The sequence below is a fragment of the Nonomuraea sp. NPDC050643 genome, assembly GCF_040654715.1.
Classification (GTDB): domain Bacteria; phylum Actinomycetota; class Actinomycetes; order Streptosporangiales; family Streptosporangiaceae; genus Nonomuraea.
Genome location: NZ_JBFAIM010000004.1, coordinates 219,627 through 268,485 on the forward strand (window position 1 = coordinate 219,627; position 48,859 = coordinate 268,485).

Annotated in this window: 73 protein-coding genes; 62 read left to right on the top strand and 11 right to left on the bottom strand. The window is 67.4% G+C overall.

All coding sequences use genetic code 11. From position 1 onward, the window contains the following. The first annotated feature begins 69 nt into the window (after window positions 1-69). Window positions 70-528 carry a GntR family transcriptional regulator gene (locus AB0I15_RS07000; protein WP_358091256.1) on the top strand — a complete coding sequence of 153 codons (459 nt, stop codon included), beginning with the start codon at window positions 70-72 and terminating at the stop codon, window positions 526-528. A 78-nt stretch (window positions 529-606) separates the two neighbouring features. Here AB0I15_RS07000 and AB0I15_RS07005 read toward each other — a convergent pair whose 3' ends face one another. The 5 genes from AB0I15_RS07005 to AB0I15_RS07025 all read right to left on the bottom strand — a co-directional run bounded on the left by AB0I15_RS07005 (window position 607) and on the right by AB0I15_RS07025 (window position 3,559). Then, window positions 607-831: a hypothetical protein gene (locus AB0I15_RS07005; RefSeq protein ID WP_358091258.1), complete on the bottom strand. Its 225-nt coding sequence runs from the start codon at window positions 829-831 to the stop codon at window positions 607-609. Window positions 832-957: 126 nt separating this feature from the next. Beyond that, a complete protein-coding gene (locus tag AB0I15_RS07010) occupies window positions 958-1,515 on the bottom strand; it encodes a phosphatase PAP2 family protein (RefSeq protein ID WP_358091260.1) in 558 nt (185 codons plus the stop codon). Beyond that, window positions 1,512-2,600 carry an MAB_1171c family putative transporter gene (locus AB0I15_RS07015; protein ID WP_358091263.1) on the bottom strand — a complete coding sequence of 363 codons (1,089 nt, stop codon included), beginning with the start codon at window positions 2,598-2,600 and terminating at the stop codon, window positions 1,512-1,514. The genes AB0I15_RS07010 and AB0I15_RS07015 overlap by 4 nt, the downstream gene beginning before the upstream one ends. A gap of 10 nt (window positions 2,601-2,610) precedes the next feature. Further along, on the bottom strand, window positions 2,611-2,973 hold the full coding sequence (locus AB0I15_RS07020; RefSeq protein WP_358091265.1) for a hypothetical protein: 363 nt from the start codon (window positions 2,971-2,973) through the stop codon (window positions 2,611-2,613). A 169-nt stretch (window positions 2,974-3,142) separates the two neighbouring features. Next, complete coding sequence (locus AB0I15_RS07025) at window positions 3,143-3,559, bottom strand: helix-turn-helix domain-containing protein (RefSeq protein ID WP_358091267.1); 417 nt, start codon at window positions 3,557-3,559, stop codon at window positions 3,143-3,145. A 307-nt stretch (window positions 3,560-3,866) separates the two neighbouring features. Between AB0I15_RS07025 and AB0I15_RS07030 the strand changes: the two genes are divergently transcribed. Beyond that, window positions 3,867-4,154, top strand: coding sequence for a hypothetical protein (locus AB0I15_RS07030; RefSeq protein WP_358091269.1), 288 nt, complete (start codon window positions 3,867-3,869; stop codon window positions 4,152-4,154). 97 nt (window positions 4,155-4,251) lie between these two features. Here AB0I15_RS07030 and AB0I15_RS07035 read toward each other — a convergent pair whose 3' ends face one another. Next, window positions 4,252-4,776: a hypothetical protein gene (locus AB0I15_RS07035; RefSeq protein ID WP_358091271.1), complete on the bottom strand. Its 525-nt coding sequence runs from the start codon at window positions 4,774-4,776 to the stop codon at window positions 4,252-4,254. A 281-nt stretch (window positions 4,777-5,057) separates the two neighbouring features. On the opposite strand from AB0I15_RS07035, the gene AB0I15_RS07040 reads away from it, so the two are divergent. From AB0I15_RS07040 to AB0I15_RS07195, 32 genes are all read left to right on the top strand, one after another. Further along, entirely contained in the window at window positions 5,058-5,360 is a 303-nt protein-coding gene (locus tag AB0I15_RS07040) for a hypothetical protein (RefSeq protein WP_358091273.1), read from the top strand. A gap of 19 nt (window positions 5,361-5,379) precedes the next feature. Beyond that, on the top strand, window positions 5,380-5,592 hold the full coding sequence (locus AB0I15_RS07045) for a hypothetical protein (protein WP_358091275.1): 213 nt from the start codon (window positions 5,380-5,382) through the stop codon (window positions 5,590-5,592). Continuing rightward, on the top strand, window positions 5,589-5,792 hold the full coding sequence (locus AB0I15_RS07050; RefSeq protein ID WP_358091277.1) for a hypothetical protein: 204 nt from the start codon (window positions 5,589-5,591) through the stop codon (window positions 5,790-5,792). Before AB0I15_RS07045 ends, AB0I15_RS07050 begins: the two co-directional genes overlap by 4 nt. Next, window positions 5,789-6,763, top strand: coding sequence for a hypothetical protein (locus tag AB0I15_RS07055; RefSeq protein ID WP_358091279.1), 975 nt, complete (start codon window positions 5,789-5,791; stop codon window positions 6,761-6,763). Before AB0I15_RS07050 ends, AB0I15_RS07055 begins: the two co-directional genes overlap by 4 nt. Beyond that, window positions 6,763-8,472, top strand: coding sequence for a hypothetical protein (locus tag AB0I15_RS07060; protein WP_358091281.1), 1,710 nt, complete (start codon window positions 6,763-6,765; stop codon window positions 8,470-8,472). The genes AB0I15_RS07055 and AB0I15_RS07060 overlap by 1 nt, the downstream gene beginning before the upstream one ends. Beyond that, window positions 8,469-8,891, top strand: a complete 423-nt coding sequence (locus tag AB0I15_RS07065; RefSeq protein WP_358091283.1) for a hypothetical protein — start codon at window positions 8,469-8,471, stop codon at window positions 8,889-8,891. The genes AB0I15_RS07060 and AB0I15_RS07065 overlap by 4 nt, the downstream gene beginning before the upstream one ends. A gap of 60 nt (window positions 8,892-8,951) precedes the next feature. Further along, entirely contained in the window at window positions 8,952-9,206 is a 255-nt protein-coding gene (locus tag AB0I15_RS07070) for a hypothetical protein (RefSeq protein WP_358091285.1), read from the top strand. 10 nt (window positions 9,207-9,216) lie between these two features. Continuing rightward, window positions 9,217-9,489 carry a hypothetical protein gene (locus tag AB0I15_RS07075; RefSeq protein WP_358091287.1) on the top strand — a complete coding sequence of 91 codons (273 nt, stop codon included), beginning with the start codon at window positions 9,217-9,219 and terminating at the stop codon, window positions 9,487-9,489. A gap of 8 nt (window positions 9,490-9,497) precedes the next feature. Then, window positions 9,498-9,881, top strand: coding sequence for a hypothetical protein (locus tag AB0I15_RS07080; protein ID WP_358091289.1), 384 nt, complete (start codon window positions 9,498-9,500; stop codon window positions 9,879-9,881). Continuing rightward, entirely contained in the window at window positions 9,878-10,237 is a 360-nt protein-coding gene (locus tag AB0I15_RS07085) for a hypothetical protein (protein WP_358091291.1), read from the top strand. Before AB0I15_RS07080 ends, AB0I15_RS07085 begins: the two co-directional genes overlap by 4 nt. Next, window positions 10,234-10,617: a hypothetical protein gene (locus tag AB0I15_RS07090; RefSeq protein ID WP_358091293.1), complete on the top strand. Its 384-nt coding sequence runs from the start codon at window positions 10,234-10,236 to the stop codon at window positions 10,615-10,617. Before AB0I15_RS07085 ends, AB0I15_RS07090 begins: the two co-directional genes overlap by 4 nt. Further along, window positions 10,614-10,847 (top strand): hypothetical protein, encoded by a 234-nt coding sequence (locus AB0I15_RS07095; protein WP_358091295.1) that lies wholly within the window; start codon window positions 10,614-10,616, stop codon window positions 10,845-10,847. Before AB0I15_RS07090 ends, AB0I15_RS07095 begins: the two co-directional genes overlap by 4 nt. Further along, entirely contained in the window at window positions 10,844-11,395 is a 552-nt protein-coding gene (locus AB0I15_RS07100) for a hypothetical protein (protein WP_358091297.1), read from the top strand. Before AB0I15_RS07095 ends, AB0I15_RS07100 begins: the two co-directional genes overlap by 4 nt. Beyond that, on the top strand, window positions 11,392-12,318 hold the full coding sequence (locus AB0I15_RS07105; protein WP_358091299.1) for a hypothetical protein: 927 nt from the start codon (window positions 11,392-11,394) through the stop codon (window positions 12,316-12,318). The genes AB0I15_RS07100 and AB0I15_RS07105 overlap by 4 nt, the downstream gene beginning before the upstream one ends. A gap of 46 nt (window positions 12,319-12,364) precedes the next feature. Continuing rightward, window positions 12,365-12,661, top strand: a complete 297-nt coding sequence (locus tag AB0I15_RS07110; RefSeq protein ID WP_358091301.1) for a hypothetical protein — start codon at window positions 12,365-12,367, stop codon at window positions 12,659-12,661. Beyond that, window positions 12,661-12,954 (top strand): WhiB family transcriptional regulator, encoded by a 294-nt coding sequence (locus tag AB0I15_RS07115; protein WP_358091303.1) that lies wholly within the window; start codon window positions 12,661-12,663, stop codon window positions 12,952-12,954. Before AB0I15_RS07110 ends, AB0I15_RS07115 begins: the two co-directional genes overlap by 1 nt. Then, window positions 12,951-13,208, top strand: coding sequence for a hypothetical protein (locus AB0I15_RS07120; protein ID WP_358091305.1), 258 nt, complete (start codon window positions 12,951-12,953; stop codon window positions 13,206-13,208). Before AB0I15_RS07115 ends, AB0I15_RS07120 begins: the two co-directional genes overlap by 4 nt. Then, entirely contained in the window at window positions 13,198-13,560 is a 363-nt protein-coding gene (locus AB0I15_RS07125) for a hypothetical protein (protein ID WP_358091307.1), read from the top strand. Before AB0I15_RS07120 ends, AB0I15_RS07125 begins: the two co-directional genes overlap by 11 nt. Further along, window positions 13,547-13,783, top strand: coding sequence for a hypothetical protein (locus AB0I15_RS07130; RefSeq protein WP_358091309.1), 237 nt, complete (start codon window positions 13,547-13,549; stop codon window positions 13,781-13,783). Before AB0I15_RS07125 ends, AB0I15_RS07130 begins: the two co-directional genes overlap by 14 nt. 3 nt (window positions 13,784-13,786) lie before the next feature. Next, window positions 13,787-14,401 (top strand): hypothetical protein, encoded by a 615-nt coding sequence (locus AB0I15_RS07135; protein ID WP_358091311.1) that lies wholly within the window; start codon window positions 13,787-13,789, stop codon window positions 14,399-14,401. Next, window positions 14,398-14,826: a hypothetical protein gene (locus AB0I15_RS07140; RefSeq protein ID WP_358091313.1), complete on the top strand. Its 429-nt coding sequence runs from the start codon at window positions 14,398-14,400 to the stop codon at window positions 14,824-14,826. Before AB0I15_RS07135 ends, AB0I15_RS07140 begins: the two co-directional genes overlap by 4 nt. After that, window positions 14,823-15,203 (top strand): hypothetical protein, encoded by a 381-nt coding sequence (locus AB0I15_RS07145; protein ID WP_358091315.1) that lies wholly within the window; start codon window positions 14,823-14,825, stop codon window positions 15,201-15,203. The genes AB0I15_RS07140 and AB0I15_RS07145 overlap by 4 nt, the downstream gene beginning before the upstream one ends. Continuing rightward, complete coding sequence (locus AB0I15_RS07150; protein ID WP_358091317.1) at window positions 15,203-15,748, top strand: hypothetical protein; 546 nt, start codon at window positions 15,203-15,205, stop codon at window positions 15,746-15,748. The genes AB0I15_RS07145 and AB0I15_RS07150 overlap by 1 nt, the downstream gene beginning before the upstream one ends. Then, window positions 15,745-16,899, top strand: coding sequence for a hypothetical protein (locus AB0I15_RS07155; protein ID WP_358091319.1), 1,155 nt, complete (start codon window positions 15,745-15,747; stop codon window positions 16,897-16,899). The genes AB0I15_RS07150 and AB0I15_RS07155 overlap by 4 nt, the downstream gene beginning before the upstream one ends. Before the next feature lie 195 nt (window positions 16,900-17,094). Beyond that, complete coding sequence (locus AB0I15_RS07160) at window positions 17,095-17,478, top strand: J domain-containing protein (RefSeq protein WP_358091321.1); 384 nt, start codon at window positions 17,095-17,097, stop codon at window positions 17,476-17,478. Window positions 17,479-17,560: 82 nt separating this feature from the next. Then, on the top strand, window positions 17,561-18,538 hold the full coding sequence (locus AB0I15_RS07165) for a hypothetical protein (protein WP_358091323.1): 978 nt from the start codon (window positions 17,561-17,563) through the stop codon (window positions 18,536-18,538). Between the two features lie 1,481 nt (window positions 18,539-20,019). Beyond that, window positions 20,020-20,655, top strand: coding sequence for a hypothetical protein (locus AB0I15_RS07170; protein WP_358091325.1), 636 nt, complete (start codon window positions 20,020-20,022; stop codon window positions 20,653-20,655). A gap of 84 nt (window positions 20,656-20,739) precedes the next feature. Beyond that, entirely contained in the window at window positions 20,740-21,426 is a 687-nt protein-coding gene (locus tag AB0I15_RS07175; protein WP_358091327.1) for a hypothetical protein, read from the top strand. 524 nt (window positions 21,427-21,950) lie between these two features. Beyond that, window positions 21,951-22,343, top strand: a complete 393-nt coding sequence (locus AB0I15_RS07180; RefSeq protein WP_358091329.1) for a hypothetical protein — start codon at window positions 21,951-21,953, stop codon at window positions 22,341-22,343. Between the two features lie 93 nt (window positions 22,344-22,436). Then, the gene (locus AB0I15_RS07185) at window positions 22,437-22,874 is read left to right on the top strand and encodes a hypothetical protein (RefSeq protein ID WP_358091331.1); all 438 of its coding nucleotides are present in this window, start codon (window positions 22,437-22,439) and stop codon (window positions 22,872-22,874) included. 254 nt (window positions 22,875-23,128) lie between these two features. Next, entirely contained in the window at window positions 23,129-23,272 is a 144-nt protein-coding gene (locus AB0I15_RS07190; protein ID WP_358091333.1) for a hypothetical protein, read from the top strand. 15 nt (window positions 23,273-23,287) lie between these two features. Further along, window positions 23,288-23,500 carry a helix-turn-helix domain-containing protein gene (locus tag AB0I15_RS07195; protein ID WP_358091335.1) on the top strand — a complete coding sequence of 71 codons (213 nt, stop codon included), beginning with the start codon at window positions 23,288-23,290 and terminating at the stop codon, window positions 23,498-23,500. Here AB0I15_RS07195 and AB0I15_RS07200 read toward each other — a convergent pair. Continuing rightward, complete coding sequence (locus AB0I15_RS07200) at window positions 23,497-24,081, bottom strand: hypothetical protein (protein ID WP_358091337.1); 585 nt, start codon at window positions 24,079-24,081, stop codon at window positions 23,497-23,499. The two genes, AB0I15_RS07195 and AB0I15_RS07200, sit on opposite strands and share 4 nt — an antisense overlap. Window positions 24,082-24,242: 161 nt before the next feature. On the opposite strand from AB0I15_RS07200, the gene AB0I15_RS07205 reads away from it, so the two are divergent. Further along, window positions 24,243-24,590 carry a hypothetical protein gene (locus tag AB0I15_RS07205; protein WP_358091339.1) on the top strand — a complete coding sequence of 116 codons (348 nt, stop codon included), beginning with the start codon at window positions 24,243-24,245 and terminating at the stop codon, window positions 24,588-24,590. Next, the gene (locus AB0I15_RS07210) at window positions 24,580-25,548 is read left to right on the top strand and encodes a tyrosine-type recombinase/integrase (protein WP_358091341.1); all 969 of its coding nucleotides are present in this window, start codon (window positions 24,580-24,582) and stop codon (window positions 25,546-25,548) included. The genes AB0I15_RS07205 and AB0I15_RS07210 overlap by 11 nt, the downstream gene beginning before the upstream one ends. A gap of 465 nt (window positions 25,549-26,013) precedes the next feature. On the opposite strand, the gene AB0I15_RS07215 is transcribed toward AB0I15_RS07210, so the two are convergent. After that, a complete protein-coding gene (locus AB0I15_RS07215; RefSeq protein ID WP_358091343.1) occupies window positions 26,014-26,505 on the bottom strand; it encodes a hypothetical protein in 492 nt (163 codons plus the stop codon). Window positions 26,506-26,583: 78 nt separating this feature from the next. Here AB0I15_RS07215 and AB0I15_RS07220 point away from each other — a divergent pair, with 78 nt between their 5' ends. Beyond that, window positions 26,584-27,642, top strand: a complete 1,059-nt coding sequence (locus tag AB0I15_RS07220; RefSeq protein WP_358091345.1) for a hypothetical protein — start codon at window positions 26,584-26,586, stop codon at window positions 27,640-27,642. Between the two features lie 78 nt (window positions 27,643-27,720). On the opposite strand, the gene AB0I15_RS07225 is transcribed toward AB0I15_RS07220, so the two are convergent. Continuing rightward, window positions 27,721-27,879 (bottom strand): hypothetical protein, encoded by a 159-nt coding sequence (locus AB0I15_RS07225; RefSeq protein ID WP_358091347.1) that lies wholly within the window; start codon window positions 27,877-27,879, stop codon window positions 27,721-27,723. Window positions 27,880-27,982: 103 nt separating this feature from the next. On the opposite strand from AB0I15_RS07225, the gene AB0I15_RS07230 reads away from it, so the two are divergent. Together AB0I15_RS07230 and AB0I15_RS07235 are read left to right on the top strand one after the other, a co-directional pair. Continuing rightward, window positions 27,983-28,621: a ParB N-terminal domain-containing protein gene (locus tag AB0I15_RS07230; protein WP_358091349.1), complete on the top strand. Its 639-nt coding sequence runs from the start codon at window positions 27,983-27,985 to the stop codon at window positions 28,619-28,621. A gap of 109 nt (window positions 28,622-28,730) precedes the next feature. Then, a complete protein-coding gene (locus AB0I15_RS07235; protein WP_358091584.1) occupies window positions 28,731-29,741 on the top strand; it encodes a GNAT family N-acetyltransferase in 1,011 nt (336 codons plus the stop codon). 29 nt (window positions 29,742-29,770) lie between these two features. On the opposite strand, the gene AB0I15_RS07240 is transcribed toward AB0I15_RS07235, so the two are convergent. Next, window positions 29,771-30,685, bottom strand: coding sequence for an IS982 family transposase (locus tag AB0I15_RS07240; protein WP_358091351.1), 915 nt, complete (start codon window positions 30,683-30,685; stop codon window positions 29,771-29,773). Window positions 30,686-30,742: 57 nt separating this feature from the next. Continuing rightward, window positions 30,743-31,117, bottom strand: coding sequence for an ASCH domain-containing protein (locus AB0I15_RS07245; protein WP_358091586.1), 375 nt, complete (start codon window positions 31,115-31,117; stop codon window positions 30,743-30,745). Between the two features lie 38 nt (window positions 31,118-31,155). Here AB0I15_RS07245 and AB0I15_RS07250 point away from each other — a divergent pair, with 38 nt between their 5' ends. From AB0I15_RS07250 to AB0I15_RS07360, 23 genes are all read left to right on the top strand, one after another. Then, window positions 31,156-31,641 (top strand): hypothetical protein, encoded by a 486-nt coding sequence (locus AB0I15_RS07250; RefSeq protein ID WP_358091353.1) that lies wholly within the window; start codon window positions 31,156-31,158, stop codon window positions 31,639-31,641. Continuing rightward, complete coding sequence (locus AB0I15_RS07255; RefSeq protein WP_358091355.1) at window positions 31,638-32,924, top strand: PBSX family phage terminase large subunit; 1,287 nt, start codon at window positions 31,638-31,640, stop codon at window positions 32,922-32,924. The genes AB0I15_RS07250 and AB0I15_RS07255 overlap by 4 nt, the downstream gene beginning before the upstream one ends. Window positions 32,925-33,137: 213 nt before the next feature. Next, complete coding sequence (locus AB0I15_RS07260) at window positions 33,138-33,689, top strand: hypothetical protein (protein ID WP_358091357.1); 552 nt, start codon at window positions 33,138-33,140, stop codon at window positions 33,687-33,689. A gap of 38 nt (window positions 33,690-33,727) precedes the next feature. Next, window positions 33,728-35,722, top strand: coding sequence for a hypothetical protein (locus tag AB0I15_RS07265; protein ID WP_358091359.1), 1,995 nt, complete (start codon window positions 33,728-33,730; stop codon window positions 35,720-35,722). Window positions 35,723-35,735: 13 nt separating this feature from the next. Next, entirely contained in the window at window positions 35,736-36,032 is a 297-nt protein-coding gene (locus tag AB0I15_RS07270) for a hypothetical protein (RefSeq protein ID WP_358091361.1), read from the top strand. 8 nt (window positions 36,033-36,040) lie between these two features. After that, window positions 36,041-36,304, top strand: a complete 264-nt coding sequence (locus tag AB0I15_RS07275; protein WP_358091363.1) for a hypothetical protein — start codon at window positions 36,041-36,043, stop codon at window positions 36,302-36,304. After that, a complete protein-coding gene (locus AB0I15_RS07280) occupies window positions 36,301-36,465 on the top strand; it encodes a hypothetical protein (protein ID WP_358091365.1) in 165 nt (54 codons plus the stop codon). The genes AB0I15_RS07275 and AB0I15_RS07280 overlap by 4 nt, the downstream gene beginning before the upstream one ends. 12 nt (window positions 36,466-36,477) lie before the next feature. Beyond that, a complete protein-coding gene (locus AB0I15_RS07285; protein WP_358091367.1) occupies window positions 36,478-38,052 on the top strand; it encodes a phage portal protein in 1,575 nt (524 codons plus the stop codon). After that, a complete protein-coding gene (locus tag AB0I15_RS07290; RefSeq protein ID WP_358091369.1) occupies window positions 38,052-40,028 on the top strand; it encodes a phage minor capsid protein in 1,977 nt (658 codons plus the stop codon). Before AB0I15_RS07285 ends, AB0I15_RS07290 begins: the two co-directional genes overlap by 1 nt. Further along, window positions 40,025-40,195 (top strand): Rmf/CrpP fold protein, encoded by a 171-nt coding sequence (locus AB0I15_RS07295; RefSeq protein WP_358091371.1) that lies wholly within the window; start codon window positions 40,025-40,027, stop codon window positions 40,193-40,195. The genes AB0I15_RS07290 and AB0I15_RS07295 overlap by 4 nt, the downstream gene beginning before the upstream one ends. A gap of 76 nt (window positions 40,196-40,271) precedes the next feature. Then, window positions 40,272-41,036, top strand: coding sequence for a hypothetical protein (locus AB0I15_RS07300; RefSeq protein WP_358091373.1), 765 nt, complete (start codon window positions 40,272-40,274; stop codon window positions 41,034-41,036). Window positions 41,037-41,086: 50 nt separating this feature from the next. After that, window positions 41,087-42,028, top strand: coding sequence for a P22 phage major capsid protein family protein (locus AB0I15_RS07305; RefSeq protein ID WP_358091375.1), 942 nt, complete (start codon window positions 41,087-41,089; stop codon window positions 42,026-42,028). After that, on the top strand, window positions 42,025-42,309 hold the full coding sequence (locus tag AB0I15_RS07310; RefSeq protein ID WP_358091377.1) for a hypothetical protein: 285 nt from the start codon (window positions 42,025-42,027) through the stop codon (window positions 42,307-42,309). Before AB0I15_RS07305 ends, AB0I15_RS07310 begins: the two co-directional genes overlap by 4 nt. Continuing rightward, the gene (locus tag AB0I15_RS07315; protein WP_358091379.1) at window positions 42,296-42,637 is read left to right on the top strand and encodes a hypothetical protein; all 342 of its coding nucleotides are present in this window, start codon (window positions 42,296-42,298) and stop codon (window positions 42,635-42,637) included. Before AB0I15_RS07310 ends, AB0I15_RS07315 begins: the two co-directional genes overlap by 14 nt. A gap of 2 nt (window positions 42,638-42,639) precedes the next feature. Beyond that, window positions 42,640-43,032 (top strand): hypothetical protein, encoded by a 393-nt coding sequence (locus tag AB0I15_RS07320; protein WP_358091381.1) that lies wholly within the window; start codon window positions 42,640-42,642, stop codon window positions 43,030-43,032. Next, window positions 43,029-43,340 (top strand): hypothetical protein, encoded by a 312-nt coding sequence (locus tag AB0I15_RS07325; RefSeq protein WP_358091383.1) that lies wholly within the window; start codon window positions 43,029-43,031, stop codon window positions 43,338-43,340. The genes AB0I15_RS07320 and AB0I15_RS07325 overlap by 4 nt, the downstream gene beginning before the upstream one ends. Next, on the top strand, window positions 43,340-43,693 hold the full coding sequence (locus AB0I15_RS07330) for a hypothetical protein (RefSeq protein WP_358091385.1): 354 nt from the start codon (window positions 43,340-43,342) through the stop codon (window positions 43,691-43,693). The genes AB0I15_RS07325 and AB0I15_RS07330 overlap by 1 nt, the downstream gene beginning before the upstream one ends. Further along, window positions 43,690-44,136, top strand: a complete 447-nt coding sequence (locus AB0I15_RS07335) for a minor capsid protein (protein WP_358091387.1) — start codon at window positions 43,690-43,692, stop codon at window positions 44,134-44,136. The genes AB0I15_RS07330 and AB0I15_RS07335 overlap by 4 nt, the downstream gene beginning before the upstream one ends. 68 nt (window positions 44,137-44,204) lie before the next feature. Beyond that, on the top strand, window positions 44,205-44,681 hold the full coding sequence (locus AB0I15_RS07340; protein WP_358091388.1) for a hypothetical protein: 477 nt from the start codon (window positions 44,205-44,207) through the stop codon (window positions 44,679-44,681). Further along, window positions 44,678-45,190 (top strand): hypothetical protein, encoded by a 513-nt coding sequence (locus AB0I15_RS07345; protein WP_358091390.1) that lies wholly within the window; start codon window positions 44,678-44,680, stop codon window positions 45,188-45,190. The genes AB0I15_RS07340 and AB0I15_RS07345 overlap by 4 nt, the downstream gene beginning before the upstream one ends. A 35-nt stretch (window positions 45,191-45,225) precedes the next feature. Beyond that, window positions 45,226-45,363 carry a hypothetical protein gene (locus AB0I15_RS07350; RefSeq protein WP_358091392.1) on the top strand — a complete coding sequence of 46 codons (138 nt, stop codon included), beginning with the start codon at window positions 45,226-45,228 and terminating at the stop codon, window positions 45,361-45,363. A 67-nt stretch (window positions 45,364-45,430) separates the two neighbouring features. Next, window positions 45,431-47,803, top strand: a complete 2,373-nt coding sequence (locus AB0I15_RS07355; protein WP_358091394.1) for a hypothetical protein — start codon at window positions 45,431-45,433, stop codon at window positions 47,801-47,803. A gap of 25 nt (window positions 47,804-47,828) precedes the next feature. After that, on the top strand, window positions 47,829-48,674 hold the full coding sequence (locus AB0I15_RS07360) for a hypothetical protein (protein ID WP_358091396.1): 846 nt from the start codon (window positions 47,829-47,831) through the stop codon (window positions 48,672-48,674). Window positions 48,675-48,859 lie beyond the last annotated feature (185 nt).

The window sequence follows — 48,859 nt, forward strand, 5'->3', positions numbered from 1 at the left end:
CCCCTGATGTCTATAAAGGTTTCCGGTATGTATACTTCGGCAATGACGAAGCGAGGCCCCCGGGGTCCAGTGCCGATCTACCAGGTGATCGTCAACGCCATCAAGGCCGACATCGCCGCCGGCAAGCTCAAGCCCGGCCAGGCGCTCCCCACTGAAGCCGAGATGTGCGCGACCCACCAAGCTTCGCGGCTGACAGTGCGCAGAGCCCTGGAGGTGCTGCGTGAGGAAGACGTCATTTACACCATTCGCGCCGAAGGTTCCTACGTCGGTCCCAGAGACGCACCGCAGATCCGCGAGCCGTGGGAGCACGAGAAGATCGCCGCCGAACTCGTGGAGGGCATCAAGCGGGGCGACTACCAGCCGGATCAGGTGTTGCCCTCGCAGTTGGAGTTGGTCGAGCAGTACGGCGTGGCCAAGAAGACCGCCAGTGCCGCTGTGGCCTTGCTCCGTGAGCAGGGATGGGTATACACCGTGCCCGCAATCGGAACGTTCGTCACAAGCCGCGATAAATGGCCGAATATCTGTTGACCTGCGGGATTGTATCCGCATGTGCGATTTCGGGCATGGAGCCGGGCAGATTATGACCTGTCCGGCTCCATGCGTTTCTCAACGCTCGCCGCGCTCGTATCCGCCACCCATCGCGTAAACATCGACGATTGACGCTGCAGGGCGCCGCCGTACGGCCGCCAGCGCGCTGACGGCGACGATTAGCCCGGCCGCCACCATGAAGGTCACGCCCAGGCCCTCGACTTCACGGGACCCGACGGCATGGACGAGAAACACCGCAAACGTCACCGTGCCCACGACAAAGACCAGCGCGATTGCTGCCATCGCTCGTGTCATGATCTAGTCCCATTACCTCTCGTTGTGCCTCGGCAGGACGTCGGCATCAAGAATCGTTAATGGTATGACGATCTTGTACTGGCTATGGTTGACACTGGACGCCAATTTAACGTCTCACAGCAAAATTACGAGCGTTGCCCAGGTGGCCGCCGCCCCAGCCGCGGTGCCAGCGAGCACCTGAGCCGGCGTGTGGTCGCGGATCTTCACGCGAGCCCATCCGATCAACGCCACCACCACGCCGCCGACCGCAAGCACGAGCAGCGGCCGGGGCAGCACCCACGCCAGCATCATCACCGATCCGGCGGCTACGGCGGTGTGGAAGGAGATTTTCCACGCAAGGGTGATTGGCCCTACAACGGCGAGCGTCGCGAGCATGATGGCAACGCACGCCACCATCACCATGGGAGCGCCGAGCACCACAAGCAGTGTGAGAGCGAGCACCACCAGGGTCACGATGACGGCCACCAGCTTGGGCCGCTGACTCCGCTCCCCGATGTGCCAGTCGCCGAACCAGCCCCGCCGCACGCCGCCGAAGATCACCACGGCTGGGACGCCGCCGCATAATCCCGCAGCGAGCAGCCCCCATCCGGCCCCGTCCCAACCGGACGTGACCCCACCCACCAGAAGAGGCAGGCTGATCACGATCCACATCGGCGCGAACAGGTCCGTCATGAGGCGCGCGAGGCGACCGCCCCGCCATTGAGCTGCTTGAATCGTGTCGCGACCTGACGTAACCACTGTGTCTCCTTCTCCATGTCGCCATTGAAATCAGGGCCCGGGATCTTCCCGGATGGCACTCCATGCCCGCATCCAGAGCGGGCCGCTTCCAACGCGTCGGCAACCCATTGGGCCACAACATCGGGGTCTTCGCTCACCGGCGGCGCGCTGATCGAGGTCAGGTTGAGCATCCCGTCGCGGATCTCCAACACCCGCCGTACGACGCGCGCCCGGAGCGCGACCTCCATGGAGAGCGCCACATCCGGGTATTGGCTGGTGAATCCTTCCCACAGGGGCCGCAACTCGCGCAGCGCCGCCAGGTCCCGTAGCCACGCCATGCCCGCCCGCCAGGCCGGGATCGACGTGCCCGCGGTGATGCCGACAATGCAGATCAGGAACGTGCTCTTGTGGAACACCGGGATTTCGCGCCAGGCCGTGCCGGGGTCGATGAGGTGGGCGACGTTGACGGCCATGACGTGCAACCGGTTGATCACCCCGGCGACCATGCCAATGGTGGACAGCACCAACCCGACTCGTAGCAGGGGCGGCGCCACCCGCGCGTACCCGGCGAACAGCCATCCGGCCGCCGCCAGACAGGCCATCAACCAGGCGTCGAACACTGCGAGATAGATGCGGCCCTGGAGCGCGGTGTCGCCGGGAGAGGTCGCGCCGTCCACCCAGTAGATGCGACCGCCTCGCAGCAGGAACATGACGGTCAAGACCGTGACCACCACAGCGGCGGTCGGCCAGATCCAGCGGGCTCGGGAAGGGCGCCCATGTCGGGTGATTGCCTCAACGTACGCCAGCAGGCACGTCGCCGACGCCAGTCCAGTCAGGTGCCGCATCAGCGTGGCCAGTTCCGTGCTGGTGCTGGCGTCCATCCACGCCACGATGGGCGCTGCCGAGAAAACCCGCGACATGGCCAAGGCGGTGAACGCGCCCCAGAGCATGCGCTGTTCGTGACTGTGCCGGGCGGGCCGGATGCGGGAGAGCGACGCCCCCCACAGAAGGATCAGGGCTAACCAGTCCACTAAGGTCACGCGTGACTCCCTACGAGTTATATCCGAAGGTCTTGCTGAGCTTGCGCAGGCCCTCGTCGCCGTCCTCGGGCGGGGTGTGGGCGCGCGTCAGAATGAGGGTGGCGAGCTTCTCAGCGTCGCGCTCCTCGACGGTCTCGTACCGGCTGCGTGCTGCCATTCCCGTCATCGAGGGCCCGAGGAGCCGGCGCATGGCCTCCTCGACGTCGCCGCCGACCTTGCCGTGGCCGAGCAGTAAGTGGGAGACCTCATGCAAGCCGATGTTGACGCGCAGCAGCCCAGCCGCACCGGGAGCGATGAAGATGTGGTCGGCCTTCGTCGTCGCGATCCATAGCCCGGACACGGCGCTGGCGGCCTCGGCGGGCAGGTCGTGCATATGCAGGTGACGCTGTCGTACCGCCCGGATCCGAGCGATGAAAGCATCCAGAGTGAACGGCTGCGGGAGCGGCGCCGTTGACAAGGCAGCCAGCAGCGTAGGGGACGGCAATATCACAACCTTTCGGTCGGGCCCGGGACAGACTACCCGCGCCCGTGATCGGATGTGCCTACTGCGCGTCTGTGCCGTTGTCGAGCTGCTCGGCCCGGCGCATTGCCTCAACCATCTTCTCGATGGCCTCCAGCGAAAGCGGGGACAGACCAACCATTCGCTCGGCGATGTTCTGCACGCCGAGTTCGGCCAGGCCCTCGCGGACCGCTTGCTGCCGCTGCTGGTCATCTGCGCTGAGCTGCGGTGGGGGCGGGTCCTCGCCGAGAAGCCAACTGACCGACACATCGAACAACTGCGCTAGCGCGGTTACGACCTCGGTTGAAGGGTTGCTGTGCTTGCCCCTGCGTAGACCGCTGATGTAGGCGTGAGTGATGGCCAGATCCGGATGGGTGCGCTTCATTTCGCGCTGAGCCTGACGGGCGGACCAGCCCTTGACCTTCAACGCTTTATCTAGTCGCTCGGCGAAGGTCGCCACTGCCACCTCATTCTTCACGCCCGGCTTGCCCTATTCAGGCACGCCGTACGCCTACATTCAATCTGTTCGCCAACAGTACACGCCTGATGGAAATGATAGCCGCCAGTTGACAATATTCGCCTCTGCAGGAAAGATCGTTTGCTCCGGCGGTAGGCCAGCCGACAAGTTCGCCAGCCTCCGTCACCATGATCTCTTCTCCTATCGAGTCGGAGCCCGACGCGAGGTACTGGGAGATGTCCGGACTGGATCCGTCCGTGCACGCGGATGGTATGTGAGGTCGGCGGTGGAGAGGACGGGGACCAACTCCATGATCAGTTACGAGGTACGCGCGTGGCTGCTCAGCATGGCGACTATGTCGGTCGTGAGCTGGGTGGCGACGGCGTCTTCCCTTCTCATCCTGATCAACATGGGCGAGCTGACCGGCCACGCGGGGGTGTTGCTGCTGGTGTGGGTCATGGCTGTGTCTGCGCCAGTAACGTTCCACACCATCTCGTTCTGGCGGCGCGTGCGCACTACTCGCCGAGTGCTCGCGCTTGGCCAGAAGCAACGTGCGGCCGTTCGAGGCTTTGCTGAGGAGATCACTAGCCTGCGATGAGAATGGTCGTCGGGCCGCTGGGGGGACGTCGGCGTGTCGGTCCTGCACGTAGTTCCAGCTTGGCGTCTAGGTGTCACGCCGCCTGGTGGTCTGACTATTACTTGCGTCGGAAGATGCGCAACTGGGCACCGTAGGCGTTCAGCGTTGACTTAACGTTCGACAGCAGGATCTTCTCCATCTCGGCCTTCTCGGCGGCCGTAACGCCACGTAGCGCGCGGATTTCACCGAGCATCTTCTGGAGCATCTGCTGCAGGGATTCCGGTGCGAGTTTCGGGTCGATGTCCGCCAGCGTTGGATCGGCAGCGGTACGCTCACGGATCCACTCGCGGAACAATTCGGCCGCTGCAGGCCGGCCATGCTCGTCGAAGTCGTCCGGGGAGATGATGACTTCGGCCGCCAAATCGTTGATGGCGGCCGCCATGAGCACGAGTTCCCGGTCCTCTGGGATCTTCTCGCCGGATTCAATGCGTCGCCAGGTGGGCTCAGACAACGAGTCGCCGGCCAGTTCCTTCGCGCGTGTGGCGGCGGAGCGGGTGGAGATGCGTCGCTTAAGCCCTCCCGGAGTGTTGCGGCGATCGATGAGGAGCTGAACCACTGCTGAGGGCTGGTTGAGGTTGGCCACGGCGAGTCGAGTGTCCCTTCACGGCATTTGATGCGTCATACGAGTCTGGCGCAAAGGTATCAACTGAAGCGTCAATACGTCTTCTGTCATCGCAAAGTGAGTGATTACTCTGTGTGACATAAGCGAGGTAGCTGCGATGACGCATATGATGCGTCAGACGTTGCACCGTGCGTCGCGACGCGATAGTGTCGTTATGTCGGTTCGATCGAGTGCGACCGAAAACCAGCGCACCGGCGAAAAGTCCGGCAAAACCACCCCGAACCACGGAGCGTCATATCGCCATGCCCGCAGGCATCCTCCGCTGGGAAGAACCAGCGCCGATCAAAACCCGCACCAACAAGGAGTACGAGCCCGTAGCGGCCGAACTTCAGAAGAACCCCCACAAGTGGGCAGTCATCGCGGAGACCCCCGACACCCCCGAAGGCAGGCGTGACGCCAACCGCCTCTTCAACGCCGTCAAGAACGGCTACAGGGGCTTCCGCAACGACGACAGCGGAACGTTCCAGGCCACCACTCGCACCGTCACCCAGGACGGCGGAACCAAGGTCGTTCTGGTCCACGTCCAGTACGTCCCAACCCGCTAACAGCGGTGCCGCACTCAGCATGACCAACACCACTCAAGCGCCGATCCCCGACGACCTGGTGCAGCTCATCGCCACAAGAGCTGCCGAGCACTGGAACCACTACGCCAAGGTCGCGCTCACTCGTCTGCTCGCCGACGTCCTCGGCGACTACGACGCCGCATACCAGCTCGTCGAGGAGACCGACCGCAAGCTCCTGGCCGCCGAAGCCGGATACGAAGAGGACCATCAGTGACCCCATCGACCACCACGCCCCCGACCGAAGCGGAGCTGACCGACTACCTCGGCGCTCTCAAGACCGACGAACAGCAGCACACCCCACGCCGGCCGAGCCTGGGCGGCGGCGCCCAGCTCGACCCGATGACCGAGGACGAATACCGATTCGGCTGGTTAGGCCAGGCCGACTATGACGGGCACCTCGGCGGTGGCGCGTGAACATCACCATCCGCGACGACCAGCGCGACGAGTACGACCCGAGCCACGCCGTCCCCACCAGCGCAGGCCGCTACTACTGCGACCCGATGCTTGACCCGGACGACCCCAACCGGATGAAGATCTCCGTCACCAACGCCATCGACCAGCACATGATCGAAGCCCTGGCCCCCGCCGCAGCGAGGGACACCGCGATCTGGATGATGGACAACCTCCCCGACGCGATCCGCGCGGCCGCCGACCCCGACGACCTGGTGGAGTTCATCAAGCTGGCCAAGGCCCAGTACCGAGTCCAGTGGGACAAGAAAGCCGACCTCGGCTCCCGCGTCCACGCCATCGGCGAAGCGATCAACCTCGGCGCCCCGTACATCCCAGACGAGGAAGCCGAACCGTTCGTCAACTCCTACCGACAGTTCCTGAGCGACTTCGGGGTGGACATCCGCCGCGACATCGTGGCGGCCGAGTGCACGGTAATCAACCGCACCATCCCCTACGGGGGCACGAGCGACATCTGGGCCAACCTCCGCTTCGACGGCCCGACGTCGCCCATCATCCCGAAGTTCAAGCCGCGCGCGGTCCCGCCCGACCCGCTCCCCACACCGTCCGGGCTGTGGCTCATCGACATGAAGACCTCGCTGACCAAGCCCGCCAGCGCCATCTACGAGGACTACTTGATGCAGCTCGCCGCGCTGCGAAACGCGGAAATCGCCTTGATCTGCCCGCCGTCGTGCAGGTACGGCGAGACCGACGACCACGACGCCAGCCACGAGTTCGCCGTCCCGGAGTTCGCCGGCACCGCGATCCTCAACCTCCGCGAGACGGAGTACGGCTTCGTCCCGCTGCCCGCCGACCGAGACGCGTTCGACGCGTTCTGCGGGCTGCTGCCGCTCGCGCACTACGTCCACGGGCTCGAGATGCGCGGCTTCAAGCCAGTGCAGCCGCCCACCATCACCACCAGGAAGGACGCCGCCTGATGCCCATCGACCCCTCCGTACTGCAGCGCCGCCACTGGCAGGACGGTCGGATCCGTCTCGGCGTGAAGAAGATGAGCCGAAACGGCAAGGAGTACCCCAGCAAGATCGACACGTTCCGGTTCACGTCGCCGTCCGAAGACATGATCCGGGGCGTCGCCGAGAAGTACGGCGGCGAGGTCAAGCCGTGGAAGTCGCCGCAGGGCCCGCAGTTCGAGGTCATCACCAACGCGCAGCGCATCCCCGTCATCGTCCCGCCCAACGGCCTGAGCCAGAACATGGAGCTCTGGGACGGAAAGCTGTGCATCCGCCGCTGCACTGGCGTCGCGATGCAGGCTCCGTTCGTCGGTCCGTGCCTGTGCGGGGCGGACGTCGAGATCAAGAAGCGGCCGTGCAAGCCGCACACTCGACTCGGTGTCTTCCTGAAGGAAGTGCCCAGCCTGGGCCTATGGCGACTCGACAGCAAGGGTGGCAACGCTGCGGCCGAGCTGCCCAACGCAGCCGAGTTTCTGGCCCACGCAGGGACGTACGTGGACGCCTGGCTGTACGTGGCCGAGCGCACCGGCTCGTTCCTCGACCCCAAGGACAACGTGGTCAAGGCCACCACGTACATGGTGCCCGGCCTGACGATCGAGGGCATCGGGTTCGACGAGCTGATGTCGGGCGAGGTCGCACGCCGCGCCGAACTGGCCCGGGGCGGCGAGAGTCAGCGGGCGATCGAGGCCGCTCCCGCGACCGACTACCTGGCGATGATCAAGGCAGCTCCGAACCGCGACGCCGTCCTGGCCATCTGGAGGACGACCAAGCTCGACCCCGCCTGGCAAGGCCGCGGCGAGGAAGTGGAGGCCGCGGCCAAGGCCCGTGTTGCCGCCTTCCCCCCCGAGCAGGGCAAGGGCGCACCGCAGGGCCAGGCCGCTCCTGAGCCCGACGAGCCCACGCACGAGGAGGAACCCCCGCACACCCCGCCGCCCGGCGGCTACCCGCAGGAGTGGTTGGAGAAGCCACCCGCGCCGACCGACCCCGAAGCGGACCGGATCCGCCAGCACATCATGACCGCATGGGCAGGCACGACGAGCCAGCTCCACACCGAGTTCCGCGACCGCACCGGCACCACCATGAAGGCTGCGACCCTGCAGCAGCTCCAGGAGTTCGCCGACCACCTCGGCCAACCCGCAGCGGGCCCCATCGCAGACGAACCACGCAAGGCGTCCGAGCGCGCCGACGCGCTCCTCGAGGCCGCCCGCGAGCAGAGCACCACGGCGGCGGCCGACGACAAGGAGATCGTGGACGCGGTGATCGTCGAGGACGAGCCGAAGCCCACCGCCAAGGCGCTGCGAGACCTCGGCGTCTGGCTCGGCGAGGCCGGCGTCACCATCCATACCGGCAAGGGCGCGACCAAGGCCAACGACGAGGCCCGGTTCGCCTGGATCACCGAGCACCTGGGCGTCACCGTCACCTCGACGAAGGAGCTCAACGCCGAGCGGGTGAACACCGGAGTCAAGCTGCTGATGCAGCAGGCCGCCGCCCGCCGCAAGGACCTGCAACAGCGCATCGTCAACGTCTGGTCCGACATGGGCGGCACCAACCAGCAGCTCTCCGCCGCATTCGAGCAGCACATGAAGAAGCCGGTCGCCGAGGCCACCAACGCCGACCTCTCCGCGTTCCTGCCCAAGCTCACCAACAGCGAGGTCACCCTGGCCGGTGGCCAATGATGACGCTGACCAACGACCAGCGGGCGGCGCTCCGCGCTGACCGGCTCGCGCGGCTCAAGCGTGAGCGTGAGCGGCGCACCGCCCTCTTCGCGGAGATCGCGAAGCACGCGGGGGCATGTGAAAGCCGCCGCAACTGCCTGCTGTGCAAGGCGTTTGGGCTGCTCGTCGAGTACGTGCCCGAGCCCACGGTCCGCGAGGACTACGAGCAGGTCCGCCACCAGCTCGACGAGCTGCGGGAGCGCCTGGAGCGGATCCGCGACGTGCACCAAGCCCTGTCCGAAGCCGCCCGTCTCGGAACACCGCTGGCCCGCACGGTCCACGACGCCGCATGGGTCGTCCTCGTCCGCCTCGCCAACGCCTGGCACGGCGACGAAGTCGAGGACCCGTACGCCCCGCTCAAGCCCGACTACTTCGCCTGACCAGCCCCGGCCCGGCGTCGCATATTGCCGACGCCGGGACCGCCCCTCAAGGAGTGCCCCATGAAGTCCATCACCGTCCAGTTCGATGACGTCACCTCGTCGACCATCGAGCACCGGCTGGCCGCCGAGGAGACCGTCCTGGCGATGGGAAACCGCCGCTACCCCGTCGCGCTAAACGACAGGGCTGCCCTGCTGGAGGCCTTGCAGGTCGCTGACCGGCTGTCCGGCGCTGTCGTTGGCTGGCGCGGCGACATCGTGGCCGCGCTGCAGAAGCTCGACGCCGACCAGTACGCCCGCGAGAACGCCACCACCTGACGTCAGCACCGTGACCGGCACCACCGCCTCGGGAGTCCGCATGCACAGCGACCCGCACATCACCCAGACGATCGCCGCCCACGTCCTCTTCCACCTCGGCCGCGGCGGCTGGGCCGGCAGCACCTTCGTGCAGAAGCTCCTCCAGACATTCGACGTCGCTGACGCCCCCAACCGACTCCAGCTCGCCGCCGGGTTCCCCGACTACGCCGCCGCGTACGAGCTGGCCAAGTACACCCCTGACGGCGTCGCGGTCCTCCAAGCCCGCGCCGACACTGACCACTAAGGAAGATCATGAACCGCTACACCATCCCCAACGCCCCCGGCTCGCCCGACAAGCGGGTGACCACGGCCGGTTGGGACGCACCCCTCAACACCTACTGGGCCACGGCGTTCGACCCTCCCGGCTCCATCGACGAGGAGGACGTCGAGGTCTTCTGGATCGGATACACCCCATGCGCGCTGCCCGACGTCGAATCCCTCGCCACCGCGCTCCGAGAGCACGGCGTCGAGATCCCGCCCTACACCGTGGACGCGCTCCGCAGGGACAAGCCGACCGAGGGGGAGAGCTTCGCGGGCCGGCCCGCGACCCGGCTCATCGCCGAGATGACTCGGCCACACGTCCCCGCCGACCAGCAGGCGCGCATCGACGCCGCCCTCCAGGTCGGTGGCCGATGAACCGCTACAACGACAACACCGGCCTGTGGGGCTGCGGCATCCTCGTCCTCGGCGCGCTCATCTTCCTCGCAGTCGGCCTGTTCAAGCTGTCCACCGCCCGCGTCGAGACGATCACCGTTGAGAACAAGGAGCGGGTCTGTGACAGCTCCAAGTCGTGCCGTTACCTCATCTGGGACCGCGACGGCGACGTGTACGAGAACACCGACGCCTGGCTGTCCCTCAAATTCGACAGCTCCACCCTGTACGGCGAGCTGAAGGAAGGCCGCACCTACCGCGTCAAGGTGAACGGCTGGCGCGTCCCGGCCACCTCGTCCTACCCCAACATCCTCAGCATCGAGGGCGAGGCCGCGAAGTGAAGACCAAGTTCGAGATAGCGGTCGCGAAGATCGAGCCGTACCAGACGTACTTCGTGTTCGGCGTGAGCATCGCGTTCTTCGGCGGCCTGATCATCTTCGGCGGGGTGTGGGCGCTCGTCATCGCTGTCGTCTGCATGTTCGTCGGCACCATGCTCGGGCTGATCGTCGGCGCCGAGATGATGCGCCGCGACATCGAGACCGAGATGAACGCCTTGCGCTTCCAATACGAAGCTGCGTCCGAGCTGGCGTACAAGCTGGCCGAGGAGCTGAACGCCGTGGCGCAGCGGGCCGAGTCGGCCGAGCGCGACCTACTCGCCACCGCCGCAGAGAAGACCGCTCTCCGCGCCCAGCTCGACGCCCGCGAGGGCGGCACCGCGTGAAAGACGTCCTGGCGGCGATCGGCGCGCTCACCGTGCTGGCCGCCGCCGGGGTGGTCGTCCTATCTCTGCTCGCCCACCGCGCGGACCGGCGACGTTCCCGCAGCAACCGCGACCACCGGGCCGCCCGGCCAGCCGAGCAGATCGTCAAGGACCCGGCCATGTGGTCCGACTTCTTCCTTGACCACGACCTGCACAAGGTCCTCAGAACCCCGAAGGAATGGCAACTGTGATCCCCTTCCACGTCGTCGGCCTCGACCTTTCTCTGACCGCCACCGGCATGGCCAACGGCCTCGGCTGGTGCGAGAAGGTCGGACGCGACGGCATCACCAACATGCCGCTGCGCACCAAGTACCAGACGCTCAACGACCTGGCCAGCCGCATCATCGTGCTCACCAGGGCCGAGCACGCCCATCTCGTCCTGGTCGAGAAGCTGGTCTTCAGCCGCCAGGACGGCGGCCGCGGCGGCGCTGGCGAGCGCTCCTACCTGTACTACCGGACGATGGGCATCATCGCGGACGCCGGGGTGCCCATCGTCGAGGTTCCGCAGGCCACGCTGAAGACGTACGCGCTCGGCAAGGGCAGCGGCACCAAGCCCCAGGTTGTCGATTCCATCGCCCGCCGACTGCCGATGTTCATCACCGGCGGCGACGACAACAAGGCCGACGCCGCAGTGCTCGCCGCGCTGGGAGCCGACCACCTCGGGCACCCCCTCGCGGACATGCCGAAGACGCACCGCGCCGCGCTCGACAAGCTGACGTGGCCGGAGGCCGCTCGATGACGCGCGACGCGTACACCGAAGCCCGACGCCGCTACTGGCAGAAACGCGACAAGGGGCGAAAGGCGGGCACCTGGCAGGGTCTCGTCGATGCCGAGGAGGCGCGCCAGCACGTCCGGGAACTGCACAGGATCTGGCTGATCAGCTACGAGGCAATCGCCGAACTCGCAGGGGTCTCGCACACTACGGTCAGGCACCTCGCCGTAGGCAGCGCAACCCGCCAGCTCCCACCACCGGCTCGAATCGGGGCGTGCACAGCCGAAGCACTTCTCACCGTCACCGTGGACGACCTGCCGGACAACTGCCTGGTCAACGCGACCGGGTCTATGCGGCGGATGCGTGCGCTATCGGTTGAGGGATGGCCCGTGCGGTACGTGGCCGACCAGATGAGCGCTGCCTGGGATGGTCTCAAGCAGCTTCGGCGCGGCGAGAGAACCACGGTCGTCCTGCGAACTGCCCGCCTGCTCCGGCGGACGTACGACGAGCTCATGCAGCTCGATCCGTATGTGCACTGCCGTAAGACCGTCGTGACGACCCTGCGCAAGCAGGCCGTCGCCAGCGGTTGGTATCCAGCGGCTGCGTGGGCCGATGCCATCGACGACCCTGAGGCCAAGCCATGGCACGTCGTCCGCTGCTCCTACCCGACCTGCATCAACGGGTCGAAGGACGAGCGCCTGCTGTGCGACAACCACCTCAAGCTGCTCAAGAAGAGAGGCACCCTCGAAGGGGCACGCGTCATGCGGAACACCCAGGCCCTCCTGGAGGATGCCCGGTTCGTCCTCGCCACTGACCCGCCCATCAACCCGCGAACGCAGGAGATCGACGGGGAACGGCTTGCCGAACGGCTCGGTACCACCTGGGAAGCGCTGGAGCGCCTCCTGAACCGGGCGGAGCTCAACCTCGGCAAGCTGCGCGAGTCCGCATGAGCAAACAGCGCTACCGCAATCAAGCGGGCAAGCAGGAGAAACACCGATGAGCAGCACGGCGACCGAGGTCATCACCGACGCCCTCACGACCACCGCACCGAGCGCCGACGACATCCTCGACGCACTCGGTAACGCGGGATACCGCGTCATCCGGCCTGAGACCGGGCCGGCCTGGACGCCCGCCACGCCGAGGAGCCTCGCAAAGGCTCAGCGCGCCGCAGAACTGATCAACGACGGCAAGACGCTGCAGCAGGTCGCTGTCGAGATGCGGATGTCGCTGCGCCAGGCCGAACGGTACAGCGCCGCCGCCCGCGAAATGGGACTGACCGAGCGGAGGCGGTGATGCCCGCCCGCAAGGGATGGCGGAACCGCGCCGCCTGCCGGGGACAGGACCTGGTCCTGTTCTTCGGCCCAGGCGAAGGCGAACCCCGCGAGACCCCCAAGCAGAAAGAGGCCCGCATCGAGCGGGCCAAGCAGATCTGCCGCGTCTGTCCCGTCCAGGTCGAATGCCTGGACTTCCACCTGCAAGCCAGCGCAGCGCAATACGGCGTCGCCGGAGGCCTCGACGAGGACGAGCGCAGGGCCTACCGGCGCCGCCTGCAGCGCAAAGCAGCACGAGAAAGGAGAACCCCATGATGACCAAGGCCACGGAGAAGGCAATGGAGGCGCTCGCGCAGCGCGTCTTTGCCCGCGACCGCACCGATCCCGAGGAGCGGGACAGCACAACGGACTTCGCGTTCGAGTTCATGATCTGGCTCAACGCCAACGGCTGGACGCACACCCCGCCAGCACCGCCGCCCCCGCCTCCTGCACCGAACGGGCTACGCGGCGTGGAACTCGCCCGCGCCGCTCTGGCCCAGCTCGGCAAGGGGGCCAGTGATGGCCGATGACCTCGACGAGAACGGCCTGGTGCCGTTCGACGAGTTCGGCAACCTCCTGCGCGCCGCATGGACCCCGGAAGGGGAGATCACATGGCGCGCTCCGGAGCCGTTCACCGCGCGACTCCAACTCGGCCAGTTCGCCCGCGGCCGCGCCGCCGGCTACGTCGTGTGGCTCGACGACGAGAGCCACATGTTCCCCATGTCGATGACGGAGTTCGTCGAGACCGTCCGCACGGTCGGCGTCGAGGCCGGCGGCTACGCCGGAGCCGAATGGATCGCGCACCGCCGCGGCGGCGCGTACGGCATTCAGCTGTACATGTCGCGGCGGGAGCGGCGGCGGGTGCGCCGTGGCGGTGACTGAGCGGGTGGTCGCGCAGCCGTCCGGGTGCCGCTGGTGCGGCCTTGCGCAACGCGGCCACTGCCAGCGGTGGACCCGCGCGGCCGGCTGGCACGGCTGGACCCCACCGACCCAAGACCAGATCAAGCAGCGCATGAAGGCGCGCCGGACCCTTCAGGGCCAGCGCGCCTCTCTCGTGATCATCGACGAGGCCGTGAACTGGCCCACCACCGAAAGGAACGACTAGCAGATGGCCATCGGAGTGGACTTTGACGGCGTGATCCACGCCTACAGCCGCGGTTGGTACGACGGCACGGCCTACGACGAGCCGATGCCCGGCGCCATCGCAGGACTGCGGGCCCTCATGGAGAAGCACCCGGTGTTCATCCACACCAGCCGCAGCCCTCGACAGACAGCCGAGTGGCTGGCCGAGCACGACTTCGAGGCGTGCATCGAAGGCACCATCCACGCGCCCATGAAGTTCTGGAACGAGCGCGGCCGCCTGCTCGTCACAAACCGGAAGCTCCCGGCGACGGCGTACCTCGACGACCGCGCCGTCCGCTTCACCACCTGGACAGCGGCGCTCGATGAGCTACTGCACGGCGGCCGGAAGGCCACGGACCTGCGGGCCGCGTTCGACCGCATCGACGCCCGCCACCAGCCCACCACAACCGAGACGTGGGTCTTCTGCGGCGACCACGACAAGCAGTGGGTGCAGTCGCTCCTGACGATGTGCCCGATGTGCGCGCCCCGGCCGATCACCATCTGCGCCAACGATGACTGCCCCACCTGGCCCTGCGCCGACCACCTCGCGCTCCACGGCGAGACCGCCGCCACCTGCACCCACAAGGGAGACATTCGATGACCGAGCAGCAGCCGATGACGCGCACCGACTGGCGGGGCAACCCGTACACGATCGGTACGACCATCTACTACCCGCGCATGTCCGGCCGGTCGTGCGAGATCCAAGAGGGCGTCGTCGTTGACATCTGGGACGCCGTATACGACCGCGACGTGTTCAAGTGGGTCCGGTTCAGCCCGGACAAGGCGAGCCACCAGGACGCCACCGGAAACGACCGTCAGACCCGCGTCAAGGTACTGCCGACCGGACGCGGCTCCCGGAACTTCTACCGCAGTGACCAGCGTCTGGTTACCGACGAGCAGGGCGAGTACGTCCGGGATGAACAAGGCCGCGCCGTATGGGAGACCGTGGAGATCAAGCCCGTCACCCTGCTGATCACCGAGAACATCACCGTCGTCACCTGCACCCACCAGGACGGCAGTCGATGAACACTTGGGAGGAACGCCGCAGGCAACAGCGACGATCGGAAGCGATCACGATAGGCGCGCTCACCGCCGTCGCAACACTAATCGTAGGCGTCGCGGTCGCGGTGGGCCTGGCCGACGATGACGAGGAGATCGTCACGGCCGACTGCGTGGACACCACCTCGATCGCCACTGACGGCTCCTATCGAGCGGTGGACGAGCGGTTCTGCGACGGCGGTTCCCACGTCGGCTACACATACGTGTACGGCGGCTCCTACAGCGGAGGCCGCGTACGCGGGGCGACTACCGTTCGCCCCAGCAACGTCGGGATCAGCAGCCGCTCCGGCAAGGTGATCGTGCGTGGGGGCTTCGGCTTCAACGGCAAGGGTGGTGGCGGCTGATGCTCAACCACCTCACCCCGAGTGAGCGGGCCGTCCTGCTCATCATGCTCAACCGCAGCCTCGACGACCAGCTCGTCCCGCCCGAGGCCGCCGACCACGTCCGGCAGCACTTCCGGAACCAGCTCGAAGCGTTCGTCAGCCTGCGCCCCGCCACCCTGGTCTACACCGGGTGGCGGGGCGCCGCCCGTCACCGGGTCCGCGCCGACCTGGAGGACGCGCTGGCGCGCGCCGGCGGGCGCCTCCACGTGATCGTCGGCTACAACCCGGACACCGACGAACCGTCCGGCGGTGACCGCTGGACGTACGAGTGGGCCAACCACACGCCGGGCGTGACCGTCGAGACGCACCCAGCGCCGTGGCACATCCGCGAGCTGGCCAGGTCGGCCGGACCGTATCGCAACGGATTCATGCTCGGCCTCGCCGCTGGCCGCGGGGACGCCTTCGAGGTCCTGGCCCACCTGCACCCGTCCAGCAGAGGCGCAGCAGGTACCGCCGCGTACGCCGACTACATGGGGCTGCGCATCCGGAAGGAGCCCGCCATATGACCGGCAAGTCCGACGTCAAGAAGCTCGTCGAGGCCGAGACGGAACGCCTCGGCTTCACGATGCAGCTCGCCAACGGCAGGTTCCTGATCACCAACCCGAGGAACGGCCGCACCGGCGAGATCCCGATGCAGGCCATGGGCCGCGGCCTCGACAACTACAAGACCAAGATCCGCTCACTGCTGCAGGACCACCCCACGAAGCCCGCACCCATGGTCGCCGCCACCGACCTCGCCACCGAGAAAGACGACACCATGCCCCGCGACACCTGGTGGAGCGTCGAAGCGCTCCTCGCCGCCGCCTTCTCCAACGGGATTAAGCCGTACGTGTCGGGAGGCAACCTCCACACCCCCGGCCCTATCGACGCCCAACCCTTCGCGGAAATGCTCCATGTCCGCAAGGACGAAGTGATCGCCCACCTCACCAAGAACACCACCGCCACCACCGAAGGAGACAGCACCGTGCCGAAGATCGGCGACACCGCCACCGTCGTCAGGAGCAAGCCCCGCGACATCTTCGCCGACGCCGAAGCGTTGTGGGGGCTGCTACGCGACGCGGCCCGCGATCAGGGAGACAAGCCGCTGACCAACGGCGGCGTCGTCGGCGTGCAGTGGCAGGGCGCCCTCTCCCAGATCATCAAGGCCGCCTGCTCCGACTGGGACACCATGCACGAGCAGGACGTCCGGCAGTACCTGAACCGGACCGAGCACACCCGCTGCCACCGTCCCCGCGCCAACCCGCCCGTCTGGTGGATCGCGCTGGAGTGGAACGACGGCGGGCTCACCATCACCAAGCCCACCCCGAAGCCCGATCCCCGGACAGTCGCGGCCGCGGCCGCCGCGAAAACCACCGCCGAGACTTCCGCGAAGACCCCCGCCGCAGCCCCGGCCGCAGACACCCCGCCGCCAGCCACCGCGGGCCCAGCGCTGCGAGCCCTCATTGGGTTCGAGCAGGCCATCCAGAAAGCGGAAGCCGAGCGGGACGACGCGGTCCACGACCGGGACGCAGCGCGCACCGAGCTGGAAGAGATTCGCACCGACCGGGACAACCTCCTCGTCGAGCTGGATGAGGTCAAGGCCGACCGCGACCAGGCCAAGACCGAGCTGGCCGCGATCAACGCCGTGTTCGCCCGGTACGGCGGGGACACCGCATGATCGGCCTGTCCGATCGAGACACGGAGGGGCAGAATGCTGTCCCCTTCTGACCTCAAGCCGTGCCAGGGCAGCAAGGGCAACCTGCCGTGCGGGAAGCAAGTCCGGTGGACCCGCGCAGAGAGCGGCGCCAATCTTGCCGTGGACCCCGCTCCGCGCCCGGATGGCAACACCGCCGTGTGGAGGGATGTCCACAGGGTGCTTCGGTCCCGCCGCATCACCGAGGACGAGCCGATCGCCCCGTGGGAGAAGCGGATGATGCCGCACACCGTCACCTGCGCCGGGAAGCCGCGCGTCGAGGTCCCGCCCCCGCCACCACCGCGCCCGCCGCGCAGGCCCCAACCAGCAGCCGGGCATCTGTACAACCTGCTCGGCGTCCCCAAGACCGCGAGCAGGGACGACATCACGAGGGCCTACCGCAAGCTGGCCCGCCAGCTCCACCCCGACCTCAACCCCGACCTCAACCCCGACCCGGCGGTGAGGACGAGGTTCCAGGAGATCGGAGAGGCGTACCACGTCCTGTCCGACTCCGGCCGGCGGCAAGCCTACGACCTGACGGGGCGGCCTCCACGAGCCGGATGACCGTTAATTGCGGTACCGCTATCGTTGCGGGGCGCCTCTTCCCTCGGTGGCTCCCTTGGAAAACCAGCACGTAAGGGGCCTGATGGGTTACAAGTTGGCCGACGAGGTGGCGATCAACGCGCCGAAAGCGACCCCGCCGAGGGATCTGCTCGCGCTGATCGCTATCGCGCGCAGGATCAACGACCACACGCGCACCGGCTGGCTGACCCGCGAGGAGATCGCCCATTGGGCGAGGATCGATGTGCGGTCGGTCAAGGCGATGCGGGAGCGGCTGGTCGAGGCGGGGCTGCTTGTCGTGCTTGAGTCCGGGGGCGGCCGCCGGAAGGCGACCGTGTTCTACATCCCTCCGATGCCCGGGTACCTGCCTGGGCAGCCGCCGCGCCCCCTCGATCTGGAGCTCGAAGCGGGACCTTCGGACTTCCCCGTTTCGGGGCCGGACGGGTCCACGGAGGACCGGAAAGGGGGAAGTCCAGACTTCCCCGTTTCCCCTGTGGATGACGCTGTGGATGACCGGGAGACCGGTGGAAAAGGGGGAAGTCCAGGCTTCCCCGTTTCGGGGACGGAAAGGGGGAAGTCTGGACCGGAAAAGGGGAAGTTTGGGACCAAAAGGGGGAAGTCTGGACTTCCCCCCAATCCTCTCTCCACTCCTCACTCTCAATCCTCTTCATCGCCGTACGGGGTCGAGGAGGAACCGAGCCGACCAGCCGCCGCCCACCAACCGGAAGAAGACGACAAGATCAGCAAGGAGGAGAACACCCCGGCGGCCAGCCGCGCCGCCCGGGTCATCACCAAGCGCATCGGGTGCCCCCTCGATGAGGCCGAGCGCGTCGCCGAGGTCATCGCCCGCGAGAACCGCGTCCGCAAGCCGCTGCACATCTACGTCGCAGGCATCCCGGCGGCAGACCTGCGCACCTGGCGCGAGACGACACGCGACCACGAAGCCCAGCAGCAAGCAAAGGCAGCGCGCACCACCCGCACAGCCGGCCGGTGTGACCTGCACTGGTCGTCGCTGCCCTGCATCGGCTGCGCGGCCGACGCCAAGGCCATGCCCGACGCATGAGGAGCTGGTTGGCGGATAGAGCAACACCCCGCAAGGCCGCCACCAGCACAAACACGGAACACGCCCACAAGGCAGAGCGCCGGAACCACGCGAAAACAGTCCTAAAGACAGCCAGAATGAGCCGGAAACCCATCAGAACGAGGCTGAGCCACCTCCTCGTCGCTGATGGGTTTTCGCATGCCTCCAGACGCACAACGACGCATCTGACGCACTACGGGAAACGCGACGCACCCTCTAGAGCGCGCTGAGATCAACGCTGAGCGACGATCACCCACGGGTCGGTATAAGGAATACCCCCCGGAATGTGATTCGCTCAGCGTCGATCTGAGAGCGTTCCAGCAAGATCGAGACCCGAAAATCCTGAGCCGAGGGTGGGCGACGGGTCGTAGGTCGGCAAAAGGGTCGGGTTCGTGCCAACGCAGACGATCAGCCGAGCTGACGATCTGTCGAACACCGGTTCGATTTGCCTCCAGGCCAGCCGGGGTTTGTTATCTGACCGTTATAAATCCGCCGGAAAACTGTTACCTGAAACCGCCCCCTTCAAGGTCATTACCGCCCTACTGTTTGTCATGTGCAGATACGAACGAGCGAACGGATCGCGTGGCTGACCTGCGGGTCACTCGCAACGGTCCTAGTAGCGCTCACGCTGACAGGAGGGGATGTGACCACGGCAACGCTGGTCGCCGCCGAACCCGTCACCACAGTGACCGTGAGCGGTCCGCCCGGACCGCCCGGACCCCAGGGACCGCAGGGCGAGCCGGGCGTGTCCGGCCCACCCGGACCCCAGGGCGAGACCGGCCCACAGGGCAACCCCGGACCGTCCGGACCGCCCGGACCCCAGGGAAGCCCCGGCCCAACCGCCACCGTCACCGCCCTCCCGGTCCCCGGACCGAAGGGCGACAAGGGCGACGCGGGACCACAGGGCGACCCCGGACCGACCGGACCCGCCGGACTCCAGGGCGAGACGGGCGAGACCGGACCCCAGGGCGAACCGGGACCGACCGGCCCCAAGGGCGACCCCGGACCGACCGGACCGCAGGGCGACCCCGGACCCACCGGCAGCGCCGGACCGACCGGCCCCGCCGGTACCAGCGACCCCGGACCGACCGGAGCCGCAGGCCCCGCCGGACGCGACGGGAGCGCCGGACCGTCCGGCAAGCCCGGATCGCCCGGACCCAAGGGCGACCAGGGCGACCCCGGTACGGCCGACACGGCGGAACCGGACAAGCTCAGCGCGGCGAGCACGGCCAGCGGAGACCCCGTGACCGTGTGGGCAGCATGGGCCGCCGCCTTGCTGGCAGTCGGAGCCGCAGCGCTCGGACTGCTGATCAGGTGGCGACGCCGCAGACGCGACGAGGCCAGCGAAACCCCTGGTCAGCCCGTTAACAGCGGTAGCACAATCGACGACACGCAGCAGCTCTGACCTACCCGCCCGCCCGGACCGTCCGGGCGGGCACCCCACACCACGAAAGGCAACACCCATGATCAGCACCAACCCCGCCGAGATCTACGACGCCATCGAGCGCGTGACCATCGCCCACAAGGCCACGTTCTCGCGTCAGGGCATCTCCCGCCCGATCGGCTTCGTTGTGATCGGTCTGGCCGCTACCGGCCGCCTTGACGAGCTGGCCACCGCCAGCGCTGAGGGCAGCGTGGCCGACCGGATCATGACCGGCGATGAGCTGAAGGACCTTCCCGCCGAGTGCATCGCCACACGCGGCACCGGCAAGAGCGCGGTCAAGCTCACCACGTACGCCCTGATCGGCATGCACGTAGCCGCTCAGGTCGGTTTCGGTCAGGCGACTCTCACCGAGCTGGGCAAGGTCCCCGGCACCAGCGCCACCAAGGTGCAGAACTTCCTGGCTGAGCTGCCCGAGATGGCCGAGTACCGCAAGGAAATCGAGTCCCGGAAGAAGGCCGCCGCGAAGACCGCCGCCGACACGGCCGCCGTCCGGCTCGTGTGGAAGTTCGCCGAGAAGTTCAAGGCCCCGCACAACGAAGAGACGTATGCGGAAGTCATGGAAGACCGTGGCCTGACGTTCGACCAGGTCAAGGCGACCATTGCGCTCGTAAAGGCTGACTCCGAGGTCAAGGCCGCTGAGAGCGCCGACGCCTAGCAGCACCGGGCGCGCCCGTGTCGCCACCACGGGCGCGCCCGCCCACCCCTCACCAACCAACACCGCAACGCCACAGGGAGCCCCATGTTCACCGTCACCCGCGACCAGGCCGAGAACGCCCGCGACCACGCCATGACCGCACGCCGCAGCGCCGACGAGCACCCGGCCACGTGCCGTAAGTGCGCCACCGGAGGTGTCCCGTGCGCGCTGGGCAGCATGTTGCAGCGCGGCGCAGCCAAGATCAGCAAAGAAGCCGAACACGCACTAGCCGCTTACCTCCCCATCGGCAGCACCGTCACATACACCGGGCACACTCGCCGCTACCACGGCCGAGAGTGGATCATCGCCGGACTCGCACCGCGCGCCCCCTGGTCGGGCTACGCGCTGGCTGGAGACGGCTTTGCCCGCTTCGCGGCCAGCCTGCCGAGCGTGGAACTGAGCAGCCGAGAAGCGCAGCGACGCGAGCGCATGCGGACCGCCAAGCGAGCCGTTGAGGCATGCGTGGCAGTGCTCGCGAAGCACCTCATGTACATCGATGCGACCGTGACCATGAACAGCGCCGGGTACGTCCGCGTGTCGTGGACGTCATCAGACTTCATCCGCGCCGAGAATCGCGCCGTTCAACAGAGCAAGACGGAAGCCGGACAGTACATCGGTGCGGCTCTACTGCTCTTGCAGACCATTCGCGCCAACGTGCAGCGCGACGCATGGGGCGACGTCGAGCGATGCGGGGACCGCGCCCGCAGGCTGCGCGAGCACGTCAAGGCGTAGCGCGAACGCGCCGACCAGCGCCGGACCGGGCGACCGGTTCGGCGCTCTCGCATGCCCCCGGGGTCCGATTTCGGGGCCGGCCAGGGCTGCATTCGGCTTGGTACCTGCGAAAAGAATTTGATCTTGTAGCCTTGTGGGCGTTTCTTCTCGGGGTCGGGGGTGCCGTGTCTGGTCTTGCTTCTGGGGTGTCGGTGGTTCGGGGCGCGTGTGTGGGCCCGTGTAATGGGCGTCAGCGTCGGGCGTGGGCTGCTTTCGAGCGGGCGCGTGATGAGCATGCGGACCTGGTGGATGAGTGGGTGAGGAACGGCGAGGAGGGGGAGCCTCCTGTGGAGCCGGAGGTTCCGGAGTTGCGTTGGCGGGCGGGGGAGCCGCTGGTGTGCGGTCGGTGTACGGCGACGGTGCGGGCTGCGCTGTTGGAGGTGGATGGGTTCGCTGCGCAGCTTGCTCGGGAGGCGGATGGGTTCCGGCCGCCGTCGAAGTGGTCGAGGGTGTCGGGATCTCGGCCGAAGCCTGCCGTGTCGCCGGTGGGGGAGCTGCTGGAGAAGCTGACGGGCGGGCTGCTCGACTTCGAGGGGCGGGCGCGGGTGTGGCTGGGGGCGGGTTCGCGGTTGGGCGGGGTCCGGTCGGCGGTTGCTCGGTCGCGGGCGGTGGGCTGGCTGACGGAGTCGGGTCGGCTGGAGAGTGTCCTGGTCCGGGAGGACCTGGTGGGCTTGGTGGATTTCGCTCTGTCGTGGCGGCTGGTGTTGGAGCGGCTGGTCGGGGATGAGCCGCCTGCGTGGACGCCGGCGCGGTGCCGGTGTGGTGAGCGGCGGTTCAACTGGGATGTGAAGGCGGGCTTCTACGTGTGCGCCTCGTGTGGGACGCACGTTTCGGAGCGGGAGGCGTCGGCGCGGGTGGAGGACGAGGCGCGCCGCTAATTGCGGCACCGCTGGCGACCTCAACTTACTGGCTCACTTGACCTGGTGTCATGGCGGGACGAAGCTGGAATTGTGTCCATCGGGGGAGGGGCCATGTCAGACGATCGCATCAAGGATGAACTGGCGCTTTTGGCCGAGCTTCGGTCCAGTCTGGACAACATCAAGGAGCTGTCCCTCTGGGATGAGAGGGAAAAGCGGCTCGTCCCGCAGGTCAACCTGCTTCCGGCGTTCCAGAGACACCGGGTATGGGAGGAGTTTCTGAGGAAGTACCGGCAGCTCCGGGCCGGCCAAATCGCACGCGAAGCGGAGGCTGCCAATGAAGATGACAAGGTAGAGCAGAGCCGTCGACGCTGGGCGCAGGAGGAGAACGACCGCATCGAGCGGCAGCGGCGTGCAGATGCTGCGGCGATGCGACCGGTGGACCCTTCGCCCCGATCACAGGAGCTCAACCGCATCAACAGGGACATCGATCGCCTGCAAAGCGAGCGTTACAGCAGCGGTCGGGGATTCGATTTTGAGTCCGAACAGTAGATCGCGGTGCTGATTGCCGACTGCTGGTGGCAGCCCATTGCGATAGCGGTCCCGCTGCTGGCTTGCGCCGGGCCAGCGGGTGTGTAACACTTCCGGGCGACGGAGAGACGTGTGCCCTCGGACCGATCATGGTTCGGGGGCTTTCCGCTGTTCGGGGGGTGTTGGTGTCCCCTGCGACGGCGAAGACTGCTGCTGTCCGGCTGGGCCGGGAGGCGGTGACGATCCGGCAGTGGGCGCGTCGGTATGGCGCGCGGGTGCTGGGCCGGGCTGGCCGTGAGGTCGTGTACGACTTCGCGGATCTGGCGACGATCGAGGGCTGCATCTGGCGGGGCGAAGAGGTGCCCGAGACGGCGGAGGGCCGGGATGCGTTGCGGGCTCGGCTGGCGGCGGCTGCGTGAAGTGAACAGACAGGGGTGGCTGTGATGGTCAGGAAGTATCAGCGGGTGTCCGGTGCCGAGCGCGAGGAGCTGAAGGCGGAGCTGAAGCGCCGGTACCTCGACGGTGAGTCGATCCGGGGGCTGTCGATCTCCACGGGCCGCTCGTACGGGTTCGTCCACCGGCTGCTGGAGGAGGCGGGGGCGCCGCTGCGGCCGCGGGGTGGCAACCAGAGGCTGGCCTTGGCCTAAGTGAAGTAGTTGATCACGATGCCGATAGGGATTGAAGTGAGGACGCCGAGCACGAGGTACGCCAGTTGACGACGTCTCTCGGCGCGTTCTAGCTTCACAGTCTCCGACATGATGATCTTCTGAACCCTCTCTGCCTGTTCTTTGCTGAGACTTAGAAGATGCTGCTGTTGTTGTGCCTGGGCGATCAGTGCGTCCCGAGCCGCCTTCTGCTCGTCCATTGCCTGTTGTGCCTGGGCGATCAGTGCGTCCCGGGCCACCTTCTGCTCGTTGATGGCCTGCTGAACCTTCTCTAGGTAGTCGGCGAATTCGTCATACGCCTTCTGGAACCTCTCAGAGCGACGGGTGAGCTCGGTGACGGGGTCGTCCGCTGCGAGCTGATCTCTCTTTCGAGCACGGCGCTCGATGAGAAAGACAGTTGCAACGCCTGCCACGAGGGTGGCCACAATCACGATGGCTATGCGTAGCCAGGATTCGCTACTTGCTGCGGAAACGATCGAGGCCAAGCCCACGAACCCGCTGAAGATTCCGAACCTCCAGGAGTTCCGCTCCAGGGGCTCACGGTCGCGGGGCGGTTCGCTCATCCTTACATTGCACAGCATTGCCAGATGGCGCGTCGTCCTTGTGACTGGACTGCGATCATTCACCTTCCATGATCGCCAAGAGGGGAACATAATTCACCTTATGTTCCGCTCTGCTGTGTTACGTTCGGGGGATCACATCCCCGACCGAGAGCATGATCAACATGAGTGAATCCATCGACGCGGAATCTATGAAGAGTGCCCACGCGCAAGACGATCTTACGGATGAGCAGCGAAGAGAGCTCGCAGCCGATCTCCTGAAGGCGGGCATCGCCCAGGCGGGCATCGCCCAGGGGTCGGGAAAGCCTCCCACCAAGCTTCTGTTCCGGATTGAAGTTGAAGGCGGCAATCCGACCGGCGTGGAGGAGAAGGCCCTGGCTGAGGCCCGCATCTTCTTTGGTGACCGGGCGAATCTTGAAATCGTCGAGGGCGAAGTTCGGCCCGGTACGGGCCAGGGGCGGTTCCGGGCAGATGTCGTGATCGGAGTCGTGGGACGTAGCCGTGGCGACTGAGCTGGTCCTGCCGTCCGCTGACGACCTCGCGCTACCGCTCGACCTGCCACCGATCATCCTCGACCTGACCCGGGCGTGGCTGTGGTCCTACGACTCGCCGAACACGCGCGACGCGTACGAACGGAACATCCGGCGGTGGTTCGCGTTCTGCGCGGAGACCGGCCTGGACCCGCTGGAGGCGCGCAAGCCGCACGGCGACGTGTTCTCCCGCTGGTTCCAGGAGACGGCCCGCCGGCCCCCGAAGCCGAAGACGGTCGCTCAGGTGCTGTCGTCGGTGTCGTCCTGGTACGAGTACCTGCACGAGACCGAAGCCCTCGACGCCAACCGGTTCAAGAAGACGCGGCGGCCGAAGACCCCGCGCAAGCACTCCGAGACGGTGGCGCTCACCAAGTCGGAGGCGCAGGACTTCCTCCGGGCGGCCGACGCCGACCACGGCCGGGAACGGCTGCGCACCGCGGCGCTGATCCGGCTGCTGCTGCAGACCGGCATCCGCGTCTCCGAGGCGGTGAACGCGCAGATCGACGACCTCGGGTTCGCCCGCGGCTATCGGACGCTGCGCATCACGGTGAAGGGTGGCGACACGATCACCCGGAGGCTGCCGGTGGAGACGACGCACGCGCTGGACGTCTACCTTACTGAGCGGGCGCGCCGCGAAGGGGTCGAACTGCAGGACCTGAAGGGCCCGCTGTTCGCGACCTCGACGGGCCAGCCGTGGAGCAGGTCGAAGGCGTTCGAGCTGGTGCGGCGGATCGCCACGCAGGCGGGCATCACGTCGAGGGTGTCGCCGCACTCCCTGCGGCACACCTACGCCTCGCTGGCCGAGGAGAGCGGCATTCCGATGCGGCAGATCCAGCTCGACCTCAACCACGCTGACGTGTCCACGACGGAGATCTATCTGCATAGCCGGGACCGGCTGGAGAAGGACGCCTCTCAGGTGGTGGCGTCGCTGCTGGAGTAGGAGGATCACGTGCCCAGGTCAAGATCAAGCTCGCTGGACAAGGCGGCATGGACGCATCACTGCGGCGCGATCAACCTGGGCACGTGGACTGATCGCGCGGTATGCGGTGGCTGCCGGTACTCGGTGGCCCATGCCGAGGACGTCGAGCAGTACCGGCTGGCGCGCCTCTGGTGATCCGGTGTGCTGATCCTCGCATTCGTCGCGTTTGGGGACTTTCGGAACGCTGATCACGCGGGTTTCGCGCGTCTCAGAGCAACGCTCTCGCGCGATCGTGACCGTCTGAAGGTCATTGGGTGAACCCGAAGGTCGATCTTGCTAGCGACGATCTGAGATGTTTTCGCAGGTCGCCGACATAACGACAAAGGCAACCGGCCGGTGACCCGGCACAAACCGGTTGTCCGGTCTCATCCGACCCGAGGCATGTCTCACTGATCACGAGGCGGGCATCGTGATGTGCGACGGGGTTTACGCCTTGGTGCGTTCGAGCCGGAAGAGTGGGATCAGTACGGCGGCAACGCACAAGGCCAATAGGCACGCGGCAATGCCGAAGAAGCTCCAGAAGTTGAACCACCGGTACCCAATCGCGGCGAACGCGAGCGCTTCGCCCACGATGAAGACCCCAGCGATTAGCTTCGCCAGGTCGTTCCATCCTTCTATGGAAGTCGTCAGTCTGTCCATGTTGTTGTGATGGACCTTGGCGGCGTAGGCCTTTGGATCCTTCTGGTACTCCCTCATCTCCTCTGGGGGTAGCAGCCCGATCCATTCGAAGGGCGGCGGGTCGCCCATCTGCGTGGAAAGCGCATCGTAGGCCGCCTGTTTGGCTCGCAAGATCGTCCCGATCTCGATAACGAGGGCGATGAGCACGGTCGGTAGGACTTGTGCCGCCGTGGCGTAGAAAGCTTCGGTTCCCATGGTCGTACTTCGCGGGCCGAAGGCCGGATGTTTCCCGCCGATCATCAACCCATTATCGAACCTTTGTACGTACGGGTACAGGCGCGACTGGGTTTCCCCTCTCACCCCTCGGAGGTTACTGCCGTGCGCTGGCACACCGTCAACTACAAGGCAGAGGACAGCAGCCCATCACTCGTCGATCGCGGCTGGTGGCTGTCGGACCTGCCCCGCCTCATGCTGATCTGCCGCCTGCGCGGACACCGGCCGGTCGTGGACGGATATGGCCCGCGCGAACCCGGCATGGACGCGGCACGCTGGATCGTCTGCGACCGCTGCGGAGCCCGGCCCAGCCCACAGGGCTCGCTCGACCCCGCGAAGTACCAGGTAGGCGACCCATACACCGGACCGTGGATCCCACTCACGCGGGTACTGGCGGCCGACGCGTGGATGGCCATGCTCGGGCTGCGCACCGCGCCCGTCCACGAGGACGACCAGGGGAAGCCCGGCCTGTGGCCGGAGAGCCCACGGGGAACCATCGGCGGACAGGTCGTCGTCGGTAGTCGAGATCTGTCCGGCTTCTCCATCGGGTTCGAGGTGGGCAACGCGGGCAGCGATCACATGCTGGACGCGCACCTGCGGCTCGGCCGACTGCTGGCCATCTACGTGCACACCGAGGGATTCGGCACGTGGGTGCAGCGCCGACTCAACCCGACCGGGTACGAGTCGCGCGAAGTCCGCCTGGCCATCGGAGACTGGCAGTACCGATGGGCGATCTGGGGTCGCAGCGGATACTGGTCCAGCACCACGCCGTGGTGGCAGCAGGGCTACTTCAGCTTCGACCTGATGGAGAAGCTGTTCGGGCCCAAGCGGTACTCGTACGAGCCGGTCGGCGACGAGCAGGTGGGCCTCGTTCGGATGCCCGAGGGCGACCAGCACGAGGTACGGCTGCAGCTCCGGCGGGAACGACTCGGCCGGCCGTGGCTGCGGTGGCGTGACCGCCTGTTCTGGTCGGTGCAGTGGACGGCCACCCCCGGCATCCCATACCGGGCGGGCCGCTCCATCGACTCCTGGTCCGTCCGCGTTGACGACGAAGTGGTCCAGAAAGGCACCTGGCAGACCGCCGCGCTGATCGCACTCGGCGCGAAGATGTCGCAGATGCGGACCCGGAACGGCTACCGCATGTGGCCAGAGATGGGCAGTTGAGGCCCGGGAGGGCGCCCGAAGCTGAGACATGACGGTGCCCCGCCCTACGAGGACGGGGCGCTCGGAGCGGGACTGCTCTCAGTCGTGCTGGTCCGGCTCATTGAAGCCCGCAACGACTTGGACGTGCTGGTCCGGCTCGTTGAAGCCCGCGACGGCCTGTACCGCGGTCGTCGTCACCACCAAGCCTGCAATCGACAAGGCCAGTGCGGTGGCTACACCGCAGATTGTCCTACGCATGTGCGTCCCTTCGCCGATCTTCCAAAGTAGATAGATCTTTACACCGCACCTCGGGCCTTCACGTTCAGCGCCGTCCCACCATCGTCTCTCGCTTGGAGGTGCCATGCCTAGGCTCGTCGTTGACCAGACCTATCGCATGGTCCCGGTCGCTAACCTCGAACCGCACCCGGACAACCCGCACCAGGGCGACGTGGATGTGATCGCCGAGTCGATCGAGAAGAACGGCTTCTACGGCACAATCCTGGTCCAGCAGTCGCGGATGCGGATCATCGCCGGGGAGCACCGCTGGCGCGGCGCGAAGGCCAAGGGCCTAGGCCAGGTGCCCGCCCTGATTCTCGACGTGGACGATGACGCCGCGCTTCGCATCCTCCTGGCCGACAACCGCACGGCAGAGATCGGCGGGTACGACGACCAGGCCCTTGCCGAGCTGCTGCGCAGTCTCGACGACCTCGACGGCACCGGGTGGACGGAGCAGGACCTCGACGACCTGGCCGAAGCGATCGCCTCCGACAACGCGGTGGCTCTCACCTCCGATCGCGCTCCGACTCCGGGCGGTGGCCGCGCCGACCAGGCGGGCACCGGCGCCCGCGACGAGGAGGAGCTGCCCGAACCGGGCGACGCCGAGACGCACACGCGGCCTTCGGTGTGGGGCGTGGTCGTCACCTGCGACAGCGAAGCGCAGCAGGTGCAGCTCCTCAACCAGCTCGCCGGCCAGGGCTGGAACGTCCGCGCCCTGATGTAACCCGCCGCCCGCTACCCCCTTGAGAGGTCGTGCTGTGCGAGCCGAGATCACCGTATCGGCACCGGTCCACAAAACCGCCCGAGTACTGCAGCTCCAGGGCTTGTTCGATGTGCCCGTGGAGGAGCGGCTGAGCAACTCCTGGGCGATGGACCTGCCGATCGAGGACCAGTCGTGGAGCGTCGGCCTGATCGTCGGCCCCTCGGGAGCCGGTAAGACGACCATCGCGCGGCACCTGTGGCCCGACCACATCACCAGCCCGCACACCTGGTCCGATGACCAGTCGCTGGTGGACGACTTCCCGGCCGACATGTCCATCAAGGACATCGTGGCGCTGCTCGGCGCGGTCGGCCTGTCCTCGCCGCCGGCGTGGCTTCGGCCGTACCGCACCCTATCCAACGGGGAGGCGTTCCGCGCGTCGATCGCGCGGGCCCTGGCCGAGTCCGGCGACCTGGTCGTCATCGACGAATTCACGTCGGTCGTGGACCGCCAGGTCGCGCGCGTCGCCAGCCACACCATCCAGAAGACCGTACGGCGCAGCGGCCGCCAGTTCGTCGCGGTGACCTGCCATTACGACGTCCTGGAGTGGCTGCAGCCGGATTGGGTGCTGGACGTCTCGACGGGCTCGTTCGAGTGGAGGTCGGTTCAACCCCGGCCAGCGCTCCAGCTCGAAATCCGGCCGGTCGATGGGCAGCTCTGGTCCGTCTTCGCACGTCATCACTATCTGAGCACGGAGCTCCACCGCTCCAGCAAGAAGTTCGCCGCGTTCATCGACGGCGAGCCGGTCGCGTTCCTGGCCTACCGCCACTTCCAGCACCCCGCGACGCGGAACCTCAAGATGGAGCACCGGCTGGTGGTCTTGCCCGACTATCAGGGGCTCGGCATCGGGAGCCGGTTCTCCGAGTGGACGGGGCAGCGCCTGTATGAGGACGGGTTCCGCTACCGGTCGGTGTCCAGTCACCCGGCGCTGATCGCCTACCGGAGCGCGTCGCCGCGGTGGCGGATGATCCAGGGCCAGAAGAAGCTCGGCACCCGCTCCAAGCACCAATGGATGCACGCGCAGACGCTCGACCCGCGCCGCCTCGGCACCGTGTCCTTCGAGTACGTAGCGCCGCGCGCCTAGATGATTGATGCCAAGGGGTCTGGCTACGGTTAGTGGTCGTATGCGATCAGGGATCGCTTGATCGGCTGGCCGGTCTTGTCGTTGAGCCAGATCGCGGTGGTCAGCGCGAGGATGCGGGCCAGCACGCGGATGATGACGCCGGCGCGGGTACGGCCGCCGTGACGTTCCAGGTCCAGCTGGCCTTTGAAGGTCTGGTTGATCGATTCGATGGTCTGGCGCAGTGGCTTGAACAGCTCCGCGCCGGGCCGCTCGGACTCGCCTCGGCGGGCGGGGCGCAGCAGATGCAGCTCACGCTCGGTGAGCTCACCTTCGAAGACACGGCCGTAGTACTGCCGATCGGCGATGATCGTCTGATCCGGGCGGGCGGCCAGCACGTCGGGCGCGGCCCGCAGCATGCCGAGCAGCACCTCACGCTCATCGGCCTTGGCACCGCTCAGCGCGAACAGCACCGGCAGCCCGCCCAGCGTGCACAGCAGATGCAGCCGCAACCCCCAGAAATACCGGGAGTGGGACGCGCAGTAGCCGTACTCCGCCCACCCGGCCAGATCTGAGCGCCGGGCCGTCTCCCGCGAACGGCCGCACTCCACCGGAGTGGAATCGGCCACCCAGACATCGTCACTCCACAGCGAGGTGTCGGCGGCCAGCAACCGGATCATGTGCGCCACCAGGCCGCAGGCGTTGCGCAGCCGCCGGTTGTAGCCCGACTGACCAGGCAGATACGGGAACATCACGCCCAACTCGACGCGAGCGTGCCGCAGCCAGCGGCGCTCGGAGGTGAAACCCAGCAGCGCCGACAGCACCGCCAACGTCACCAGTTCGGCATCACTTAGCCTCGGCGCGATGCCGACCTTCGGCCGCCACGGTGACAGCTGCGGCTGGGCCTTCAACACATCATCGATCCGCACGTACAGTGCTGTTGCGAGGGTGTCTAACTCTTTCGTCACACATCGAGCATGGGCACCCTCGCCCTAACTCCGCAGCTACGCCTTCGCATCAATCATCTAGGCAGCGAAGGCCTTCGTCCACCCGGCCGGAGCCGGCCGTAGCCCGAGCGCTCCAACGGCGGGCATCGGCTCGACGGCTGGCCGCGCGTCCGTGACCAGCCAGTGATAGCCGCCGGGCACTGCCCACGGTGACGAGCTGTCCTGGCGGATCTCGACGAGGTTCACCGACCCGAGGATCACGCCGCGCAGCAGCGGCCCGTCGAGGGTCACCCCCAGCACCTCCATGAGCGCGAAGCCCTCGGCGTCGGTCTTGAGGCCCGCGTGGATCAGGAGCCTGCCCCGAAACGGCGTGGTCCAGCTCCGGTTCTCCACGTCCTTGATGCCCGCGATGAGCAACGCCGCCCATGGCTGCCGGACGGTCAGCATCCGCATCTGCACCCGAGCAGCGTAATAGATCAGGAGTTCCCCTCATGGTCGTCAGCAAGGCCCGCCAGGTCGAGATCTCCCAGCGTCGCTACCAGGCCGTGCAGATGCGGATCGCCGGAGTGTCGCCCACGGTCATCGCCGACCGGCTGGGCTACTCGGGCGCGGCCTCGGTGTCGAAGGACATCGACCGGGCGCTGCAGAAGGCCGCCAAGCAGGAGCAGATGGCCAGCGAGCAGCTTCTCAAGCTGGAGATCGACCGGCTCGACCGCATCATGGCGTCGCTGTGGCCGAAGGTCTTGAAGGGCGAGGTCAACGCCGCCGAGACCGCGCTGAAGTGCATCAACCGGCGAGCAACCCTGCTGGGCCTGGACCTGATCAACCGCAACGGCGTCGCGGACGGCGACATGGCGTCTCTGCTGGGCAACCTGCTGATCCAGATCCAGCAGCGCCACGCCCTTCCCGACCCCGACACGGACAGCATCCTCGAGGCCGAGGTCATCGGCGAGATCGAGTCGGGGGACGAGCTGTGAGCACGCCAGCGCCGACGCCGTTGGACCTGTCTCCCAAGCAGTTGAGGTCGATCGGCGAGTCCACGGCGCGCCTGAACATCTGGTCGGGCGCGATCCGGAGCGGGAAGACCATCGCCAGTCTGCTGCGGTGGGTCATGTACGTCGCCAACGCCCCTCGTGGCGGTTCGCTGGTGATCGTCGGCAAAACGAGCGACACGATCGCCAGAAACGTGTTCGACGTGCTCCAGGATCCAGCGATCACGGGACCGATCGCGCGGCGGATCATCTATACCAGAGGCGCCCCGACCGCCAACATCCTCGGGCGACGCGTCGAGATCATCAGCTCGAACGACGCCCGGTCAGAGAACCGGCTGCGGGGCATGACCTGCGCCGGGGCGTACGTCGATGAGATCACCCTGATTGAGCGGGAGTTCTGGGACCAGCTCCTGGCCCGGCTCAGCGTCAAGAACGCCAAGCTGTTCGGCACCACGAATCCGGACGCGCCGAACCACTGGCTGAAGCGCCAGTTCCTCGACCGCAAGTACGAGCTGGACCTGCGGCACTGGCATTTCAGGTTGGACGACAACACGGCGTTGGACCCGGCATACGTCAAGGCGCTCAAGGCCGAGTACACCGGGTTGTGGTACAAGCGGTTCATTTTGGGCCAGTGGGTCATGGCCGAAGGTGCCATTTTCGACATGTTCGACCCGGACCGGCACGTCGTGGATGTGCTGCCGCCCATGGAGCGGTGGCTGGCCCTGGGCGTGGACTACGGCACGGTCAACCCTTTCGACGCCATCCTCATCGGCGTGTCCACCCCGGACGACGCCGGCCAGCGGCGCATCTACCTCGCCAGCGAGTTCCGATGGGACTCCCGAGCTCAGCGGCGGCAACTCACCGACGCCGAGTACAGCCAGAAGCTCGGGACGTGGCTGGACAACATCCCCGACACCTACGGCCCCGGCACCCACGGGGTGCGGCCGCAGTGGGTGGTGGTGGACCCGTCCGCCGCGAGCTTCATCACGCAGCTCCAGCGCGACGGCTTCACCCCGACCATGGGCGACAACTCCGTCAACGACGGCATCCGCACGGTCAGCAACCTGCTCGGCTCCGACCACCTGAGGGTGCATCGCTCGGTGTCCGGGTTCCTCGACGAGGTCGGCAGCTATGCGTGGGACGACAAGCGCGCCGAGAAGGGCGATGACGTCCCGGTGAAATTGGACGACCACGCGTTGGACGCCGCCCGGTACGGGCTGCACACCACGCAAGCAGCCTGGCTGCCAATGCTGCAGCCGGTCTACTGACCCCATGAACGCGCACCCCCGTTCTGTGGCGGGCTGAGGGGTGCGCCGCTCCGCGCGTCCACCCGCGTGCGTTGAGCACGTGACGCGGCCCTGGCCTTGCAGTTGAGGGGCTGCCCGGCCGGGGCCGCGTCACCGCCACACCGAGCAATTCTCGACTGATCGTCAGGGCCATCCGCATCGGGTGGCCCTTTTGCATGTCCGTGGGAGGGCACGATGCGGGATATCGCGCGACTGACCGAGGGAAACCACCTGGCGGCCGGCGTGAGCCGCCACGACACCGCGCGCTGGCGCTGCCACTGGAAGTTGGAGAAGTTCCACGGCGACGACCTCGGCCCGGATGCCGTGCCGTTCGAGACCATCGAGCGCGAGGGCAACGCCCTGATGTACGGCGGGGTGGCCGCGCTGTGGCACCGTCTGATCGGCGGCAATGCCGTCACCGCGTTCGACGCGACCAACGCGAGAGTCGGTGTCGGCGACGGCACCGCCGCGGCGGACCCCTTGCAGACTGATCTGCAGGGCACGAACAAGGTCCGCAAGGGCATGGACGCCGGGTATCCGCAGCACTCGGACGGCACCGGCGCCGCTGCGAACACGGTCACCTTCAGGGCGACGTTCTCCACCAGCGAGGCCAACTTCGCGTGGGCCGAGTGGGCGATCTTCAACGGCGCGTCCGGCGGGCGGATGCTCAACCGCAAGGTGGAGGCCCTCGGCACCAAGACCAGCGCGGCGAGCTGGGTGTTCACGGTGCAACTATCCCTGGTCTGAGCCACAACGCGACTGCCTGACGGGGAGGGGGCCGCTCCGTGGCGACCATCCTGGAGGACTTCGAGGACGCAACCCTCAACCTCACCATCACGGGGACCTGGGCGCGGGCCAACGACTTCGCTGCCCTAGGCACGTCGTGGTCGCTGAAAAGCGCCTCGATCGCGGGGGACGGCACAACGGAGGCCCTGGTCACCGTCCCGGCCGGGGCGACGTCCCTGACCTTCCACTACCGGGTGTCGTCCGAGTCCGATTTCGACATTTTCCACGTCCTGATCGACGACGCGGAAATGCTCGTCATCTCGGGCGAAGTGGACTGGACCCCGGCCACGTTCAACGTGACCGGCCGGTCTCGAGTCACCTTCCAGTACACCAAGGATCCAGATGTAGATAGCGGGTTGGACGCGGCATGGGTGGACCAGATTGCGTTCACCGTGCCCGACACGGGAACGCCCAAAAGCTCGACCGACAGCGGCGCACTGGTCGAGACGACCTCCATCGGCCAGGTGACGGAGGTCGCCAAGGTCAGCAGTGACAGCGGGCGTCTGGTCGAGTCGCGATGGGTGGGCGAGCCACAGAGCGACAGTACGCCGCCGTCGATCCGTTCGACTTCAACCGCGTCATCCGGAGCGCGGTCGTACACCATCAACGCGCCTGCCGGTGTCGCAGCGAATGACGTGCTGATCGGCATCCAGGCAGCGGACCGCGGGTCCACGGCGAGCATGACGACCCCAACGGGCGGCACCGCCTGGCAACTGCTGGACACCTTGGACGCGTCGAGCCAACTCGGTGTTATCCAGGCGATCCGGGTCTGGTGGAAACGCGCGGGATCCGCCGAGCCCAGCCTGTACACGTTCAGCCAGGGCAGCGGCTCGGACGGCGTCTGCTTGATCGTGGCCATCAAGGATGCGTCGCTAACGGCAGCCCCGAAGATCGTGCGTTCGACGGACGGTACCGGCCTGAACGTCACGACGCCGGGCATCACCCCGGATTCGGGGAGCGACCTGGAGGTCCGGTTGGTTGCGGCGTACGCGCTCGGCACCGCCATGACCTTTGCTCCACCGACCGGGCTTACGCCGCTGACGAGCGTCCAGTCGCGGATCTACACCGTTATGACGGCGGCGGCCCGTGCTCTGCAGTCCAACGCGGCCACCGCCCCGGCCAACTTCGTGGCTTCGGTCGATGAGGTGGAGTGGCGGGCCGGCTACACCTTGGCCATCGCCCCGGCGGTCACCGGGCCTGCGCAGGAGGCCAAGTCGGCGTCCGACACGGGGGCCGTGGCCGAGTCATCTGTGGTGACCGTCCCGCCGGACGGCATTCCCAAGGCGGCCAGCGACACCGGAACTGTGACCGAGGCGGCAGTGGCCACGGCCGACGTCATCTCGTGGGACACGGCCACGCTGGCGGAAGCCGCAGCTATCGCCGCCGAGCCGGCTGACGCCGATCAAGCGTCGCTGATCGAGACGTCGATGCTGACGGTTGGCTGGTCGGGCGCGGACCAAGCGGTCTTCGCTGAGACCGCCCAGGTTGACGTCCAGGTGATGGCTGGCGACAGTGGCACGCTGGCCGAATCGGTGGCCATCGCCGAGACGATCGGCCCGATCTCCAGTGATCACGCAGTGCTGAACGAGGTCACCGCGCTGGCGGTGGAGACGACGGCCGGGGACAGCGGTGCGCTGACAGAGGTCGCGGACGTGGCTGTCCTCAAGCAGGCCAGCGATTCCGCGCAATTCGTCGAGTCGGTCACGGTGGGCCTGACGTCGGCCGACAGCGCAACGCTCGTCGAGTCGGCGCTGGGCGAGGCAGACATCACGGTCAGCGACAGCGCGGTCATCGACGACCAGGCCGTGATTGAGGCGCCGCGGTCCGCGACGGACTCGGCGGTCCTGGTTGAGACGGCCACGGTGACGAGCCTGGGCCGGGACATCACTGGGCTTGGCCCGCTCTATCGCCGCTGGTCGGCGGGTTCCCCGTACCGCAGGTACTCCGCTGGTGAACCACGCCGCGACTGGGGCGCAGGCTCACCGCGAACGTAGGGAGGACCGCCCCATGGAACCAATTTCCTCCCTTAGCCGGGAGTTTCTGTACATCCCCGTCAAGGGCCCGTCCGGTGGCGAGGGCGTCGAAGTCGCCTTCACCAACGAGGGCGGCGAGCCGACCGAGACGGACTGGCATGGCGCGACGTGGGACAACCACAGCGCCGCCGGGGCCGACGCGAAGATCCTCGTCGGCCCCGGCGGCGATGGCGCGGTTGCGCTGCCTGAAGGCACCTACCGGGCGTGGGTCCGGGTGTCCGCTCTCGTCGAAAAGCCAGTCCTCCCCGGCGGGCTTGTCCCTGTCATCTGAGGAGACCCATGCTTCGCAACCCAGCCACCGGCGACTTCGTCCGCTACCGCGGCAAGCAGGGCCTCTTCGCTCTGCGCGCCGCGATCGTCACAGCGGACACGACGACCCTGGACCCGGAAGGCGTCAAGATCGGCGCAGTGCCCGCGCTGGACGACGCATCCCACGTCCACCTGTGGGTCTTCACGCCCGGCCAGCTCGGCGGCTTCCACGAGTACAACGTCGCGCCCGGGACGGAACCTGGCACCTGGCACTGGCCGGTGACGGCCGGATGACACAGCAGACGATCACCTGGCGACAAGCCGCGACCCATGCTGCGGCAGTCCTGGAGCGCGCCGACTGCGAGCCCAACCCGGCGATGGTCGAGGCCAAGGTCGCCATTGCCGAGGGCTGGACGGAACTGGCCGTCGCCCTGTCGGAGATCGAGAAGACATGAGGAGGGTGGCTGATGCCGCTTCCCGAGCGTAATCAGGAGTGGCCGCCGCCAGCGATCCGACAGGAGATGCGGCTCTACGACACCCACGGCGCCTGGTACGCCGGCGACCCGGACAAGCTGGCGCAGGTGTACGGCGGCAACCAAGCAACTCCCAGGATGGGTATGGACCCAAAGGGCTGGGACCGGCCGATCAGCCGCGCGGGCGGCTACTTCGGCCGGATGGTCCGATACTTCTGGGGGACGCCCACTCCGGCCGCGCAGGCGCGCGCGACGAAGTTGCACATCCCGCTCGCCGCCGACATTGCCGCCACCTCGGCCGACCTACTGTTCAGCGAGCCGCCAACGCTCAAGCTGAGGGGCAAGAAGGGGCAGCAGCGGCTCGACTCGGTACTGCACGAGGCTGGCGTGTACGGCAGCCTGCTGGAGGCCGCTGAGTTGGCCGCCGCGTACGGGGGCGTCTACCTCAGGGTGGGCTGGGACACGACGACGGCTGATCATCCGGTCGTGGACGCGCTGCCTCCGGACGCTGGCGTGCCCGAGTTCCACAACGGCCGGTTGACGGCGGTGACGTTCTGGCGGGTGGTGTACGAGGACGACCGGTCGGGCGAGGTGTGGCGCCACCTGGAGAAGCACGAGAAGGGCCGCATCTACCACGGCTTGTACCTGGGCGACGAGGACCACCTGGGCAAGCAGATGCCGTTGGAGGAGCACCCGGCCACGGCCGAGTTCGCGCCGCTGGTGGACGAGGACGGCGGGTTCGATAGCGGGTTCGAGCGTGGCCTGCTGGTCGAGTACATCCCGAACATGAGGCCGCACCGCATGATTCGGGGTACGGCGATCGGCCGCTCGGACTATGCGGGCGTCGAACCGCTCATGGATGCCTTGGACGAGACGTGGACGAGCTGGATGCGTGACCTGCGGCTCGGCAAGGCCCGGATCATCGTGCCGGAGATCTACCTGACGACGGCCGGCCGCGGCCAGGCCGCGTCCTGGGATCCGGACCGGGAGATCTACAGTCCGCTGGGCGGCATGCTGCCGTCGCCGCAGAACCCAGGCGGCATGATCACCCTCAGCCAGTTCTCCATCAGGGTAGAGGAGCACTCGGAGACGTCCAAGCACCTGGTGGAGCAGATCGTTCGCGGCGCTGGATACAGCGTGCAGAGCTTCGGTGAGGGCGGTGAGGGGCAGGCCCGGACGGCGACCGAGATCCACATGCAGAAGCACCGGTCGTACAGCACGCGCGGCCGGAAGATCGGGTATTGGACGCCGCGTTTGGCCTGGCTGTCGGAGGCGATGCTGGCCGTCGACCATGCGGTGTTCGGGACGAAGGTCGTGGCCGAGCGGGCGACCGTGGAATGGCCGGATGGGGTCATGCCGGACCCGGAGTCGATGGGTCGCACCCTGGACATGCTGAACCGGGCGCAAGCCGTCAGCCTGGACACGAAGGTCCGTTGGGTGCATCCCGACTGGGACGACGTGCAGATCCAGGCTGAGAAGGAGAAGCTTCGCGACGAGCTCGGGCTGAACGTCCCAGACCCTGCGACGCTGGGCGAGACGTGGATTCCTGACGCGACCGGCGACGACTGATGGCGATCACTCCAGCCGCCGCGATCGAGGAGGGCCTGGAGCAGGCGCGGAAGGTTGCCGCCATGTACGCCGACGCGGAGACGGCCCTGCTGGAACGCATCGCCGCGCGGGTCGGCAAGGACCTCGACAACGACGACGGCGACGACTGGGCGGACAAGCGGCTCGCCGAGGTGACCCAGCTCCGCAAGGAAGCCGAGTCCATCGTCCGCCGTCTGCAGGCTGCGTCGAAGGCGGCCGCGCAGGCGGCGGTGCTGAACACGTGGACGGAAGGCATGGACGCCGCGGTGCGCGGTGCCGTGCTGCAGGTCCACGACCGGAAGGTCCGCAAGCGGCTGGAGCGGGTGCTGCAGGACGCGAAGAACCTCGGCGCGAGTCGAGGCATCAACACTGGCCAGGGCGTTGCCGAGCTGGCCGCGCAGACCATCCGCATGGTCGATTCGGTGCATGAGGGCGCACTGCGCGCGGTGGAAGGCATCTACCGCAACGTCATCGCCGAGACGGCCAGCCGAGCGCTGATCGGCGCGGAGACCCGGCGGGAGGCCGCGCAGCGGGCGCTCGACCGGTTCACGGCGGAAGGCATCAAGGGGTTCACCGACTCGGCCGATCCGCCCCGGACCTGGAGCATGGCCGGCTACACCGAGATGGCTATGCGGACGGCTGTCGCGCGGGCGGCGGTGGACGGGCACCTGTCCACGCTGCGCGACGCCGGAATCAACCTGGTCAGCGTGTCGCGGCTGCCGCACACGTGCGACCGGTGCGCCCGCTGGGAAGGCGAGATCCTTGCCCTGACCGGGGTGGCGGGGACGCGCGTGGAAGAGAACCCGGCCACGGGCGTGCAGGTGTTCGTGCAGGTCGCTGGGACGGTCGCGGAGGCCCGGCTGGTGGGTCTGCTACACCCGAACTGCGGCCACTCGCTCAACGCCTACCTGCCGGGCGTGTCGAGGCCGGCGCCCGTCGCGCAGTCGAAGACCAGCTACAAGGACTCGCAGCGGCAGCGCTACCTGGAGCGGAAGGTCCGGGAGAACAAACGGCGCGCGGCGGTCGCGCTCGATGACGACGCCCGGGCGAAGGCGAGCGCGAAGACGGCCGACTATCAGCGGCAGCTCAAGGAGCTGTCGAAGGCAACAGGGCTGCGGCGCGAGAGCGGCCGGGAGAAGGCCGATGCGCCGCCCGCGGACCTGGAGAAGCTGACCGACCGGCAGCTCACCGACCTGGCCAGCAAGTTCGGCCACGACGAGCAGGCGTTGGCCCGGCTTGAGCAGGAGATGAAGCGTCGCGACGAGGCCGACGAAACGGCCCGGATGGCGGCTGGTCCGGCCGCGCAAGACGACCCGATCGCCGCACTGTCGGAGGTCAACGACCTGGGCGACCTGACCGACGACCACGTGATGGCGCTGATGGAGCGGTACCGCGACGACGAGCAGGGCATGACCCAAGTGCTCGACGAGCTGGACCGCATCGAGCGGCAGACCCGCCAGCGTGAGAACTGGTCGTGGAACTGGCGCGAGGAGGAGACCGACGCCGACCGGGCGATCTCGGACCTGATCGCGTCGGGCCGCTACTCCTACATGGAGGCATACGCCGAGGTTCACAGGCTGGACCCGGCCGAGCTGGACCGCCAGGAGCGGCGGGCACTGCTGGAGGCGGACCGCCGGCCGGGTGAGGACATCGACCAGACGGTGCGCCGCCTGTACGCCGAATGGCTCGACCAGGCGTACGAGCGGGCAGAGGCCGACACGAACGGCTTCATGCTGAACGCCGAAGGCCGGGCAGCGCAGATCAACGAGCGGTCGCTGTTCTCCGGGCCGGCCGCGCGCGCCCGGAGGTACGCCAGCGAGGAACTGCTGCGCTGGTGGGCGGACAACTCGCGGCTCACCCTGACCGAGTTCCGTGCGCAGTGGCTCGGACGAGAGTCCGACCGGCGGGCGGCCGAGCAGATTCGCGCTGGCGGTGCCGGGAGGGAGTTCGGCGTATGACCATCTCCGAGACCGACCGCAGGGCGGCTGTGACGTTCGGCCGTCTGGCCGGCGAGCGCGGCATGCCGGTCACTGCCTGTCCGTACGCGGCGCGTGGTGATGACCGGCAGCGTGCGTTGCGGCTGCTGTGGATGCGCACGTACGTGCGGCACAGCTCCGGCGCATAGACGCGCTCTTTGTGGGTTCGCCAGGCGCGGGCCTTTCCCATGTTCCGACGACACGCTCCAGGAGGGCGATCTCGTCATGCCTGAAAACACTGTGCCGACCACCGATGGAAGCGGCGAAGGCCAACCGCAGCAGGAGGAGCAGAACCCTTCGGCTGGGGCCGAGGTCACGCCGCCTGCAACGTCGGCGACCGACGATACGCCGGTCAACCCAGACGCCAAGCGAGTGGACCAGCTCCCGCCGTGGGCGCAAAAGTTGATCAAAGACACCCGCTCGGAGGCGGCCGACTGGCGGTCCAAGCTCAAGGACGCCCAGAAGGCTGCCGATGACGCGACCGCTCAGCAGGGGCCGTCGCAGGAGGAGATCACCGAGCAGGTCAAGACGGACTTCGCCCAGCAGATCGCCAAGGCCCTGGGCCTGGCGTCTGAGGAGGAGAAGCCGATCGACCCGCAGAAGGTGATCGAGACGCTGACGGCCGAGCGGGACAGCACGGCGACGGAGCGCGACCAGGAGCGCGAGCGGCACCGCCGTGCCCTGATCGAGCTTGCGGTTCACCGCGCCAGCCAGAAGGTCGGCGCGGATCCGGACGCTCTGCTGGACAGCAGGTCGTTCCTGAAGGCGGTCCGGGACATGGACCCGGACGCCGACGACTTCTCCGCCGGCCTGGCCGAGACCATCCAGACGGCGGTAGAGAACAACCCGAAGTTCAAGTCGGCCACCCAGGCGGGGCCGCCTGCGCGCTCGGGAGGCGAGTTCACCGGCGGGCCTGGTGAGCGAGCGTCGAGTTCCGAGCCTTCCATCGACGAGTTCCGCGCCAGGCGTAAGAAGCGCGCCTCGTCTTAGCCGCTAATTGCGGGATTGCAATTAGCTTTCTGAAGAGGTGAAAGGCCCGAATGGCTAACATTTTCCTTACCCCGAGCATCATCGCCAAGGCGGCGCTGGCCACGCTTTACGAGACCTGTGTCATGGCGCAGCTCGTCCACCGCGACTATGAGCAGGAGTTCGTATCCCGCGTCGGCGACACGATCTCCGTGCGCAAGCCTGCGGTGTTCACGGCGAACGAGTTCAACCGCGCGAGCGGCATCCAGATCCAGAACGCGTCCGAGGGCAGCGTGCCCATCACGCTGAACCACTTCAGCGACGTCTCCTTCGCGGTCACCGCCGAGGAGCTCACGTTGGAGATTGAGGACTTCGGCACGCAGCTCCTCAACCCGGCGATGGAGGCCATCGCGCAGAAGATCGACCGGGACATCCTGGCGCTGCGCAGCGACATCGTGCAGCGCGTGGGTGTGGCGAACGCGCCGATCACGGGAGTGACGGGCAACGCGATCCACCCGTACGACGACCCGAAGACGGCGATCGACGCCCGCAGGGTCCTGAACCAGCGCAACGTCCCGGCGGCTGACAGGCACCTGGTAGTCGGCCCGGAGATCGAGGCCAAGTGGCTGTCGGACCCGCTGTTTCACCAGGCTGACACCCGCGGCGATACGGACGGTCTGCGCGAGGCCAATCTGGGTCGGAGGATCTTCGGATTCGACGGCTACCAGACGCAGAACATCGAGGCCCCGACCGGCACCCCAGCGATCGGGGCGCCGAACACCGAGATCGGCGTCGGCTTCCACAGAACGGCATTTGCCTTGGTCACGAGGCCCTTGGTCCTCCCGCAGGGTGCCGCGAACGCAGCCGTCGAGAGCTACAAGGGCTTCGGGGTGCGCGTGGTCATGGACTACGACATCACCAAGAAGCAAGACGTGGTCAGCGTGGACTGCCTCTACGGCGTCAAGACGCTCGACCCCGACCGCGCAGTCCTGATCCACGGAGTGCGCGCGTCGTGACGTTCGTCTACCGCAACTCCAACACCGGCCAGGTGGTCCCACTCGAACAGCGGGACCCCTGCCTAGACGTTCTGGACAACTGGCGGGTCATCAGCGGACCCGAGCCCGCCGACGAGCCCGGTCCGGCTTCGGCCGGGCCGGCCCGCCCGTCCGAGCACGACAACAAGGCCGCGTGGATCGAGTACGCGGTCTCCTGCGGCATGGCCGAAAGTGACGCCAAGGCGCTGTCGAAGGCCGCGCTGATCGAGGAATTCGGGGAGGACCCAGATGGCGAGGACTGACCTGGCCGTCCGGCCCATGCCGCGTACCGGCGTTGCGCTCGGTGTCGGCCTGGTCGCGGCCCACGCGGACGGCAACGCCTTCGACCACACCGACCGGCGCATGCTGCTGATCAAGAACAGCAACGGCGCGCCCGCGACGGCGACCGTGCAGATCCCCGCCACGGTCGAGGGCCAGGAGGTGGAGGACCTTCCGGTCACCATCCCGGCCAACGACTCCCTCCTGCTGCCGCCGTTCAGCGCGGTGTACCGGCAGGAGAACGGCAAGGTCTACATCGACTACGTGGCCCCGGCCGGGCTGACGGTCGGCGTGCTCGAACAGCCGGTGTAGCCATGGCGTACGCAACCGCTGCCGACTACACGGCATACAGCGGCCAGGCCGCGCCGCCTGACGACATCGACCGGCGGTTGGAGCGTGCGTCTGATCGCATCGACGAGATGCTGTTCGCCTCGATCTACCCGACCGACGACGCGGGCATGCCGACGCGGCCGGAGGACGTTGAGGCGATGAAGCGGGCGACGTGCGCCCAGGTGGCGTGGACGGTCGCCGTGGGCGATGAGTTCGGCGTGGCGGCGGCGTTCAAGTCGGTGTCGATCGGCTCGGTCCGGCTGGACCGTGGCGGGTCCGGTGACGCGCCGCCCCCGCGGTACTCTCCGGACGCCTCGTCGATCCTGCAGCGGGCCGGGCTGCTGCCCGGCTACATCCTCGACGGGAGCGTGTGGTGATGCTGCCCGAGTGGCTGCTGCGCCACAGGGCGATCATCGAGCCGTTTCAGGGGGACGGGGCGTACGGCCCCGTGTACGGGGAACCGTTCGAGGCCCGCTGCCTCGTGGACGACGAGCGGCGCCTGGTGCGTGACGCGCAGGGTGCCGAGGTCGTCAGCGATACGACCGTGTTCTTCCCTCCGGGCACCACCTGCCCGGAGGGAAGCCGGGTCACCGTCAACGGGCGGGCGACCACCGTCATCACGTCCTTCTCCCGCGACGGCGGCGGGCTGCCGACGCCTGATCATGTCGAGGTGGTGTGCCGCTGATGGCCAAGGCCAAGTTCAACGCGAAGGTCAACGGTGAAGAGGTCACGGCTGAGATCCGGCGGGCGGCCTCGCGCGGCCTGCGTCTCGGGACCGAGCATGTCCTGTCGGTGTCCAACCAGCGTGTGCCGCACGACGTGGGCGACCTGGAGCGGTCGGGCTCGACTGTAGTTGACCGGCAAGACCTGGTCGGCATCATCTCGTACGACACCCCATACGCCCGCATCCAGCACGAGAACCTCGACTACCAGCACAAGGCAGGACGGACGGCGAAGTTCTTGGAGCTCGCGCTCCGCGAGGAAGCCGAGACGGTCAAACTGATCATCGCCCGGCAGCTCCAGCAGGTGTTCAAGTGAGCTGGACGCGCGACTTGCTGACCGGTTTCGCGGTCTTGCTGAGCGAGGCCGGCGTGGCAACGTGGAACCCGAACGGCATCTATACCGATGCCCAGACGGCGTTGACGATCGGCGGCCTCCCCGCCAAACCGGACACTGCGATTGCGCTCGCCGTGTACGGCGTGGGCCAGGCCGGCGACGACGTGGAGCAGCCGGACTCCAGCGTGCAGATGCAGGCCCGCTTCCGAGCCAAGACGGACCCGCGGGTCGTGGACGACCTGGCGGACGGCGTGTTCGACGCGATCCACGGTCTGGCCAATCACACGCTTTCGACGGGCGTGCTCGTGCTGCTCGCGCGCCGCACGCTGATCGCCCCGCTCGGCCGCGATTCCAGTGGCCGGTGGGAGCGGGCCGACTCCTTCGACCTGATGGTCCACCGGCCGTCGCCGCACCGCGGCCTGTGACCTCACCTTCCATCTGCTGATTGCGGAACCGCAATCAGCGCTTTGACGTGCCCATTTAAGGAGTGATCATGGCGCTGCGAAGCCTGCTCGCCAAGGACTGGCGACTCGACGTCGCGACCGGTTCCGACCCCGAGAACCCGATCTGGCTCCCTGTGCGGGGCCTGACGTCCTTCCAGGAGACCACCGACGACAACACCGAGGAGGACTCGGACTTCGACGACGAGGAGGGCTGGGGCTCCTCCGTCGTGACCGGCCGGACCTGGCAGATCGAGGCCGAGGGCCGCCGCAAGCGGACCGACGCCACGGTGTTCACCGCAGACCCCGGCCAGGAGGCCATCCGGAAGGCGGCCCGCAAGGTCGGCTTCGAGGCGAACATCGTGGTCAGGTGGTACCGGCGCGACGGCGCGAACGACGCCTACGAGGGTGTCTGCACCGTCTCCGAGTTCACCAAGGGCGGCTCGGTCACCGACCTGGAGCCGCTCAACTTCACCCTGCTCGGCCAGGGCGCCCCGGTCGAGATCGCGAACCCGGTGGCCACCCCGTGACCACCTTCCAAGATCTCGACGAGTTCTTCGACGACAGCCTGCGGCTCCCGGTGGGCGGGAAGTGGTACGTCATCCCCGCCCCCGACGCCGAAGTCGGCCTGCTGTGCCAGCGGCTCATGCACGCCAGCCTGGCCGCCGAGCAGGGCGAGACGGTGGAGGACCCCAAGCTCACCGAGCTGGCCGAGATCGTGCTCAACGACGACGAGGAGCGCGACCTGTACCAGCGGATCCTCGGGCCCGTCTGGGACGAGCTGCGCGCCGACAAGGTGACGTGGCCTCGCATCCAGCACGTCGGCGCGACCGCGCTGGTGTGGGTCGCCGCCGGCAAGGACGCGGCCGCGAAGATCTGGGCTTCGGGCGGCGCGGGGGAAGCCCCGGCCCCGAACCGGGCGACACGTCGAGCGACGGCGGCGACATCGACCCGATCTCGGGGCTCCGCGACTACTACGACCCGGACGACGGCCTCTCGGTCTCGCAAGGCCGCACCGTCTCGTGGCACGACATCCTGACGCGCTGGTCGCTCGTTGAGCCGGACCTGCACGAGGTGTACGGCCTCGACGTCGACGAGCCCGGCGTGCTGCGCGCCCGGTCATGGCGGTGGCTGCGGATGCGGGTGCACGGGCTGCTGACGTGTGACTCGCGTCTGGCCCGCGCGCTGGACCCCGGCGAGGGGCGGCAGTGAGGCGGCGTGTCCTCGACGCTTCCGGTCGCTGGCTTCACCCCATTCGAGACCCACAGGAGGTGAAACCGTGGCGCTCAACGTTGGCGAACTCTTCGCGACCATCGACGTGAAGGACCGGGGCACGAGCAAGGTCAACCGGTTCATGGCCTTCATGCGCGACGCCGCGAAGAAGCTCGACATCGACGTGGCCGCGACCGCCAAGAGCGCGGGGTCGATGGGCGTCCAGTTTGTCGGTGCGGCACTCAAGGCGGCCACGCTGGCGGCCTCGATGGGGGCGGCCGCGCAAGGAGCGGTTGGCCTCGTCGCGGCGCTGGCCCCGGCCGGAGGAATCATCGCTGCTCTGCCCGGCGCGATTGCTCTGGGGCAGGCGGCGCTGGCCACGCTCAAGATCGCCCTGGCTGGCGTGGGAGACGCCTTCTCCGCAGCCCTAGGCGATGACCCGAAGAAGTTCGAGGAGAGCTTGGCCGGGCTCTCACCTGCGGCGCAGGCCGCCGCGCGCGAGCTGCACTCGGTCAAGCCCGCGATCGACGGGCTTCGGTCCGCCGGCCAGGACGCCTTCTTCGCGCCTTTGGCCGGTCAGATCCGTGCCGTCGCGGACGCCGTGGTCGGGCCGCTCCGGTCCGGCATGCAGGGCGTGGCCAGGGAGTTCGGTCTCGCTGGTGCGGAGGCGGCGCGGTTCGCCTCCTCCTCGGCGACGATGTCGGCGATCACGAGCATCTTCGGCTCGCTGCGATCGGCGGTCGCTGCACTGCAGCCCGCCATTCAGCCGGTGCTGGCCGGCTTCCGCGACATCGCGGTGGTCGGCGCGTCCTTCTCATCCGGGCTGGCTCCCGGCATCGCTTCGGCGGCCCAGAAATTCGGAGAGTTCCTGTCCAATGCCGCTAACAGCGGTACCGCACTTAGCTGGATGCAGGGTGCGCTGGACGTGTTCAAGCAGCTCGGCCAGGTCGGCGGCGACGTGATCGGCATCGTCAAGTCGATCTTCTCGGCGATGTCCACCGGCGGCTCCGGAGCGCTGGGTGTGGTCGGCCAGCTCCTTGATCAGCTCAACGCCTTCTTGGCGAGCGCGGAGGGCCAGAAGGCGCTCGTCGCGATCTTCGGAGCGTTGTCGCAGGTCGGAAGCGCCCTAATGCCGATCTTTCAGGCGCTCGGAGGAGCGCTGGCGCAGGTCGCGCCGCACATCGGTGCCATCGCGACTGCGCTGGGTCCAGGGCTCGCCGCCGCGGTGTCCGCACTCGGGCCAGCCCTGGCCGCCCTGGGTCCGGGGCTGACCATGGTCGCGAGCATGCTCGCACAGGCGTTCGCATCACCGGAGCTGCAGTCCGGGCTGCTCATGCTCGGGCAGGGGCTGTCGGCGGCGCTCGTGGCCGTCGCTCCGCTGCTACCTGTGGTAGCGCAATTAGCGGGCATTCTGGGCCAGGTGCTCGGCATTGCGCTGAGCAACCTTTCGGCTGCGCTCGGTCCAGTGATCAGCGCCTTGTCGAGTGCCCTGCAGCCTGCCCTGGCGTCCATTTCATCCGCCTTTGCCCTGCTTGGGCCTGCGATGCAGCCCGTTTATGCAGCTTTCGGTCAGATTGCGGGCGCAATCGTGCAATCGGTGCTGCCACCGATCCTGCAGCTCATCCCGAGCTTGCTAACTGGGCTAGTTCCTGCCTTTGTCGAACTGGTTAATGCTGTTAATCCGCTTATTCCACTTTTGACCGATTTGCTCGTCATGGCGATCAAGGACATCCTGCCTGCGGTTATCCCCGTCATCCCGATCGTGACTCAGCTCGGAGTCGCCTTCGTGCAGATGGGCGCCAAGGTGGCCCAGATCGTCGCGCAGATCAAGCCCGCCATCGAGGCCGGGGTCAAGATCTTCCAGTGGATGTACGACACCTTGGTCGGTCACAGCGTGATCCCGGACATGGTCAACGCCATCGGCACGTGGATCGGAACGACCTTGATCGGCTGGTTCCGCGATCTGCCAGGCAAGATCAAATCTGCCGTGTCGTCCCTGGGCGTCACTATGCAGGGCATCGCCCAGGACGTCGTTTCAGGCTTCTGGAACAAGCTCCAGTCCCTGGCCAGCGGCTTGTACAACAACGTGCGCAACTTCTTCGCCAACATCGTCAAGAGCGCGAAGGATGCACTCGGCATCAAGTCCCCGTCGAAGGTGTTCGCCCAGATCGGAGCCTTCATGATGCAGGGCATGTCGATCGGTGTGGACAAGGGTCGTGGGGTCGTCGTGTCCTCGCTGAAGAAGGTGGCCACCCTCGCGACCCGGACGGCCATGCCGGACCTGTCGGTGCCCGGCGTGGGCGTCCCGGAAGGGCTCGGCGGTGGCCGCGCATTGTCGCGGACCGTGGTGAATGTGACGAACCACTACCCGCAGGCCGAACCAACGAGCGTGAGCGTGAACCGCAGCCTGCAGTACGTCGGCGCGATGGGAGTGATCTGAGGTGCCGAGCTACTCACTCGACGGAGTGCCGCTGGATCACCCGGCCGGCTGCTGGCGGACCAAGAAGGGGACGCAGAGGCGGCCGTTGCCCGGCGCGCGGGCCGTTAAGGTCAGCGTGCCGGGCCGGCACGGGGACATCCCGGTCGTCGGTCTTGACTTGGAGGCCACGACGTTCGGCCTGACGTTCAAGGTCACGTCGGCCACCCCTTCGGGGGCGGACGGCGGCTACGAGCAGATGGAGCGCAACCTGGAGGCGCTGTCGGCGCTCCTCGGTACGCGGCATCGGTTGATGAAGTTGCGGTACCAGGCTGGTTCACTCGTCCGTGTCGCCGACGTGGCGATCACTGCCGCGAGCGAACCAGAGGTCAACACCGGCGCTGCGACCGCTCGCGTCACGGCCGTGGTCGAGGTGCCGGGCGCGCTGTGGCGGGACGAATCCGTATCCGTCTGGGTGGGTGCGCCCAACCAGCTCGCCCAGGCGGTGACCACGCTCGCGAACTCGACCGGGCCCATCGTGGACGCGCTGCTGCGCTTCACCGGCCCGGCCGTGCAGCCGTCCATAGGGGACGTCGCTACGGGCGGCTGGGTGCTGCGCCCGGGTGGCCTGCTGGCGGGGCAGCGGCTGCTGATCGACTGCGGTCGCATGCAGGCCGCGGTCGTCACCTCGGACACCTGGGACCTGGCCGCCGGAGACGACGTGACGGGCGAGATCGACGTGATCGGCCCCGGCTCGCAGTTCCGTTGGCTGCACCTGACGCCATCCGTCGCGGTAGCCGATCCGTTTTCCCGCGCGGTGCTGCTCTCCGCGTCCGCTACGGGTGTGGATGCTTCGTCGAAGGTGGAGGTTCGGGCTCGCCGTGCCTTCCTGTAATCGGGTCAGTGGGTAGAGACTCGCTGCGGATTCTCATGAACGGGAAGTTCTGGTTCCAGCGTGTGTTGGCAGTTCGGAGAAGTTGAGTTCTCATGAACGGGAAGTTCTGGTTCCAGCGTGTGTTGGCAGTTCGGAGAAGTTGAGTTCCCACGAACGGGAAGTTCTGGTTCCAGCGTGTGTTGGCA

Bases quoted from the DNA above. Each gene is read 5' to 3' on its own strand.
- AB0I15_RS07215 (WP_358091343.1), bottom strand. From the start codon at position 26,505: ATGATCGGCGGGAAACATCCGGCCTTCGGCCCGCGAAGTACGACCATG.
- AB0I15_RS07110 (WP_358091301.1), top strand. From the start codon at position 12,365: ATGAGCAGCACGGCGACCGAGGTCATCACCGACGCCCTCACGACCACC.
- AB0I15_RS07080 (WP_358091289.1), top strand. From the start codon at position 9,498: ATGAACCGCTACACCATCCCCAACGCCCCCGGCTCGCCCGACAAGCGG.
- AB0I15_RS07120 (WP_358091305.1), top strand. From the start codon at position 12,951: ATGATGACCAAGGCCACGGAGAAGGCAATGGAGGCGCTCGCGCAGCGC.
- AB0I15_RS07070 (WP_358091285.1), top strand. From the start codon at position 8,952: ATGAAGTCCATCACCGTCCAGTTCGATGACGTCACCTCGTCGACCATC.
- AB0I15_RS07320 (WP_358091381.1), top strand. From the start codon at position 42,640: ATGGCGTACGCAACCGCTGCCGACTACACGGCATACAGCGGCCAGGCC.
- AB0I15_RS07085 (WP_358091291.1), top strand. From the start codon at position 9,878: ATGAACCGCTACAACGACAACACCGGCCTGTGGGGCTGCGGCATCCTC.
- AB0I15_RS07040 (WP_358091273.1), top strand. From the start codon at position 5,058: ATGCCCGCAGGCATCCTCCGCTGGGAAGAACCAGCGCCGATCAAAACC.
- AB0I15_RS07140 (WP_358091313.1), top strand. From the start codon at position 14,398: ATGACCGAGCAGCAGCCGATGACGCGCACCGACTGGCGGGGCAACCCG.
- AB0I15_RS07250 (WP_358091353.1), top strand. From the start codon at position 31,156: ATGGTCGTCAGCAAGGCCCGCCAGGTCGAGATCTCCCAGCGTCGCTAC.
- AB0I15_RS07105 (WP_358091299.1), top strand. From the start codon at position 11,392: ATGACGCGCGACGCGTACACCGAAGCCCGACGCCGCTACTGGCAGAAA.
- AB0I15_RS07065 (WP_358091283.1), top strand. From the start codon at position 8,469: ATGATGACGCTGACCAACGACCAGCGGGCGGCGCTCCGCGCTGACCGG.
- AB0I15_RS07245 (WP_358091586.1), bottom strand. From the start codon at position 31,117: ATGCGGATGCTGACCGTCCGGCAGCCATGGGCGGCGTTGCTCATCGCG.
- AB0I15_RS07170 (WP_358091325.1), top strand. From the start codon at position 20,020: ATGATCAGCACCAACCCCGCCGAGATCTACGACGCCATCGAGCGCGTG.
- AB0I15_RS07340 (WP_358091388.1), top strand. From the start codon at position 44,205: ATGGCGCTGCGAAGCCTGCTCGCCAAGGACTGGCGACTCGACGTCGCG.
- AB0I15_RS07045 (WP_358091275.1), top strand. From the start codon at position 5,380: ATGACCAACACCACTCAAGCGCCGATCCCCGACGACCTGGTGCAGCTC.
- AB0I15_RS07295 (WP_358091371.1), top strand. From the start codon at position 40,025: ATGACCATCTCCGAGACCGACCGCAGGGCGGCTGTGACGTTCGGCCGT.
- AB0I15_RS07020 (WP_358091265.1), bottom strand. From the start codon at position 2,973: ATGCACGACCTGCCCGCCGAGGCCGCCAGCGCCGTGTCCGGGCTATGG.
- AB0I15_RS07205 (WP_358091339.1), top strand. From the start codon at position 24,243: ATGAGTGAATCCATCGACGCGGAATCTATGAAGAGTGCCCACGCGCAA.
- AB0I15_RS07315 (WP_358091379.1), top strand. From the start codon at position 42,296: ATGGCGAGGACTGACCTGGCCGTCCGGCCCATGCCGCGTACCGGCGTT.
- AB0I15_RS07165 (WP_358091323.1), top strand. From the start codon at position 17,561: ATGGGTTACAAGTTGGCCGACGAGGTGGCGATCAACGCGCCGAAAGCG.
- AB0I15_RS07005 (WP_358091258.1), bottom strand. From the start codon at position 831: ATGGCAGCAATCGCGCTGGTCTTTGTCGTGGGCACGGTGACGTTTGCG.
- AB0I15_RS07300 (WP_358091373.1), top strand. From the start codon at position 40,272: ATGCCTGAAAACACTGTGCCGACCACCGATGGAAGCGGCGAAGGCCAA.
- AB0I15_RS07150 (WP_358091317.1), top strand. From the start codon at position 15,203: ATGCTCAACCACCTCACCCCGAGTGAGCGGGCCGTCCTGCTCATCATG.
- AB0I15_RS07270 (WP_358091361.1), top strand. From the start codon at position 35,736: ATGGAACCAATTTCCTCCCTTAGCCGGGAGTTTCTGTACATCCCCGTC.
- AB0I15_RS07285 (WP_358091367.1), top strand. From the start codon at position 36,478: ATGCCGCTTCCCGAGCGTAATCAGGAGTGGCCGCCGCCAGCGATCCGA.
- AB0I15_RS07275 (WP_358091363.1), top strand. From the start codon at position 36,041: ATGCTTCGCAACCCAGCCACCGGCGACTTCGTCCGCTACCGCGGCAAG.
- AB0I15_RS07115 (WP_358091303.1), top strand. From the start codon at position 12,661: ATGCCCGCCCGCAAGGGATGGCGGAACCGCGCCGCCTGCCGGGGACAG.
- AB0I15_RS07030 (WP_358091269.1), top strand. From the start codon at position 3,867: ATGATCAGTTACGAGGTACGCGCGTGGCTGCTCAGCATGGCGACTATG.
- AB0I15_RS07230 (WP_358091349.1), top strand. From the start codon at position 27,983: ATGCCTAGGCTCGTCGTTGACCAGACCTATCGCATGGTCCCGGTCGCT.
- AB0I15_RS07155 (WP_358091319.1), top strand. From the start codon at position 15,745: ATGACCGGCAAGTCCGACGTCAAGAAGCTCGTCGAGGCCGAGACGGAA.
- AB0I15_RS07175 (WP_358091327.1), top strand. From the start codon at position 20,740: ATGTTCACCGTCACCCGCGACCAGGCCGAGAACGCCCGCGACCACGCC.
- AB0I15_RS07145 (WP_358091315.1), top strand. From the start codon at position 14,823: ATGAACACTTGGGAGGAACGCCGCAGGCAACAGCGACGATCGGAAGCG.
- AB0I15_RS07260 (WP_358091357.1), top strand. From the start codon at position 33,138: ATGCGGGATATCGCGCGACTGACCGAGGGAAACCACCTGGCGGCCGGC.
- AB0I15_RS07280 (WP_358091365.1), top strand. From the start codon at position 36,301: ATGACACAGCAGACGATCACCTGGCGACAAGCCGCGACCCATGCTGCG.
- AB0I15_RS07290 (WP_358091369.1), top strand. From the start codon at position 38,052: ATGGCGATCACTCCAGCCGCCGCGATCGAGGAGGGCCTGGAGCAGGCG.
- AB0I15_RS07200 (WP_358091337.1), bottom strand. From the start codon at position 24,081: ATGAGCGAACCGCCCCGCGACCGTGAGCCCCTGGAGCGGAACTCCTGG.
- AB0I15_RS07125 (WP_358091307.1), top strand. From the start codon at position 13,198: ATGGCCGATGACCTCGACGAGAACGGCCTGGTGCCGTTCGACGAGTTC.
- AB0I15_RS07135 (WP_358091311.1), top strand. From the start codon at position 13,787: ATGGCCATCGGAGTGGACTTTGACGGCGTGATCCACGCCTACAGCCGC.
- AB0I15_RS07060 (WP_358091281.1), top strand. From the start codon at position 6,763: ATGCCCATCGACCCCTCCGTACTGCAGCGCCGCCACTGGCAGGACGGT.
- AB0I15_RS07010 (WP_358091260.1), bottom strand. From the start codon at position 1,515: ATGACGGACCTGTTCGCGCCGATGTGGATCGTGATCAGCCTGCCTCTT.
- AB0I15_RS07185 (WP_358091331.1), top strand. From the start codon at position 22,437: ATGTCAGACGATCGCATCAAGGATGAACTGGCGCTTTTGGCCGAGCTT.
- AB0I15_RS07225 (WP_358091347.1), bottom strand. From the start codon at position 27,879: ATGCGTAGGACAATCTGCGGTGTAGCCACCGCACTGGCCTTGTCGATT.
- AB0I15_RS07305 (WP_358091375.1), top strand. From the start codon at position 41,087: ATGGCTAACATTTTCCTTACCCCGAGCATCATCGCCAAGGCGGCGCTG.
- AB0I15_RS07330 (WP_358091385.1), top strand. From the start codon at position 43,340: ATGGCCAAGGCCAAGTTCAACGCGAAGGTCAACGGTGAAGAGGTCACG.